Annotated in this window: 56 protein-coding genes and 1 riboswitch (2 of these 57 running past the window's edge); of the genes, 25 read left to right on the top strand and 31 right to left on the bottom strand. The window is 59.1% G+C overall.

Features of this window, described 5'->3' with window-relative positions:
- The 14 genes from E4662_RS19360 to E4662_RS19295 form a co-directional block, all read right to left on the bottom strand.
- Positions 1-311, bottom strand: partial view of an HpcH/HpaI aldolase family protein gene (locus E4662_RS19360; protein ID WP_136443275.1) — the 5' end (the start) only. Its footprint begins 436 nt before the window's first position; 311 of the gene's 747 nt are visible here — the first part of the coding sequence; the start codon lies at positions 309-311; its stop codon lies beyond the left edge, outside the window.
- 11 nt (positions 312-322) lie between these two features.
- Entirely contained in the window at positions 323-1,894 is a 1,572-nt protein-coding gene (locus E4662_RS19355; RefSeq protein ID WP_136443274.1) for an FGGY family pentulose kinase, read from the bottom strand.
- 4 nt (positions 1,895-1,898) lie between these two features.
- Entirely contained in the window at positions 1,899-2,585 is a 687-nt protein-coding gene (locus E4662_RS19350; protein ID WP_136443273.1) for an HAD family hydrolase, read from the bottom strand.
- Between the two features lie 6 nt (positions 2,586-2,591).
- On the bottom strand, positions 2,592-4,064 hold the full coding sequence (locus tag E4662_RS19345) for a mannitol dehydrogenase family protein (protein WP_136443272.1): 1,473 nt from the start codon (positions 4,062-4,064) through the stop codon (positions 2,592-2,594).
- Between the two features lie 26 nt (positions 4,065-4,090).
- Positions 4,091-5,095, bottom strand: a complete 1,005-nt coding sequence (locus E4662_RS19340) for an ABC transporter ATP-binding protein (protein ID WP_136443270.1) — start codon at positions 5,093-5,095, stop codon at positions 4,091-4,093.
- 11 nt (positions 5,096-5,106) lie between these two features.
- On the bottom strand, positions 5,107-5,937 hold the full coding sequence (locus E4662_RS19335) for a carbohydrate ABC transporter permease (RefSeq protein ID WP_136443269.1): 831 nt from the start codon (positions 5,935-5,937) through the stop codon (positions 5,107-5,109).
- A 14-nt stretch (positions 5,938-5,951) separates the two neighbouring features.
- Positions 5,952-6,815 carry a carbohydrate ABC transporter permease gene (locus E4662_RS19330; RefSeq protein ID WP_136443268.1) on the bottom strand — a complete coding sequence of 288 codons (864 nt, stop codon included), beginning with the start codon at positions 6,813-6,815 and terminating at the stop codon, positions 5,952-5,954.
- Between the two features lie 122 nt (positions 6,816-6,937).
- Positions 6,938-8,242: an ABC transporter substrate-binding protein gene (locus tag E4662_RS19325; protein ID WP_136443267.1), complete on the bottom strand. Its 1,305-nt coding sequence runs from the start codon at positions 8,240-8,242 to the stop codon at positions 6,938-6,940.
- Positions 8,243-8,475: 233 nt separating this feature from the next.
- On the bottom strand, positions 8,476-9,714 hold the full coding sequence (gene arsJ, locus E4662_RS19320) for an organoarsenical effux MFS transporter ArsJ (RefSeq protein WP_276606316.1): 1,239 nt from the start codon (positions 9,712-9,714) through the stop codon (positions 8,476-8,478).
- Positions 9,711-10,709 carry an ArsJ-associated glyceraldehyde-3-phosphate dehydrogenase gene (locus E4662_RS19315; RefSeq protein WP_136443265.1) on the bottom strand — a complete coding sequence of 333 codons (999 nt, stop codon included), beginning with the start codon at positions 10,707-10,709 and terminating at the stop codon, positions 9,711-9,713. The genes arsJ and E4662_RS19315 overlap by 4 nt, the downstream gene beginning before the upstream one ends.
- Before the next feature lie 3 nt (positions 10,710-10,712).
- Entirely contained in the window at positions 10,713-11,519 is an 807-nt protein-coding gene (locus E4662_RS19310) for an arsenate reductase/protein-tyrosine-phosphatase family protein (RefSeq protein ID WP_136443264.1), read from the bottom strand.
- An 81-nt stretch (positions 11,520-11,600) separates the two neighbouring features.
- On the bottom strand, positions 11,601-12,428 hold the full coding sequence (locus E4662_RS19305) for a shikimate dehydrogenase (RefSeq protein WP_136443263.1): 828 nt from the start codon (positions 12,426-12,428) through the stop codon (positions 11,601-11,603).
- 82 nt (positions 12,429-12,510) lie between these two features.
- Positions 12,511-13,158: a maleylacetoacetate isomerase gene (gene maiA / locus E4662_RS19300; protein ID WP_136443262.1), complete on the bottom strand. Its 648-nt coding sequence runs from the start codon at positions 13,156-13,158 to the stop codon at positions 12,511-12,513.
- A complete protein-coding gene (locus E4662_RS19295) occupies positions 13,155-13,850 on the bottom strand; it encodes a fumarylacetoacetate hydrolase family protein (protein WP_136443261.1) in 696 nt (231 codons plus the stop codon). The genes maiA and E4662_RS19295 overlap by 4 nt, the downstream gene beginning before the upstream one ends.
- 220 nt (positions 13,851-14,070) lie before the next feature.
- On the opposite strand from E4662_RS19295, the gene modA reads away from it, so the two are divergent.
- The 5 genes from modA to E4662_RS19270 are packed head-to-tail and all read left to right on the top strand — an operon-like array spanning position 14,071 to position 18,747.
- Positions 14,071-14,760, top strand: coding sequence for a molybdate ABC transporter substrate-binding protein (modA, locus tag E4662_RS19290; RefSeq protein WP_420819278.1), 690 nt, complete (start codon positions 14,071-14,073; stop codon positions 14,758-14,760).
- Positions 14,760-15,452: a molybdate ABC transporter permease subunit gene (modB, locus tag E4662_RS19285; RefSeq protein ID WP_136443259.1), complete on the top strand. Its 693-nt coding sequence runs from the start codon at positions 14,760-14,762 to the stop codon at positions 15,450-15,452. Before modA ends, modB begins: the two co-directional genes overlap by 1 nt.
- Entirely contained in the window at positions 15,449-16,531 is a 1,083-nt protein-coding gene (gene modC, locus E4662_RS19280; RefSeq protein WP_136443258.1) for a molybdenum ABC transporter ATP-binding protein, read from the top strand. The genes modB and modC overlap by 4 nt, the downstream gene beginning before the upstream one ends.
- Positions 16,532-16,561: 30 nt before the next feature.
- Positions 16,562-17,227, top strand: a complete 666-nt coding sequence (locus E4662_RS19275) for an SDR family NAD(P)-dependent oxidoreductase (protein ID WP_136443256.1) — start codon at positions 16,562-16,564, stop codon at positions 17,225-17,227.
- Positions 17,224-18,747: a cryptochrome/photolyase family protein gene (locus E4662_RS19270; RefSeq protein WP_206080316.1), complete on the top strand. Its 1,524-nt coding sequence runs from the start codon at positions 17,224-17,226 to the stop codon at positions 18,745-18,747. Before E4662_RS19275 ends, E4662_RS19270 begins: the two co-directional genes overlap by 4 nt.
- Here E4662_RS19270 and E4662_RS19265 read toward each other — a convergent pair.
- Positions 18,744-20,204, bottom strand: coding sequence for an MORN repeat-containing protein (locus E4662_RS19265; protein WP_136443255.1), 1,461 nt, complete (start codon positions 20,202-20,204; stop codon positions 18,744-18,746). The genes E4662_RS19270 and E4662_RS19265 overlap by 4 nt on opposite strands.
- A gap of 150 nt (positions 20,205-20,354) precedes the next feature.
- Between E4662_RS19265 and E4662_RS19260 the strand changes: the two genes are divergently transcribed.
- The 3 genes from E4662_RS19260 (at position 20,355) to E4662_RS19250 (ending at position 23,873) form a co-directional block, all read left to right on the top strand.
- Positions 20,355-22,016, top strand: coding sequence for an NAD+ synthase (locus E4662_RS19260; protein ID WP_136443254.1), 1,662 nt, complete (start codon positions 20,355-20,357; stop codon positions 22,014-22,016).
- A 57-nt stretch (positions 22,017-22,073) separates the two neighbouring features.
- The gene (locus E4662_RS19255; RefSeq protein ID WP_136443253.1) at positions 22,074-23,237 is read left to right on the top strand and encodes a mandelate racemase/muconate lactonizing enzyme family protein; all 1,164 of its coding nucleotides are present in this window, start codon (positions 22,074-22,076) and stop codon (positions 23,235-23,237) included.
- 75 nt (positions 23,238-23,312) lie between these two features.
- Positions 23,313-23,873 carry a hypothetical protein gene (locus tag E4662_RS19250; protein ID WP_240705255.1) on the top strand — a complete coding sequence of 187 codons (561 nt, stop codon included), beginning with the start codon at positions 23,313-23,315 and terminating at the stop codon, positions 23,871-23,873.
- Between the two features lie 9 nt (positions 23,874-23,882).
- Here E4662_RS19250 and E4662_RS19245 read toward each other — a convergent pair whose 3' ends face one another.
- Both E4662_RS19245 and thpR read right to left on the bottom strand, forming a co-directional pair.
- Positions 23,883-24,263, bottom strand: coding sequence for a metallopeptidase family protein (locus tag E4662_RS19245; protein ID WP_136443252.1), 381 nt, complete (start codon positions 24,261-24,263; stop codon positions 23,883-23,885).
- 38 nt (positions 24,264-24,301) lie between these two features.
- Positions 24,302-24,829, bottom strand: a complete 528-nt coding sequence (gene thpR / locus E4662_RS19240) for an RNA 2',3'-cyclic phosphodiesterase (protein WP_168798024.1) — start codon at positions 24,827-24,829, stop codon at positions 24,302-24,304.
- A gap of 45 nt (positions 24,830-24,874) precedes the next feature.
- On the opposite strand from thpR, the gene E4662_RS19235 reads away from it, so the two are divergent.
- On the top strand, positions 24,875-26,092 hold the full coding sequence (locus E4662_RS19235; RefSeq protein WP_136443250.1) for an MFS transporter: 1,218 nt from the start codon (positions 24,875-24,877) through the stop codon (positions 26,090-26,092).
- Here E4662_RS19235 and E4662_RS19230 read toward each other — a convergent pair.
- On the bottom strand, positions 26,079-27,020 hold the full coding sequence (locus E4662_RS19230; protein ID WP_136443249.1) for a 1-phosphofructokinase family hexose kinase: 942 nt from the start codon (positions 27,018-27,020) through the stop codon (positions 26,079-26,081). The two genes, E4662_RS19235 and E4662_RS19230, sit on opposite strands and share 14 nt — an antisense overlap.
- 110 nt (positions 27,021-27,130) lie before the next feature.
- Here E4662_RS19230 and gltX point away from each other — a divergent pair, with 110 nt between their 5' ends.
- Complete coding sequence (gene gltX / locus E4662_RS19225) at positions 27,131-28,465, top strand: glutamate--tRNA ligase (RefSeq protein WP_136443248.1); 1,335 nt, start codon at positions 27,131-27,133, stop codon at positions 28,463-28,465.
- A gap of 10 nt (positions 28,466-28,475) precedes the next feature.
- Here gltX and E4662_RS19220 read toward each other — a convergent pair whose 3' ends face one another.
- Entirely contained in the window at positions 28,476-29,036 is a 561-nt protein-coding gene (locus tag E4662_RS19220) for a gamma-glutamylcyclotransferase family protein (protein ID WP_136443247.1), read from the bottom strand.
- 92 nt (positions 29,037-29,128) lie between these two features.
- On the opposite strand from E4662_RS19220, the gene E4662_RS19215 reads away from it, so the two are divergent.
- The 4 genes from E4662_RS19215 (at position 29,129) to gcvP (ending at position 34,369) form a co-directional block, all read left to right on the top strand.
- Positions 29,129-29,611, top strand: a complete 483-nt coding sequence (locus E4662_RS19215; protein WP_136443246.1) for an RrF2 family transcriptional regulator — start codon at positions 29,129-29,131, stop codon at positions 29,609-29,611.
- A gap of 15 nt (positions 29,612-29,626) precedes the next feature.
- Positions 29,627-29,714: riboswitch (glycine riboswitch) on the top strand.
- A gap of 153 nt (positions 29,715-29,867) precedes the next feature.
- Positions 29,868-30,992, top strand: coding sequence for a glycine cleavage system aminomethyltransferase GcvT (gene gcvT, locus E4662_RS19210; protein WP_136443245.1), 1,125 nt, complete (start codon positions 29,868-29,870; stop codon positions 30,990-30,992).
- A gap of 19 nt (positions 30,993-31,011) precedes the next feature.
- Positions 31,012-31,374, top strand: coding sequence for a glycine cleavage system protein GcvH (gene gcvH / locus E4662_RS19205; RefSeq protein WP_136443244.1), 363 nt, complete (start codon positions 31,012-31,014; stop codon positions 31,372-31,374).
- Positions 31,375-31,519: 145 nt separating this feature from the next.
- A complete protein-coding gene (gcvP, locus tag E4662_RS19200) occupies positions 31,520-34,369 on the top strand; it encodes an aminomethyl-transferring glycine dehydrogenase (protein WP_136443243.1) in 2,850 nt (949 codons plus the stop codon).
- A 56-nt stretch (positions 34,370-34,425) separates the two neighbouring features.
- Here gcvP and rpiB read toward each other — a convergent pair whose 3' ends face one another.
- The 4 genes from rpiB to E4662_RS19180 form a co-directional block, all read right to left on the bottom strand.
- A complete protein-coding gene (gene rpiB, locus E4662_RS19195; RefSeq protein ID WP_136443242.1) occupies positions 34,426-34,875 on the bottom strand; it encodes a ribose 5-phosphate isomerase B in 450 nt (149 codons plus the stop codon).
- A 30-nt stretch (positions 34,876-34,905) separates the two neighbouring features.
- Entirely contained in the window at positions 34,906-35,844 is a 939-nt protein-coding gene (locus E4662_RS19190) for an inositol monophosphatase family protein (protein ID WP_136443241.1), read from the bottom strand.
- A gap of 84 nt (positions 35,845-35,928) precedes the next feature.
- Positions 35,929-38,445, bottom strand: a complete 2,517-nt coding sequence (locus E4662_RS19185; RefSeq protein ID WP_136443240.1) for an ABC transporter permease — start codon at positions 38,443-38,445, stop codon at positions 35,929-35,931.
- Positions 38,442-39,143 (bottom strand): ABC transporter ATP-binding protein, encoded by a 702-nt coding sequence (locus E4662_RS19180; RefSeq protein WP_136443239.1) that lies wholly within the window; start codon positions 39,141-39,143, stop codon positions 38,442-38,444. Before E4662_RS19180 ends, E4662_RS19185 begins: the two co-directional genes overlap by 4 nt.
- Positions 39,144-39,160: 17 nt before the next feature.
- Between E4662_RS19180 and E4662_RS19175 the strand changes: the two genes are divergently transcribed.
- Positions 39,161-39,835: an arylesterase gene (locus tag E4662_RS19175; RefSeq protein WP_136443238.1), complete on the top strand. Its 675-nt coding sequence runs from the start codon at positions 39,161-39,163 to the stop codon at positions 39,833-39,835.
- 2 nt (positions 39,836-39,837) lie between these two features.
- Here E4662_RS19175 and E4662_RS19170 read toward each other — a convergent pair whose 3' ends face one another.
- The 6 genes from E4662_RS19170 to E4662_RS19145 all read right to left on the bottom strand — a co-directional run bounded on the left by E4662_RS19170 (position 39,838) and on the right by E4662_RS19145 (position 43,724).
- The gene (locus E4662_RS19170) at positions 39,838-40,032 is read right to left on the bottom strand and encodes a hypothetical protein (RefSeq protein ID WP_136443237.1); all 195 of its coding nucleotides are present in this window, start codon (positions 40,030-40,032) and stop codon (positions 39,838-39,840) included.
- 108 nt (positions 40,033-40,140) lie between these two features.
- The gene (locus E4662_RS19165; protein WP_240705254.1) at positions 40,141-41,304 is read right to left on the bottom strand and encodes a geranylgeranyl reductase family protein; all 1,164 of its coding nucleotides are present in this window, start codon (positions 41,302-41,304) and stop codon (positions 40,141-40,143) included.
- Positions 41,301-41,849: a L,D-transpeptidase gene (locus tag E4662_RS19160; protein ID WP_206080315.1), complete on the bottom strand. Its 549-nt coding sequence runs from the start codon at positions 41,847-41,849 to the stop codon at positions 41,301-41,303. Before E4662_RS19160 ends, E4662_RS19165 begins: the two co-directional genes overlap by 4 nt.
- Before the next feature lie 271 nt (positions 41,850-42,120).
- Positions 42,121-42,828 (bottom strand): MotE family protein, encoded by a 708-nt coding sequence (locus E4662_RS19155; protein WP_136443236.1) that lies wholly within the window; start codon positions 42,826-42,828, stop codon positions 42,121-42,123.
- A gap of 9 nt (positions 42,829-42,837) precedes the next feature.
- The gene (locus E4662_RS19150) at positions 42,838-43,197 is read right to left on the bottom strand and encodes a DUF6468 domain-containing protein (protein WP_136443235.1); all 360 of its coding nucleotides are present in this window, start codon (positions 43,195-43,197) and stop codon (positions 42,838-42,840) included.
- 11 nt (positions 43,198-43,208) lie between these two features.
- Positions 43,209-43,724 (bottom strand): flagellar basal body-associated FliL family protein, encoded by a 516-nt coding sequence (locus E4662_RS19145; RefSeq protein ID WP_136443234.1) that lies wholly within the window; start codon positions 43,722-43,724, stop codon positions 43,209-43,211.
- Between the two features lie 63 nt (positions 43,725-43,787).
- On the opposite strand from E4662_RS19145, the gene fliF reads away from it, so the two are divergent.
- The 4 genes from fliF to fliP are packed head-to-tail and all read left to right on the top strand — an operon-like array spanning position 43,788 to position 47,063.
- Positions 43,788-45,452, top strand: a complete 1,665-nt coding sequence (fliF, locus tag E4662_RS19140; protein ID WP_168798023.1) for a flagellar basal-body MS-ring/collar protein FliF — start codon at positions 43,788-43,790, stop codon at positions 45,450-45,452.
- A complete protein-coding gene (locus E4662_RS19135; protein ID WP_136443233.1) occupies positions 45,449-46,057 on the top strand; it encodes a FliH/SctL family protein in 609 nt (202 codons plus the stop codon). Before fliF ends, E4662_RS19135 begins: the two co-directional genes overlap by 4 nt.
- Positions 46,050-46,337: a FliM/FliN family flagellar motor switch protein gene (locus E4662_RS19130; RefSeq protein ID WP_136443232.1), complete on the top strand. Its 288-nt coding sequence runs from the start codon at positions 46,050-46,052 to the stop codon at positions 46,335-46,337. Before E4662_RS19135 ends, E4662_RS19130 begins: the two co-directional genes overlap by 8 nt.
- Positions 46,338-46,340: 3 nt before the next feature.
- On the top strand, positions 46,341-47,063 hold the full coding sequence (fliP, locus tag E4662_RS19125) for a flagellar type III secretion system pore protein FliP (protein WP_136443231.1): 723 nt from the start codon (positions 46,341-46,343) through the stop codon (positions 47,061-47,063).
- Positions 47,064-47,089: 26 nt separating this feature from the next.
- Here fliP and E4662_RS19120 read toward each other — a convergent pair whose 3' ends face one another.
- The gene (locus E4662_RS19120; protein ID WP_136443230.1) at positions 47,090-48,043 is read right to left on the bottom strand and encodes an aldose epimerase family protein; all 954 of its coding nucleotides are present in this window, start codon (positions 48,041-48,043) and stop codon (positions 47,090-47,092) included.
- A 70-nt stretch (positions 48,044-48,113) separates the two neighbouring features.
- Here E4662_RS19120 and E4662_RS19115 point away from each other — a divergent pair, with 70 nt between their 5' ends.
- Positions 48,114-49,331: an MFS transporter gene (locus E4662_RS19115; RefSeq protein WP_240705253.1), complete on the top strand. Its 1,218-nt coding sequence runs from the start codon at positions 48,114-48,116 to the stop codon at positions 49,329-49,331.
- Here E4662_RS19115 and trhO read toward each other — a convergent pair.
- Positions 49,328-50,257, bottom strand: coding sequence for an oxygen-dependent tRNA uridine(34) hydroxylase TrhO (gene trhO / locus E4662_RS19110; RefSeq protein ID WP_136443228.1), 930 nt, complete (start codon positions 50,255-50,257; stop codon positions 49,328-49,330). The two genes, E4662_RS19115 and trhO, sit on opposite strands and share 4 nt — an antisense overlap.
- Positions 50,258-50,369: 112 nt before the next feature.
- Here trhO and pncA point away from each other — a divergent pair, with 112 nt between their 5' ends.
- From pncA to E4662_RS19085, 5 genes are all read left to right on the top strand, one after another.
- Positions 50,370-50,963: a bifunctional nicotinamidase/pyrazinamidase gene (gene pncA, locus E4662_RS19105; RefSeq protein ID WP_136443227.1), complete on the top strand. Its 594-nt coding sequence runs from the start codon at positions 50,370-50,372 to the stop codon at positions 50,961-50,963.
- A gap of 452 nt (positions 50,964-51,415) precedes the next feature.
- Entirely contained in the window at positions 51,416-53,392 is a 1,977-nt protein-coding gene (locus E4662_RS19100) for a response regulator (protein WP_168798022.1), read from the top strand.
- Positions 53,329-54,618, top strand: coding sequence for a nicotinate phosphoribosyltransferase (gene pncB / locus E4662_RS19095; RefSeq protein WP_136443225.1), 1,290 nt, complete (start codon positions 53,329-53,331; stop codon positions 54,616-54,618). Before E4662_RS19100 ends, pncB begins: the two co-directional genes overlap by 64 nt.
- Positions 54,619-54,694: 76 nt before the next feature.
- Entirely contained in the window at positions 54,695-55,780 is a 1,086-nt protein-coding gene (hisC, locus tag E4662_RS19090) for a histidinol-phosphate transaminase (RefSeq protein WP_136443224.1), read from the top strand.
- Positions 55,777-56,275: the 5' portion of a prephenate/arogenate dehydrogenase family protein gene (locus E4662_RS19085; RefSeq protein ID WP_136443223.1), read on the top strand. It continues 422 nt past the right edge of the window; the window shows 499 of its 921 coding nt (coding positions 1-499); the start codon lies at positions 55,777-55,779; its stop codon lies off the right edge, out of view. Before hisC ends, E4662_RS19085 begins: the two co-directional genes overlap by 4 nt.

Below are 56,275 nucleotides of genomic sequence, written 5' to 3'. Positions count from 1 at the left end.
TCTTCGGCGCTCTGGACATAGGGGACGAGGATGGTTTGTGCACCGATATCCAGCAACTTCTTGATTTCCGCTACGTTCAGGCAGGTTGGCCTGACTATCGGTGACACAGGATAAGGGGCGACAGCCTGCAGCAGAGGGACAAGGCTCACCGGATCCATGGGGGAGTGTTCCGTGTCGAACATCATCCAGTCAAACCCAAGCCCGGCCATCATCTCCGCAGCCATTTGATCGCGCATGGAGCACCAGAGCCCACGCTGAACCTGAAACTGTTTGATTGCCGCCTTGAACTTGTTCTTGGGAAGAGAAGCCATAAATTGTCCTGTCAGGGTCGCTCGGTCAGAGCAGCAATTTCATCCCGATGCGCCTGCATTGTCAAAAAGACTTTGTAATCTCTGCCGTGTGCGTCCTGTGCGACGGGAGAGGGCACAAACACCGTTGGTTTTTTGGCAAGGCGGCGGGCGATGCGCGTCAGATCGCAATCTTCTTCAAGGCTCGCAAACGCGGCTGTCGCGGCCCCCAGCAGAACCGTGTCTTCTTCGATTGGACGCAGGACGCGTTGTCCTGTTGCATCTGCGAAAAGCTGGGTCAGCAGATCGCTTTGGGCAAAGCCGCCCACCATCGCGAGGTCTGCCTTGCTGCTCTCGCCATCAATGTGTTCGAGGATTTGACGCACACCAAGGGCAAGTGATACCGCAGCGCGCCAATACAGCGCGCAAAGTCCGTCGAAACTGCGATCCAGCGTCAGTCCACTGATGACTCCCTTTGCCATAGGATCTGACAATGGGGCGCGGTTGCCGTTGAAGTCCGGCAGGATATGGATCTCTTTGCCGAACGAAGGTCCGTGTTGGTCGAGAAGACCCTGTAACCGCGCGAGAACCGCGCTGTGTGAAGGTTTCGCGACTTCCGGCAGGGTCGGCCAGGATTCCAGAAGGTAATCAAGAAGCGCGCCTGCAGCGGATTGCCCACCTTCGCTGACCCAATACCCGGGCAACACGGCGCCGTGGTACGGCCCCCAGATACCAGAGCGGTAAAGCGGTGCATCACCGAGCGACATGATGCAATTGGAGGTTCCGGTGATCAGCGTTTTCTTGGCCACTTTGGGATGATCGTCGAAGAGACCCTGCGTTCCCAGCGCTCCTGCAAAAGCATCGATCATACCCGCCGCGACGACTGTTTGAACAGATAAGCCCAGATGATTAGCAGCGTGTTTCGTCAGATGCCCGGCAGGGTCGCCGACAGAGATTGGCATGTCAGGCAAGTCGGCCCGAGCCAGCAAATCTTCCAGGCCAATCTCTTCAAGAAACGCCGATTGCCATCCGCCCGACTTCGGCAGAAACGGCCATTTTGCGGCGCAGGTGCAGACCGAGCGCGCATTTTTTCCAGTGGCTTTCAGCACCAGAAAATCTGCCAGATCACCGGCCCATCCGAGCGCAGTCCAAATTTCCGGTCTGTGACGCTTGAGCCAGAGAAGCTTGGGGGTTTCCATCTCCGGCGACATGGATTGCCCGAGATGCCTGATCAACTCCGCGTCAACGGACGAGCATTCATCGGCTTCGGAAACCGCGCGATGATCGTACCACGCGATGGTGTCTCGCCCATCAGGGCCGAGTTCAATCGGGTTATGGCTTTTGTCCAGAAGCACGAGTGAGCAGGTCGCATCGAAGCCAATCGCCCGGATTTGCTCCGGCGCAACACCTGCGTTCGCCACGGCTGCGCGCACAGCCTTTCCGACCGCGTTCCAAATGTCGCGACTGGCGTACTCCGCCTGCACGCCTTGCTCTTCGTGCACCTCAAAGCCGCACACTTCGCGGGAGAGCATGGTGCCATCAGCGGCAAAGACCCCGGCGCGCGCGCTCCGGGTGCCGACATCCACGGCGCAGACATGGCTTGTCATGAGGTCACCGCGTGTTGCTCAGCATTTCGATCGTTCCGGGAAGATCGTTCATATGGCCGATGATGGCATCGGGCTGCAATTTTGCAAGCTTGTCCTTCAAGTTAGCGGGACCGGCGTGCGATCCTCCGACAAATCCGATCACGCGCATCCCGGCGGCTTTCGCCGCAGCAACGCCCGCAGGGCTGTCTTCGACAACAATGCAATGCTCCGGTGCAATGCCGCGCTGTTTGGCAGCGTAGAGGAACAGATCCGGGGCCGGTTTGCCGTTTTCGACCATTGTGGCGCTGTAGATATGGGTGCCGAGCACAGTGTCCAACCCGGTCAGAGATAGCGAAAGCTGTATCCTGTCCGGCTGCGAGGAGGAGGCAACACAGGCGGGCCATGGCAGCCTCTGAATGGCGTCAGCGACACCGGGAATAGCTGTCAGGCTTTCCTGGAACCGCGCGTAGAGCGCGGTGCGCATGTCCTCGACTTGCGTATCACTCCATTCCAGCCGGTAGGTTTGGCGGAGCCAGTCTGCGTTGGATGACGATGATTTTCCCAGCAGATGATCGTAGCCTTCGGCTTCGGTCATCGGGCAGTCCAGCTGAGCGAGGTGTTCAAGCGTGACGGCAAGCGAGATGGGTTCGCTGTCAACCAGCACTCCGTCGCAATCGAAGATCACGAGCCCGGTCTGGATCGCGCCATCCATCAACGCTCAATCGCTTTCGACGAATCGGGCGAGCACCGCCTCGGTGCCATCGGTCCAAAGCGCATCGAGCCAAAAAGAGAAACGGTCCTTGAAAGCATCATGGGTTACAAGGTCGCCGTAAACAGCTCCTTGTTCAAGCCATGCTTGCGGTCGGGTTTTGGCCGTCGTGGCTTTTTGCGCAAGATCGTCCCAGTTTGGATCGTTGGGTTCGATAACGGTGCCAGACTCAGTCACGCCCGCACAGTACCGACACCATAGTGCGCAACACAGCGCAAGCCCGTCCCATTTTGCATCCGCCCCAATTGCATCGCGCAACGCTGGTATGACGAATTTCGGTTGCCGGTTGGATCCGTCTAGGCAAAGGCGGCGCACGGTGTCCCCGATCTTCGGATTGGAAAACCGCTCTTCGATCTTGTCGAAATAAGCGTTGATTTGCGTATCCGGCACTGGCGGGATCTGCGGAATGATTTCCTGTTCTTCGATCTTGCGCAGGAAGGCGCGGATCAGCGGATGTTCCATCGCTTCGTGAACGAAGTGTATGTCCATGAGCCCGGCGGGGTAGGCGATCACGGCGTGCCCCGCGTTCAGAATGCGCAGTTTCATCAGTTCGAAGGGAATCACATCCTGGACGAACTGCACCCCGGCTTTCTCAAGCGGCGGGCGACCCAGAGGGAAGGTGTCTTCCAGAACCCACTGCGTGAAGTCCTCGCAGAAAACGGGCCAGCCGTCGTCGATGCCAAACTCCTTGCTTAGTATGTCGCGCTCCCGTTCCGTCGTCGCTGGGGTGATTCGGTCTACCATCGCGTTGGGGAAGGCAACGTTTTTCGAGATCCATTCGGCAAAGGCAGGATCGGAAAGTCGAGCGAGCCCGGTCAGAGTGCGCCGGGTCACATCCCCGTTGTGAGGAATGTTGTCGCAGCACATGATGGTGAAGGGCGCGATGCCCATATCGCGACGCTTCCGCAACGCCGCAAGGATCAGGCCAAAGACCGTGGCCGGTGTTTTCGGGTTTGCCGTGTCGTGCTGGATCTGTGGGTGCGATGGGTCGAAGTTGTCATTGGCATCAAGAAAGTACCCGCCTTCCGTGATGGTCATGGAGACTATCCGAATGTCTTCCCCAGTCATGCGGGCGATGGTCGCTTCAGCATCCCCGGGCTCGATGAAATCAATCATCGAGCCTAAAACACGGGCTTCGGACTTGTCCGCCTCCTGCTCGACAAGCGCTGTCAGCCAGTCTTGCTGTTGCAGAATGGCGCGCCCGCGTTTTTCGCCTTCCAGAACGCCCGCACCAACAATGGCCCAATCCATCGCCTCGCCTTTGGCCATGAGCGCATCGAGATACGCAGCCTGGTGGGCACGGTGAAAATTGCCGACGCCAAAGTGCAGGATGCCCGCGCTTAACATGCTGCGATCATAGCCGGGATGGCCAACCGAACCCGGCAGATCAGGCAATGTGGCGTTGGAGAGTTTGATCGTCATGGGACTTTCCGGAAAGCTCTTGGGGTTCAGTCGATGCGCAGGCCGTCGGCACCGAACCGATGGATTTTGTCTTGCTCCGGTGTGAGGAAGACGGTGTCGCCGTGATGAGCGTCGAATTCGCCGCCAACACGTACGGTGATCGTCTCGTCAAGGCCGGTATCATGCACATGCAGGAAGGTGTCGGACCCGAGGTGTTCGGACACGCCCACGGTGCCTTTCCACGTACCGCCTTCTTTGGATGCGGTCAGGTGTTCGGGGCGAATGCCGATCGCGTGCGCATTGTGCTTCTTGGCTTCCTCGCCTTCGAAGATGTTCATCTTGGGAGAGCCGATGAAGCCGGCGACAAACCGATTGCGCGGAGCGCGGTAGAGATCGAGCGGAGAGCCGACCTGTTCAATGATCCCAGCCTGAAGCACCACGATCTTGTCCGCCATGGTCATGGCTTCCACCTGGTCGTGGGTGACGTAAATCATTGTCGTGTCGAGCTTTTTGTGAAGCTCGCTGATCTCCATCCGCATCCCGACCCGCAGCGCGGCGTCAAGGTTTGAAAGCGGCTCGTCAAAGAGGAATGCCGCCGGCTCTCGTACAATCGCACGGCCAATCGCCACACGCTGCCTCTGGCCACCGGAGAGTTGGCCGGGGCGACGGTCAAGATAATCCGCCAGGTTCAGGGCCTTGGCTGCGCTTTCAATCCGCCGCTTTTGCTCGTCTTCCGGAACACCGGCCATTTTCATGGGAAAGGCGATGTTCTTGCGGACAGTCATGTGCGGGTAGAGCGCGTAGCTCTGAAACACCATCGCCAGACTGCGTTTGGCAGGCGGAAGGGCGGTGGCATCGTTGCCGTCGATACGGATCTGACCCGAGCTGACATCTTCAAGACCGGCAATCAGCCGTAGAAGCGTGGACTTGCCGCAGCCCGAGGGGCCGACGAAGACAACGAACTCACCGTCTTCGATGGTCAGATCCAGAGGGGGGATGACGTTCACTTCGCCGAAGCTTTTGGTCACCTGGTCAAGGGTAATGCGTCCCATTGTGCTATTCCTTACTTCACTGCGCCGAAGGTGAGGCCGCGGACGAGTTGTTTCTGGCTGAACCAGCCCATGATGAGGATTGGCGCGATGGCCATGACGGAGGCTGCTGAAAGCTTCGCGTAGAAGAGACCCTCGGGAGACGAGTAGCTGGCGATGAAGGCCGTGAGCGGTGCCGCGTTGGCGGCAGTCAGGTTCAGCGTCCAGAAGGCTTCGTTCCAGGCGAGGATGACATTCAGCAGGAGTGTTGACGCGATGCCGGGGATGGCCATCGGGGTCAGCACGTAGATGATCTCTTCTTTCAGGGTTGCCCCGTCCATCCGCGCCGCTTCGAGGATTTCCCCCGGAATTTCGCGGAAGTAGGTGTAGAGCATCCAGACGATGATCGGCAGGTTAATGAGCATCAGGACGATCACGAGGCCAAAGCGGCTGTCGAGAAGGCCGAGTTTGATGAACAAGAGGTAGATCGGGTACAGAACGCCAACCGCCGGGAGCATCTTGGTGGAGAGCATCCAGAGCAGGATGTCCTTGGTCCGCTTGGAAGGCACAAAGGCCATGGACCATGCGGCGGGGATCGCGATGATCACGCCGAGGACGGTGGAGCCACCGGCGATGATGACCGAATTCCAAAGGAACTTCATGTAGTTGGAGCGTTCCTGTACCACGCTGTAGTTTTCCAGCGTCCAGTCGAAGAAGAACCAGATCGGCGGATCGTTGATGGCCTGGGCTTCGGTCTTGAAGCTGGTCAGGATGGTCCAGAGGATCGGGAAGAAGATCAGCAGGCCAACCGCCCATGCGAGCACCGTGTTGATCGTCTTGCGTTGTGTTGTGACAGAGCGTGCCATGTCAGGTCCTTCTCTCAGTCCAGGTTCTTGCCAACGATGCGCATCAGGAACATGGCCAGGATGTTCGCAAGGATGATGGCATACACACCGCCCGCCGAGCCGAGCCCGATGTTCTGGCTTTCCAGCACCCGCTGGAAGATCAGGTAGGACAATGTCTTGGTTCCAAAGGCGCCGCCTGTGGTGACGAAAATCTCGGCAAAGATGGCCAGAAGGAAAATCGTCTGGATCAGAACCACGATGGTAATGGCGCGGCTGAGGTGCGGCAGGATGATGTACCAGAAGCGCTTGAGCGCCGGGGCACCGTCCATTTCGGCGGCTTCAAGCTGCTCGCTGTCGAGAGATTGGATCGCGGTGAGCAGGATCAGCGTTGCAAAGGGCAGCCACTGCCAGCTGACGATCATGACAAGCGAGGGCAAGGAGGCTTGCGAGAGCCACTGGATCGGCTCAGCCCCGAAGAATTTCCAAAGGTGCGCAAAGAGCCCGTTGATCGGGTCCATGAACATGTTCTTCCAGACCAGCGCGGATACGGTGGGCATGACGAAGAAAGGCGCAATGACAAGGATGCGCACGATCCCCTGTCCCCACATCGGCTGATCCAGAAGGATCGCGAGCAGAACGCCAAGGCAGATGGTGATGACAAGCACGCCACCGACGATGATCAGCGTTGTCTGGACCGAGGGCCAAAACGCGCTGGAAGTCACGAACCGGACGTAGTTTTCGAACCCCACCCATCCCAGATCACCACCGCGCAGCGGCAGGTATCTCTTGAACGAGAAATAGAGGGTCATGATGAGGGGTACGAGCATCCAGCCCAGCAAAAGGACAACGGCAGGCGTCATCATCAAGCGGGCGGCGGATCGCGACTGTGCTGTCGCCATATCTATATCCTCCCTTTGGAGCGGGTGTTGTCCGCCGTGGGGCGGGGCTTGCTGATTTTGGCGAAGAGAAAGGGGATTACCAAGGGGCGGCGCGAGGACCGCCCCTTGGTTTTAGAGGCCGATCAACGGTAGCCAGCGGCTTCCATTGCGTCGTTTGTGATGGCCTGCGCCTTTTCAAGCGCCTCGTCGATGGACTGCTGGCCGGCATAGACCGCGGAGAACTCCTGGCTCACTTCGGTTGCGATACCTGCAAACTCCGGGATGGCGGCGAACTGAACGCCAACATACGGCGAAGGCTCGACGGTGGAGTTGTTCGGATCAGCCGACAGGATCGAGTCCAGAGTCTTCTGTGCGAAAGGCACCTTCTGGTACTCGGGGTTCTCATAGAGCGAGGTCCGTGCGCCCGGAGGCACATTTGCCCAGCCTTCTTTCGAAGCGACAAGTTCGATGTAACCCGTGGAAGTGGCCCACTCGATGAACTCTTTCGCAGCGGCTTCTTTCTGGGTGCCTGCCGGGATGGCCAACGCCCATGCCCAAAGCCAGTTGGACCGCTTGCCGAGGCCATTGTCAGGTGCGAGGGCAAAGCCAACGCTGTCCGCAACGGTGGAGTCGTTCGGGTTGGTCACGAAGGACGCCGCCACGGTGGCGTCAATCCACATGCCGCACTTGCCCTGTTGGAACAGCGAGAGGTTCTCGTTGAAGCCATTGGTGGCGAAACCGGCCGGGCCGCTCTCGTTCATCATGCCAACGTAGAACTCCAGCGTGTCTTTCCACGGCTGCGTGTCGAACTGTGCGTTCCAGTCCATGTCGAACCAGCGTGCACCGAAGGAGTTGGACATCGCGGTGATGAATGCGCCGCCTTCACCCCAACCAGCTTTGCCGCGCAGGCAGATGCCGTTGATTTCCGCGTCGCGGTCGGTCATCGCCGCAGCGGCTTCACGGATGAAGGACCATGTCGGTGCGTCCGGCATTTCCATGCCAGCTTTTTCCATGAGGTCGGTGCGATACATGATCATGGAGCTTTCGCCGTAGAACGGCGCAGCGTAGAGCGTACCATCATGGGACAGGCCGCCAGCCATGGCGGGCAGAATGTCGTCGACATTGTACTCTTCGCTGAGATCGTCCAGCGGGACCAGCCAGCCGTTTGCACCCCAGATCGGCGTTTCATACATGCCGATGGTCATGATGTCGAAAGCACCGCCCTTGGTGGAGATGTCCGTGGTAACACGCTGACGCAGAACGTTTTCTTCGAGCGTCACCCACTCGACAGTGTGACCGGTCTTGGCGGTGAAGTCGTCCGTCAGACCCTGCATGCGGATCATGTCACCGTTGTTCACGGTGGCGATTGTGAGATTGTCCGCAGAGGCCGCCATTGCGGTGGCCGTCAGCGCGGTGGCGCCCAGAAGAGCGCGGATGGTGGTATTCATTAGGTTCCTCCCGTTTTGAGCAATTGCTTAACTCACGGGCAAATATTCACATTGGATCGCCTTGGGTCAACAAGAAATACCGCTGCACTGCGGAAACAGGCCCGTTGAATGCCCTTAATGTATTGAAGTTGCGTTAGATTTCGAACGCAGATTTTTACGGAAGTGTACGACACTTCCGTTAGCGCAAACAGTACTGGGCGCTAAACTGCTCCGGAAAGCGCCGAATCCCGGCGTCAACCTTGGCGCAGTTTATGGGCTGCGAGGGCGCTGCACGTCACCATGGCCGCTGCAGTTCCGAGGCAAAGTGGCAACCCGCCAAGCTGATAGCTGGCACCGGAAAGTACCGTCCCGATCAGACGTCCCGCCGCATTGGCCATGTAGTAGAAGCCAACATCCATCGTCACGCGCTCACCCGTTGTAAAGGCGAGGATCAGGTAGCTGTGCAGAGAGGAGTTTACGGCAAACAGCGCGCCGAAAATCAAAAGCCCGACCACAAGTGCAATGGTCAGCCAGGTGGTGGGGGTCCCGGCCAGAAGGATCAGAACGGTCAAAGCCGCCGGGACCACGGCGAGTGCAAAAGCCCACCCGCGTGCAAGGTTGGTCAATTCTCCAATGCCGCGGTCTTTTGCTCTGAGCAGTTTTGGCGCGTTGGCTTGCACGATCCCATAGAGGATGATCCAGCCCGCCATGAAGGTTCCGATCGTGAAGAAGGCGGCCCTGTTTCCGTCTTCCGTTCCATCCGAAAGAACCGCGTAGAAATAGATCGGGATGCCCACAACGAACCAGACATCCCGCGCGCCGAAAAGAAAGACGCGGGCGAGGCTCAGCCAGTTGACGTTTGCGTTCTTGGAAAAGACTTCGGAAAACTTTGCATCCTTGCGTCCCCGAGGCAGACCGCCCGGCATCTTGAGGACCGCAGCAGCCAGGATCACCGCAAGTACGGCGGCCATGGACAGGATGGCAACCTGAAAGCCGAGCGTTGCCAAAAGTGCGGCCCCAAGCAAGAAGCCGAGGCCTTTGACCGCGTTCTTCGATCCGGTCAGAATGGCCACCCAGCGAAACAACCCGTCGCCGTCGCTCGGGGCGAGCAGTTTGACCGCAGATTTGGACGACATTTTCGCCAGGTCCTTGGCCACGCCCGAAGCCCCCTGAACCAGCATGACAAAAGCCACCGAGGCGGCAATGCTCCATTCCGGGTTGAGCTGTGTCAGCGCCAGAAGGGCGATCACTTGCAAGCCCAGCCCGGCGTAGAGCGTGGAGGTCAGGCCAAAGCGCGCAGCGATCCAGCCAGCCGACAGGTTGGTGATCACGCCCGCGATTTCATAGAGGACAAAGAGATAGGCCAGTTGCACCGGCGAGAAGCCGAGGCTGTGAAAGTGCAAAAGCACCAACATCCGCAACGCGCCGTCAGTGAGCATGAAAGCCCAATATGCCGCCGTCACCGCAACATAGGCGGAAAGCCCCTGTTTCACAGAGACTGTCCTACCATCAAGGCCACGTCCACAAGCCGGTGGGCATAGCCCCATTCATTGTCGTACCACGCATAGATTTTCACCTGCGTCCCGTTCACCACCATGGTGGATGGCGCGTCTACAATCGAAGAGCGCGGATCATTGGTGTAATCGGTTGAGACAAGTGGGCGGGTTTCATAGCCCAAGATGCCCTTGAGCGCGCCGTTTGCCGCGTCTTCGAAGAAACCGTTGACCTCTTCGGCCGTCGTCTCCCGCTCAACCTCAAAAACGCAGTCGGTCAGAGAGGCATTCAGCAATGGCACGCGGACCGCATGGCCGTTCAGCTTGCCTTTCAATTCAGGGTAAATCAGCGTGATAGCCGTCGCGCTTCCCGTGGTTGTCGGGATCAGCGAGTTCAAAGCAGACCGCGCGCGCCGCAGATCCTTGGCCGGACGATCGACAATCGTTTGCGTGTTGGTCACGTCATGGATCGTGGTCATCGATCCGTGTTTGATCGTCAGGTTTTCGTGGATGACCTTGACCACCGGCGCAAGGCAGTTCGTCGTACAGGACGCCGCCGTGACGATGTCATGCAGCGCTGGGTCATAAAGATCGTCGTTGACCCCCATCACGATGTTGGCGGTGTTCCCGTCTTTGACCGGAGCGGAGACAACAACCTTTTTGACCCCGGCGGCAAAGTACGGGGCGAGTTTGGCCTCTGTTTTGAAGGCCCCCGTGCAATCAATCACCACATCAACCCCTTCCAAAGGCAGATCTTCGAGATTTTTGGCATTGTGGACCGGCAGGGTCACGCCATCGATGGTGATGCTGCTGTCGTCATGCGAAAACGCGGCATCCCAACGGCCGTGTACCGTGTCAAACTCTAACAGATGTGCATGCATTTCCGGGGTGCCGACCGTATCGTTGATCCAGGCAACGGACGCGCCGCGGTCAAGAAGAGGCTTAAGGGCGAGTTTGCCCATGCGGCCAAGGCCGTTCAATGCGTAGGTGGTCATGGCTCAAGGCTCCAGTTTGGCAATGTCGTCGACCGCATGTTGCAGGTCGGCGCGTGACAGGGTGTTCAGTGGCAGGGCGGCAAAAGCATCAATCTTGCGACGCAGCGCCCGGTAGGTTTGTTTGAAAGCGGCTTTTCGGAATTTTTTATCCCCCTCCACTCCCACAGGATCCGGCAGACCCCAATGGGCCCGGATCGGGTTGCCCGGCCATTTTGGCCCTTCGGTGTTGGCGGCGCGATCACAGACCGTCAGGACAATGTCGGCGTGACGCAAGGTGTCGCCTACGTCTTCCAGAGGTTTGGCGCGCAAGGTCCCGGTATCGTGCCCTCGTTTTTCAAGCGTTTTCAGAGCAACAGGATTTGGCTCGGCGTATGGATGGGTTCCGGCGGAATAAACCGACATGCCGGGAATGTCGGCATCCCTGAGAATGGCCTCGGCCATCAGGGACCGCGCGGAATTGCCGGTGCATAGAAACACAACGTTCAACTGCCCCTTGTCAATTGGCGCAGGCTGCGGACAAAGATCGGGCCGTCCCAGGCAACAATCCTCCAGCAGATACCCAAACAGACCGGTCACTGAGTCCAGTTCCGCGCGGTACAGCAAAGACGTGCCTTCCCGGCGTTTACTGACCAGCTTGGCGTTATGCAAAGCGCCAAGATAAACCGAGCCTGTCGAAGGTTTCAGGCCAAGCGCAGACACGATCTCGCCAGCGGAAACATCGCCGGGATAACGCCGCATCAACAGCTGAAAGATCTCAAGCCGCTGAGGGTGGCTTAGGCAGGATAGTTGAGTTGCGATCAATGATTCCATAATTCATGAATTACTAAATTATAGGGCGAGATCAAACAGAAACCAATTAGGGCGGTGAAAGTGTGTGCCGCCTACCGGTTGCTACCGATCAAACGCGTCAAACCGTGCCCGCATGATGGCCGGATCAGGTTTCAACCCGGTGAAAATCTCGAAAGCATGTACCGCTTGATACAGAGCCATGGCACCGCCGTTTGCCGTTCGGCACCCGATCTGGCGCGCGGCCCGGAGCAGTTCTGTCTCAAGGGGGAAATAGACGATGTCCATGATCCAGAGATTCGGGCGAAGCAAAGCAGTGGGGATGGCCGTGCCGGGCAGCTTGGCCATGCCCATTGGTGTGGCGTTGACGATTCCTGCGGCGACGGAGGCGGCCCGTTTCAGATCGCGGACCACGACACCGCCAGTCTGGTTTGCCAAAGTCGCCGCCTGATCAGGGTTCACGTCGTGAATCAGCAATGATCCTGTCCCCATGCTTTTTAACGCATGCGCCACCGCGCCACCTGCGCCCCCGGCGCCAAGCAAAAGAACCTCGCGGAGATCGGCATCCGGGAGACTGTGCCGCATGCTTTCAGCAAAGCCGGAATAGTCTGTGTTGTGACCTATCCGCCTGCCGTCTTCAAAGCGCACCGTATTCACGGCCCCCATGGTTCTGGCGTCCTCTGACAGGCTGTCCAGATGAGCCAAGACCTCGGTTTTGAACGGATAGGTTATATTGAGGCCGCAGTATCCCTTGGCCTCGGCATCAGAAAGCAAAGCGCTCAGCGACGTTTCGGTCGGTCGTTGATCCGTATCGATCAGATCGTATTGGTAGTCCAACCCAAGCGCCTGCGCCGCCGCGAGATGCATTGCAGGTGTGCGAGAGGCTTGAATGCCGCTGCCAATCAGACCGACTATTACGGGGCTTTGCGACATGCCCACCTCTCTCTTTCTCGATGGTGGAACCCCGCTGCATGGCCAAACGCACGGCAACCTCGCAACGCACCCGATTCTCTGTTTACTCCGCGTCCGGCTGGTTCGGCGGGGCGGCTCGGGAAAAGGCATCCTCCCTGTCCAACGCCTCGAATATCCGGCCAATCGTCGGCCAGGGGTCCAGAGTGATGCCGAACCGTTTGTTGTTCCAGACCTGCGCGTAAAGACACACGTCTGCAAATCCCGGCGCCTCGCCGCCGCAGAAACGGCCTGTGTCCGGGCTGGCGGCCAGAGTTTTCTCCACGGCATCAAACGTCTCGGTGACCCAATGGGTGAACCACCGTTTTTGCCCGTCAGCGTCTGCGCCGAACTCGGAGGAGATGAACTGCAAGACCCGAAGGTTGTTGAGCGGATGTACCTCGCAGGCAATCATGTAGCCAAGTGCGCGTTGCCGGGCGCGTGCGACAGGGTCGGCAGGCAAAAGGGGAGGTTCAGGATAGGCGTCTTCGAGGTATTCGATGATCGCAAGGGACTGCGGCAACGCGGTGCCATCCGCCAGTTCCAGAACCGGAACCAGGCCAGCCGGATTCATCGCCAGAAACTCTTGGGACTTATGGGCGTTTTCCTTGAGCGGATAAGCGACGTATTCCGGCTCCAGCCCCTTGAGATTGAGCGCAGCCCGAAGCCGCGTCGACGTGGAAGAGCGAAAGTAGTTGTGCAGTTTCAATGTCATACCGGATCCCCAATCGTTACGGTGCAATCGCTCAGGCCGACCACAGACGCGGTGCAGACATCTCCGGGCTTCAGGGCGCCAACGCCCGCTGGGGTGCCAGACATGATCAGATCTCCGGGTTGCAGGGCGATGGAGTGCGACAGGATCGAGATCACCTCCGGGACGGACCAGATCAACTCTTCAAGATCAGCATCCTGCCTTGTCTCGCCATTGACCGTCAGTCTGATGGAGCCTTTGGAGGGATGGCCCACTTTTGAGACGGGGCTGATCGGACCAATGATCGCAGAGTTGTCAAACCCTTTGCTCCAATCCCACGGACGCCCCATGTCCTTGGCAACCTTCTGAAGATCGCGGCGCGTCAGGTCGTTGCCCGTGCCGTATCCCCAGACATGGTTCAGCGCGTCCGCTTCCGGAATGTTCCGTCCGCCTGTCCCGATGGCGACAATCATCTCCGCTTCGTAATGCAGGTTCTGTGTCTGCGGCGGGTAGGGCACGGTTTGTCCGGAATCGACAACAGCGTCGGCGGGTTTGGTGAAGAAGAAGGGCGGCTCGCGATCTGGATCCTTGCCCATTTCGCGGGCGTGCGCGGCGTAATTGCGACCGACGCAGAAAATGCGCCGCACCGGAAAGCGATCTTCGCTGCCTGTCACGGCAACAGAAGGATGCAGGGCGGGGTCAATGACAAAACCCATGTCGGGATTCCTTCGTTCTGTTCGCTCGAATGACGAGCCCGGTTGAACCGTAGTGCCAAACGCGGCGTCAGCACCAGACCCCGTGCGCTTCCGCGACACACCCGTAACCGCTGTTTTTCCGGCATTTCTGCGGTATAGATTTGGTCCAAGGACGAGAAAGGGCCCTCAATTGCGCTGTATGCGTTGGATTTGCCTCTGTTTTCTGATGCTCGGCGGGTCCGTGTCCGCCGAAACCGTGACCGTGTTCGCGGCTGCAAGCCTGAAGACAGCGATGGATGAGATCGAAACCGGCTTCGAGGCGGCGACAGGGCATGATCTCGTCATGTCCCTTGCGGGCTCTTCGTCGCTGGCGCGGCAGATCGAACATGGTGCACCGGCAGACGTGTTTCTGTCAGCCAACGAAGGCTGGATGGATCACCTCGGCGCGCTGGGTCTGCTGGAGCCGGGCACGCGGCGTGATCTTCTCGGCAATCAATTGGTTCTGATCGGGCAGGGTGAGCCATTGGAGCGGTTGACGGATTTGCCCGACCGGCTAGGCGAGGGGCGGTTGGCCATGGCGTTGGTTCAGGCGGTGCCTGCCGGGATCTATGGTATGGAAGCGTTGCAGATGCTGGGGATCTGGGAGGCGGTTCAATCTCAGGTGGCACAGATGGACAACGTTCGCGCTGCGCTCGCCCTTGTCGCGCTCGGCGAAGCGCCGCTTGGCATCGTATATGCAACCGATGCCGCCGCAGAGCCGGAGTTGTCGGTTCTGGCAGTTTTTCCGGCCAGCAGCCATGCGCCTATCCGCTACCCCGTCTCGCAGATTGCAGGGAGCGGCCCGGCCGCAGCGGCTCTCCTTGAATACCTGCAAAACGATGAGGCCCGCGCGATTTTCGAAGCGCAGGGTTTCACGGTGTTGGAGGATTGATGGACTGGCTCTCGCCGCAGGAATGGCAGGCGGTCACGCTGTCGCTCCGCGTTGCCTTCTGGGCCGTGTTGGTCTCCTTGCCGTTTGGCCTCTTCACCGCCTATGCATTGGCGCGCTGGTCCTTCCGGGGCAAACAGATCGTAAACGGATTGGTGCATTTGCCGCTGATCCTGCCACCGGTTGTGACAGGCTATCTGCTTCTTTTGACCTTTGGCACCAAAGCGCCGCTCGGTGCGGCTTTGCAAGACATCGGCATCGTTTTTGCTTTCCGCTGGACCGGGGCGGCGCTTGCGGCGGCGGTGATGGCCTTCCCATTGATGGTTCGGGCAATGCGGTTGTCGCTGGAAGCGATTGATCCAAAGCTGGAGGAAGCCGCAGCCACATTGGGTGCGTCCCGTGTTTGGGCCTTCCTGACCATTACCTTGCCGTTGATGCTGCCAGGGATCATCGCGGGAGCCATTCTCGCCTTTGCCAAGGCCATGGGCGAATTTGGGGCGACGATAACATTTGTCTCGAACATACCGGGCCAAACGCAAACCTTGCCGTCCGCAGTCTATGCATTCCTGCAAGTGCCGGGCGGTGAGGCCTCCGCCCTGCGCCTCGTGGGGATTTCCGTGGCCATTGCCATGAGCGCCTTGTTGATGAGCGAATGGCTGTCCCGACGGGCGGCAAAACGGGTGGGTGGCGCATGACCCTGTCCGTGCGCCTGCAGCACCGCTTCAATCGGTTGGAACTTGATGTCGAGTTCGACGCGCCAGCTGGGCTGACGGTGCTTTTCGGGCGGTCCGGCTCGGGCAAGACGACGATCGTGAACGCCGTGGCGGGGTTGCTGCGTCCGGACGCAGGGCGGGTTGAAGTGGACGGCCGCGTGCTGCTGGACACGTCGGAAGGCGTCTGCCTGCGGCCTGAGGCACGGCGGCTGGGGTATGTATTCCAGGAAGGGCGATTGTTCCCGCATCTGACGGTTTGGCAAAATCTCGGGTATGGCCGGTATTTTGCCAAGCGGCGCAAAACGACGGAACCCGGCAAGGTTATCGCCATGTTGGGGCTTGAAGAGCTGCTGGATCGTCGCCCGGGGGCCTTGTCGGGCGGTGAAAAACAAAGGGTTGCGATAGGACGCGCGCTCTTGGCTGAACCGGAACTGATCCTCGCCGATGAACCTCTGGCGGCGCTCGATGAGGCCCGCAAGGCAGAAATCCTGCCGTATTTCGAACGTCTCAGGGATGAGGCGCGTGTTCCTATTCTGTACGTCAGTCACGCGCCGGCTGAAGTGGCGCGTCTGGCGACATCCGTTGTCGCTTTGCAGGATGGACGTGTGGCGCGGCAGGGACCTGCGGTGGAGGTTCTGGCGGACGCCAACGTTTTGCCGGCTGGCGTGCGCGGCGCCGGGGCCATGCTGCACGCGGTTGTGGTGGCGCATCACGATGACGGCCTGAGCGAGTTGGAAGCGGGCGGTGTTCGTCTGCACGTGCCGCGCGTCGCGCAGCAAATTGGGGCCTCGATTCGGCTTCGGGTCCCGGCGCAGGAAGTGATCCTGGCCAAACAGAAGCCTGAAGGGCTCTCTGCCTTGAACATCCTTGCAGGCACGGTCGAAGCCATTCGCGAAGGCGGCGGGCCCGGAGCGATTGTGTCCCTGTCCACGCCCGCTGGGCGCGTGCTTGCGCGGATCACGCGCCGCTCGGCACGGGCAATGGATCTGAAACCTGGCTCAACATGCCACGCTGTTCTCAAAACCGTGGCTATTGCACCGGAAGATGTCGGCGGCGCTTGAATCGGCGATCCCCTCCGCTACCTCGCGGAGATGGAAAGAGCACTGATTATCGGAAGCAGCGGCGGGCTTGGATCGGCGATCTCGGCGCAGCTCAACGCAAATGGCGTCAACGTCACCGGACTTTCTCGGCGCAGCCACGGGTTTGATATCACCAATGAAAGCCTGGTCGAGACCCATTTGAACGCCTTGAACGGGCCTCTCGATCTGGTGTTTGTGGCGACTGGCGCGTTGGAGATCGAAGGCGCGCAGCCAGAGAAAAGCCTTTCGGCGCTGGATCCCAAAGCCATGGCCGATCAGTATCTTCTGAACGCAATTGGCCCAATGCTCGTGTTGAAGCACGCCGTGCGGCTTTTGCCCAAGGATCGGCCCGCCGTCTTTGCCGCCCTTTCAGCGCGGGTGGGGAGTATTGGCGACAACCGTCTTGGCGGATGGTACAGCTACCGCGCGGCCAAGGCAGGGCTAAACCAGTTGATGCATGGCGCCGCAATTGAACTGGCGCGCTCACACAAGCACCTTGCTTGCGTTTGCCTGCATCCTGGCACGGTGCGCACGGCCTTCACCCAAAAGTATCTCGGGCGGCATCCGTCTGTTCCTGCACCAGAAGCCGCCGAACGACTGGTCTCGGTGATCGAAGGGCTGACCCCGGCGCAAACCGGTGGGTTCTTCGACTATGCTGGCAAGGAGATTGTCTGGTGACCCGGCTGGTTCTGGTGCTCGGTGATCAGCTGACCGAAACCGTTGCAGCCTTGCGGACCGCGGACAAGGCGCGGGACGTTGTTGTGATGGCGGAAGTTGCGGCGGAGACGGAGTACGTCCCTCATCACCCCAAGAAGATCGCGTTGATCTTTTCCGCCATGCGCAAATTCGCCGCGCGATTGCGGTCGAACGGTTGGGACGTGCGGTATTCGGAACTGGACGACACGAACAACAGCGGGTCAATCGTTGGCGAGCTTCTGCGCCGGGCGGAGGAGACCGGTGCGCAGGAAGTTCTGGCAACGGAACCGGGGGAGTGGCGCTTGATCGAAATCTTGCAGGCTGCCCCGCTCAGGGTGTCCTTGCTGGAAGACGACCGCTTCATCGCTTCCCACAAGGCGTTCGAGACTTGGGCGCAGGGGCGCAAAGCCTTGCGGATGGAGTATTTCTACCGCGAGATGCGGCGCAAAACGGATCTCTTGATGGATGGGGAGCAACCAGAAGGCGGAAAGTGGAACTACGACCATGAAAACCGCAAACCCGCGCCGGATGAGGTGAATACAGCGCCTCTCCGGTTCCAACCGGATCACGTGACCGAAGAAGTGCTTGCTTTGGTCGATGCGCGGTTTGGCGATGGTTTTGGCACGCTGCGTCCCTTCCATTTTGCAACCGAACCGGAACAAGCCGAACGCGCATTGGCGCATTTCATCGAGCACGCCTTGCCGAAGTTCGGTGATTATCAGGATGCGATGCTGGACAGCGAGCGCTTTCTCTACCACTCGCTTTTGTCGGCCTATATGAACATCGGCCTGCTGGCCCCTTTGGACGTTTGCCGGGCCGCTGAGGCGGCCTATCGGTCCGGGGCCGCGCCGCTGAACGCGGTTGAGGGGTTCATTCGGCAGATCATCGGCTGGCGCGAATACGTGCGTGGGATCTATTTTCACGAAGGGCCAGACTATCCGCAGCGCAATACGTTGAAACACGAAAGAAAGCTGCCTGCACTCTACTGGGGTGGCGATACAAAGATGCGCTGTTTGTCCAAAGCTGTGGAGCAAACGCGCGACGAGGCCTATGCCCACCACATTCAGCGGCTCATGGTGACTGGAAACTTCGCGCTGCTCGCCGGTGTAGATCCGGCGCAGGTGCATGAATGGTATCTCAGCGTCTACATTGATGCCTTCGAATGGGTGGAAGCGCCGAACACCGTTGGGATGAGCCAGTTTGCTGATGGCGGGGTAATTGCGTCCAAACCTTATGTCTCATCCGGCAATTACATCGCCAAAATGTCGGACCACTGCGGATTGTGCGCCTATGATGTGAAGGCCAAGGTTGGAGAGGGCGCCTGCCCGTTCAACCTGCTGTACTGGCATTTCCTTGACCGCCATAGAGCACGGTTTTCGGGCAATGCCCGTATGGGTAACATGTACCGCACATGGGACCGGATGGACGCCGAGAAACGCTCGGCGATCCTCGCCCAAGCAGCAGAGTTCCTTGATCAGATGGACGATGGCGCGGTGGTTTAGTTGTCGTCCGACGCGGGCTGCGGGGTCTCCGGGTTTTGCGGTGTCACGCCGTTGGACGTAGTCGCCCCGTCCGCAGACAGCGCCCCGTTGATCCATTCTCCGCTGGCCTCTTCGCCGCTGGCATAACGCATGATCCCCTGACCCTGCCGTTTGCCATTGCGGAAGCTGCCCTCATAGACATCGCCGTTGGCATAGGTCGCCAGGCCCTGGCCAGAGATCTCACCCTTGTCCCATTCACCCTCGTACCGGAAGCCGCTCGCCATGACGATGGTGCCAAGGCCGTCCCGTTGCCCGTCGCGGAAGCTGCCTTCATAAACCGTGCCATCGGGATAGAGCGCTTTGCCGGTGCCATGCCGTTGCCCGCCGCGCCAGTCACCCTCATAGCGATAGCCGTCCGGTCGGAACATGATTCCTCTGCCGTCATTCTTGGCGTTCTTGAACGTACCCTCATAGGTCAGGCCGTTGGCATAGACCGCAACACCCTCGCCTTCGATCACCCCGTCGATCCAATCGCCTTCATAAGTGTCGCCGCTCGGATAGGTGATCTTGCCTTTGCCGTTTGCGAGATCCCCGCTGAACGCGCCCACGTAGATGGACCCGTCGGGATAGGTCACCTGTCCCTGACCTTCGATCTGACCGGTGATCCAATTGCCGGTGTAAGTATAGCCGTCCTTGCCAGTGAACGTGCCCGTGCCGTGGCGTTGATCGTTGTTGAACTCGCCATCGTAAATGTCGCCGTTCGCATAGGTGACCTTGCCGCGTCCCTCTCGGCGGCCATCCACCAAAGCGCCTTCATAGATATCGCCGTTGGGCTGGATCAGCTTGCCTTGCCCGTCCAGCTGGCCGTCCCGCCAGGTGCCTTCATAGATATGCCCGTCGGTAACTGTCAGTTGTCCGGAGCCTTCCCGCTCGCCATCGGCGACACGGCCCTCATAGATCGAACCATCCGGGTAAGTGATCTTGGCGGCGCCCTCCTTGACGCCGTTGATCCAGTCTCCTTCGTAGACATAACCGCTCGGCGCGGTCATCACGCCTTTGCCATGGTGCAGAGCATTGCGGAACGCACCTTCGTAGCGCACACCGTTTGCATAGACCGATACGCCCTGGCCGGTAATCTTGCCATCGAGCCAGGAGCCCTCATAGGTGCCACCATCGGCAAAGACGATTTTGCCAACCCCTTCGGGTTTGCCCTTCGCGAACTGCCCTTCGTAGACAGAGCCATTCGGGAACCGCGCTACGCCATTGCCGCGGATTTCTCCGTCGACCCAATCACCGGTGTACTCATACCCGTTTGGTAGGCGATACGTGCCGGTGCCGTGTTGAAGCCCGTCCTGAAACGTGCCTTCGTAGACGCCACCATCATCGTATTGCTTGGTGACGACTTCGCCGTCGGTCTGAGCCAGAGCCATGGAGCCAAGAGCGGCTGCGAGGGGAAATGTGATGCCTGCAAGCTTCATGCGCGTCCTGCCAGTTCCTGCGAAAGTCCTTGTTTCTGGTGCGGAAACGTAAAGGAGGGATGGAGATGGAGCAATCTCTTTTGCCGGTCGGGCTTCCCCCTGCGCGCGCATCTGCTATTTGAGCGTGGACGCATTCAAGAAGGACAGGGCATGAGTGATCATTTCCGCCTGACGCTGGCACAGCTGAACCCGACGGTCGGGGACATCAAGGGCAACATCGCCAAGGCCAAGGCCGCGTGGGACGCGGGCCGCGAGGCCGGCGCGCATCTTGTTGCGCTGCCAGAGATGTTCGCGGTGGGCTATCAGACGCAGGACTTGATTCTGAAGCCCGCCTTTGTGCGCGATGCCGTCGATCAGATCGAAAAGCTGGCTGCGGACTGCGCCGATGGCCCTGCGCTGGGCATTGGCGGTCCGTGCCCGGGAGAAGACGGAAAGCTGCACAACAGCTATTACATCTTGTCGGGCGGCAAGGTTCAGGCGGTCACGCACAAGTTTTTCTTGCCCAACTTCAACGTCTTCGATGAAGTGCGCCTGTTCTCGCGAGAGCGGATGCAAGGACCTGTGGCCGTCAATGGCGTGCGTCTTGGTATCCCGATTTGCGAAGATGCGTGGTATCCGGATGTGGTCGAGGCCATGGAAGAAAGTGGGGCCGAGATCCTCGTTGTTCCGAACGGCTCACCCTATTTCCGCAACAAGTATGAGACCCGGCTGAACCATATGGTGGCGCGGGTCGTGGAGACGGGTTTGCCGCTGGCCTATCTCAACATGTGCGGCGGGCAGGATGATCAGGTCTTTGATGGCGGTTCTTTTGTCCTGAACCCGCACGGCAAGCCAGCGGTGCAACTGCCGGTCTTTGACGAAGACATCGCGCATGTGGATTTTGACCTGACGCCCGAGGGCTGGCGAGCGCGGGATGGTGAGTTTGTTCAGCATCCCGATGAGTGGGAGCAGGATTACCGCGTCATGGTCGAAGGCCTGCGCGACTACTGCCGCAAGACGGGTTTCGGCAAGGTCCTGCTCGGCATGTCCGGAGGTATCGACTCGGCGCTTGTGGCGACCATTGCAACGGATGCCTTGGGCGCGGAAAACGTGCGCTGCGTCATGCTGCCATCGGAATATACCTCCGAGCACTCGCTGGAAGACGCGAAAGCCTGCGCGGAGGCCTTGGGTGTCCGTTATGATTTTGTCCCGATCAAGGAAGGGCGGGACGCGATCACCAACACGCTCGCCCCTTTGTTTGCGGGCACCAAAGCGGACCTTACTGAAGAAAACATTCAGTCGCGCCTGCGCGGCCTGTTGCTCATGGCGCTGTCGAACAAGTTCGGCGAGATGCTCCTGACCACCGGCAACAAATCCGAGGTCGCGGTGGGGTATGCTACCATCTACGGCGACATGGCGGGCGGCTATAACCCGATCAAGGATCTCTACAAAACGCGCGTCTTCGAGACGTGTCGGTGGCGGAATGTCAATCACCGGGACTGGATGGCCGGGCCGGAAGGGGAAGTGATCCCGGAGCGGATCATCACCAAGCCACCTTCCGCAGAACTGCGCGAGGATCAGAAGGACAGCGACAGCCTGCCCGATTACCCCGTGCTCGACGGCATCCTGACCATGCTTGTGGATGAAGAGGCCAGCGTCGCCGAGTGCATCGACGCAGGCTATGCGCGTGAAGATGTGAAAAAGGTCGAGCATCTGTTGTACATCAGCGAATACAAACGCTTCCAGTCCGCCCCGGGCGCGCGCCTGACCCGTCGTGCCTTCTGGCTTGACCGGCGCTATCCAATTGTGAACCGTTGGCGGGACGAAAGCTGACGGCGCCTTTGTGATCGCGGATCACCCCGGACGCCCCGCGCGTCCGGGAGGGGACACATGAAAATCACGAGCATTCGCAGCCACGTGCTGCAATACGATTTACCCGAGGAACTGGGGTATTCGCAGCAGTATTATGCCAAGCGCACCGCCCATATCGTTGAAGTATCGACCGATGAGGGGATCACCGGTTGGGGTGAGTGTTTCGGTCCGGGCCCGGTTGCCGTTGCCAACAAGGGAATCGTCGAAGGCGTGATCCAGCCCATGCTTCTTGGGCAAAACCCGCTGGACCGTGATGTGCTCTGGCACAAGGTTTATAACCTTCTGCGCGATCACGGGCAGAAGGGCATGCCGATGCAGTCCCTCTCCGGTGTTGATATTGCGCTTTGGGATATCGCCGGGAAGGTCGCGGGTTTGCCGCTGCATACGTTGATCGGCGGCGCGCACCGCAGACAGGTGCGGTCTTATGGGTATGGCATGATGCTCAAGCGGGAGAGCGTGGATGATCACGTCGCCCGCTTCATTGATGAGGCCGCCGCGATCCGGGACATGGGCTTTGCGGCAACCAAGATGAAAGTCGGCCTTGGCCCGCGCGAGGACGTGCGTCTGTGCGAGGCGGTGCGCCGCGGGGTCGGCGAGGACTTCCCTTTCATGGTCGATGCCAATCATTGTTACACCACGTCCGATGCGTTCTTTGTTGGCCGAGCGCTTGAAGAACTGGACGCTTATTGGTTCGAAGAGCCCGTCGCGCCTGAAGATCACGATGGGTATCGCGAACTGCGCGCAGGCCTGTCTGTGAACATCAGCGGCGGAGAGGCGGAGTTTGGCCGCTGGGGCTGGCGCGCGATTCTGGAGAACCGAGGGCTCGACATCGCGCAGCCGGAAGTCTGCGCCTTGGGCGGAATTTCGGAATACCTGCGCGTGCTTGCGCTCTGCCACGCCCATTTCACACCGGTGGTGAACCATGTTTGGGGTTCAGCCGTCGCCGTGGCGACAAACCTGCATCTGCTTGCAGCGATGCCTCCGATGCCCGGAGGCCTGAACCCTTGGGAACCATGGCTGGAGTTCGACACCACGGACAACCGGTTCCGCGACCAGTTGTTGCAGGAACCTTTGGATATTCAAAGGCAAGTGCGGGAGAAAAACGGGCTGGTTGACGTCCCGCAGGGGCCGGGTTTGGGGATCGAGCCCGACAGAGACTTTCTGCGCGCCTATGCCATTTGATCGCAGGCTGCGCGGCACGACTTGGCTGACACCAAATTGCGCGTATCATGCGGCGTTCCGACAAGAGAGGGCGCCATGATCATCCGTATTTGTATTTTTGCTGTGTTTGCCAGCTTGGGAGCAACAGCGCTTCCTGCCCAGATGACCCATGGCCATGGGCATTTGCACGGCGCGGATGGGACCGGTCATGATGAAATGACCATGCCGGGATTGCGCGGGCGCGATGCGACGCTGGAAGAGAGCGCAGAACTGGCGCTCATGTTCCGAAACTTTGACAAGATAGAACGCGAAGTTGAAAACCTGCCGAACGGGATTCGCACCGTGACGGTTTCGGATGATCCGGTGGTGATGGACGCGCTTGTGAACCATACGGTCGGCATGATTGATCGGGTGGGTCAGAAACGGGATCCGCAAGTGATTATCCAAAGCCCGACGCTCGACATCTTTTTTGAACGCTCAGAGGCGATCCAGTCTTTTGTGGAGATCACCGACGAAGGATTGGTTGTGATCCAGACCTCCGAAGACCCTGAGGTGGTCGCTGCGTTGCATGTCCACGCGGCGGAAGTCACGGCCATGGCAGAGCAGGGGATGCACGCGGTCCATCAGATGATGATGCAGCGCTCGCAAGACCATTAACGCGCCTCGTTATTCCCACCAGCGGTCGATTGTGGCGATGTCGGCGTCGCTCCAACCGAAATGGTGGGCGAACTCGTGCACAACCACGTGGGTGATCAGGTCTTCAAGCGCAACGTCTCCCCGGCTGCGCCATTCTGCGAGGATCGGCTGTCGGAACAAGGTAACCGTGTCGGGCCATGGGGCTGGGTCCATGACGCTTTTTTCCGTCAAGGGTGTGCCGGAATAGAGGCCGGTCAGGTCCAGCGGGTGATCGATCCCCATGTCCTGCAAAAGCGCGGCGTCCGGATAGTCCTCCACGCGCAACAGCACGCTTTGCGCCGCCTCCCGGAACGCGCGCGGGAAGGCGTTAACCGCGTCTTGTGCGATGCGAAGGAAATCGACGACCGTCATGGCTCAGATATGGGGCTGGGGATGTCTGAACGGAAGGGTCAGGACAGCGGATACGTGGCGAGCGTTTCGTAGATCGCGCCGCTTTCATGCAAGGTCGATTGGATCAGGCTGAAGCTGGTCACGGAAAAGGACGGAATTTGAAGTGCGCATAGTGCACCAAGTGCCGGTCCGGGATCCCCGCGCCCCGGCAACCGGGCGAGCGTCACATGTGGTCTAAAGCGGCGGCGTTCGAGTTGGATGCCCGCGCCACGCAGGCGGGCGCGAATGCGGTCATGAAGTTCGTGCAGCGGGGCCTCGCCATCGGCTTCAAGAGCGATGGCCTGCCCGTGCCTGCCGCCGTAGACCGTTGCCCCGTTCAAGGACAAACCAAACCGAGGCGCCCGAATGGTTTCGAGCCCTTCATGGGCGGCTTGCACCGCATCTTCCGGCACGTCCCCCATGAACGCCAGAGTCAGGTGCAGGTTTTCTTCCGGCACGCGGCGTATGTCGCCGGGCAGCTGGTCCATGACGTCCGCAAGCGCTGCGACAGTGCTGTCTGGTAGGTCAAGAGAGATGAATGCGCGCATGATCCCTAGCTGACACAGCTTGGCGTCTGTTGCTAGGGTCGCGGCATGAACGCATTGTTTCGCAATCGGAACTACCTGCGCTTGTTTGCCGCGCATGGGATTGCCTTGGTGGGAACCGGGCTTATGACCGTGGCGCTCAGCCTGCTGGCCTTTGATCTCGCCGGTGAAGGCGCCGGCGCCGTTCTGGGATTGGTCTTCTTTATCAAGATGGTGGCTTATGTTGTGATCTCGCCTTTGGCTCAGGCCTGGGCCGTTATCCTTCCCCGCCGTGCAGTTCTGATAGGGTCCGACATCGTTCGGCTTGCAGCGGCGCTCAGTCTGCCTCTTGTCACGGAAGTTTGGCAGGTTCTGTCGCTTGTGTTTGTCCTTCAGGCGGCCTCGGCCTGTTTTACGCCGACGTATCAGGCGGTGTTGCCGGACGTCTTGCCCGATGAAAGGGACTACACCCGTGCATTGTCTCTGTCCCGGCTGGCCTATGACCTGGAAATGCTTGTCTCACCCGCTCTGGCGGGCCTGCTGCTTCTGATCATGCCGTATTCGGCGCTCTTCGCAGGAACTGCGCTGGGTTTTTTCGGCTCGGCGCTGCTGATTGCCCGGAGCCGAGTTCCTCCGCTTGATCGTTCAATTGAGCACCGACCGTTTCGGGAGCGCCTGACCCGCGGTGTAATGTTGTTCCTTGCTGTGCCGCGGTTGCGCGGATTGCTGGCACTGGACTTTGCCGTGGCCTGTGTAGTGGCCTTTGTTCTGGTCAACACCGTGGTTCTTGTGCGCGGGACATTCGGGGCGGGAGAAGGCGCGCTGGCGCTGGCCATGGCCTGTTTCGGTGCCGGATCGATGGCAGCAGCGCTGGCTCTGCCGCGCGTTCTGGAACGTTTCGGCAACCGGAGGGTCATGCTGCCAGCGGGCTTTTGTCTTGTCGGTTTTGGCGGTTTCGGCGGATTGCTTCTTGTCGGCATGGACCTGCCGCCCGTGTGGCTGTGCCTTGTTCTTCTGACGGGAGCGGGCCTGTGCTACGCAGCTGTGCTCACGCCAGCGGGCCGATTGCTCACACAATCCGGCAATCAAGACGAAAGGCCTGCGCTGTTCGCCGCGCAATTTGCCCTGAGCCACGCCTGTTTTCTGATTGCCTATCCGCTGGCCGGGTGGGCGGGTCGCGATATGGGGATGGGGGGCTGCCTACTTCTTCTGTCTGGTATGAGCCTTGCGGCGATGCTGGCGGCGCTGCGAGTCTGGCCTGCGCGGGCGCCGGTCAAAGCTGCGTAAGATGTGTCACCGGCAACATGCGCGCATAATCGGCTGGCAAGCAAAGCTGCGTCCCTTTGCTTAGGACCGCGGCAGAGGCCGCAGCGGCGCCCATGCGCAGCGCTTGTTCCGGGCGTTCTCCATTCGCCAATCCCATGACCATACCGCCGACAAAACTGTCCCCTGCGCCGATGGCACTTACGACATTGTCGTTGGCGGCATTGACGTGCCAGAGGCCGTCTGGCGCGGCCATGACGGATCCATCCGCGCCGCGCGCAATGACAACGCATTCTGCCGCGCCGCGCTGGCGCAGAGTTTCGGCGAAATCGGCGCTGTCTTTCTTGGATTCGAGCGGCAAACCGGACAACTCGCGCGCCTCATGGCTGTCCATGCGCAGGATGAACGGGGCCGGGGCCTCACCTTTTGCCGCGCTTTCCAGGTGTGGACCGGAGGTGTCGATGATCACGCGACGCGGCAGCAGGCGCGCCGCGGCTTCGGACAGGAAGCCAACCTGCGCACCGGGGGGCATGGATCCGGAGAAGACGATCAATGTGTCTTCGGCCGTTGTTTCGGCGATCTGGTTTAACACCGCATCCAGTTGTTCAGAAGTCCACACCGGACCTGTCAGCACAAACCGATACTGATCCCCGCGCGACTCGTCTGTCACGGAAAAGCTGTGCCGCGTGTCTCCGGGGGCCTCTACGCGACACCAATCAAGCTGCATCGCATCAAGAATGCCGCCCAAGGCCGCCCCGTTTGGTCCACCCAAGGCCACCAAAGCCTGCGCCTTGCCGCCCAGTTGCGTCACCGCACGCGCCACGTTTACACCGCCGCCGCCCGCCTCGGCGGTCTCCGGAGCGCAACGCAGCTTGCGATTGGGCTCTACGCAGGCCGCGCTGGTGGCCAGATCGAGGGCGGGATTGAATGTGACCGTCAGAATCTTCGTCATGGAAACCTCTTTGTTACCGTTATCATGGCAACGGAGGGGGATAGGCGAAAGCCCAATCTGGACAATTGGCCGCTCTTATGAAAACACGCGCCGGATCAGGAGACATTGCCATGACCGTCACTCGTTTCGCGCCCTCGCCCACCGGATATATCCACGTCGGCAACCTGCGCACCGCTCTGTTCAACCACCTCATCGCCCGCAGAACCGGCGGGCAATTCGTGCTGCGTATCGACGATACCGATCCGGAGCGCTCGAAAGAGGAGTATGTTGACGCGATCAAGCAGGACCTTGAATGGCTCGGTCTGACATGGGACCGCATCGAGCGCCAGTCGGAGCGGCTCGAACGCTATGAGGCTGCGGCGGACAAGCTGCGCGAGATGGGGCGGTTTTACGAGGCGTGGGAGACGCCGACGGAACTGGACCTCAAGCGCAAGAAGCTGCTGAACATGGGCAAACCGCCGGTCTATGACCGCGCGGCACTGGACCTGTCAGATGAGCAGAAGGCTGCGCTGCGCGAAGAGCGTGGGAACGGAGTCTGGCGTTTCAAGCTGGATCATGAGCGGATCGCATGGGATGACGGCATCCTTGGCGAAGTGTCGATTGACGCGGCATCCGTGTCCGATCCGGTGCTGATCCGGGCCGATGGTCAGTTCCTCTATACGCTCGCCTCCGTAGTCGATGACATGGAAATGGGTATCACCCATGTTGTGCGCGGCAATGACCACGTCACCAACACGGCCACCCAAATTCAAATGATCACAGCGCTGGGCGGCACGCCGCCGTCCTTTGCGCACCATTCTCTCTTGACCGGCCCGCAAGGCGAGTCCCTGTCGAAACGTTTGGGCACGCTTGCTCTGCGGGACCTGCGCGAAGCCGGGATCGAACCCGAAGCGCTGCTCAGCCTGATGGCCCGTCTTGGCTCCAGCCAGCCGGTTGAGCTGCGCGCGTCCATTGAAGAGATTGCAGACGGCTTTGAGCTTGAGCAGTTTGGCTCAGCCCCGACGAAATTCGATGTCGAGGACCTGAAGCCGCTGACCGCCAAGAAACTGCACGGCCTGCCGTTTGACGCGGTTCGGGCGGAGGTCGAGGCGCTGGGCGTGCCTGCGGAGAAGGCTGAGTTGTTCTGGGAAGTCGTGCGCGAGAACATCACAACCCGCAAGGACATCGCCCCTTGGTGGACCCTGTTCCGCGATGGCGCGGAGCCTTTGGTTGCAGACGAGGACAAGGAGTTCATTGCCGAAGCCATGACCCTGCTGCCCGAGCCGCCCTACACGGACGCAACGTGGGGTGAATTCACTTCGGCGGTCAAAGAGGCCACGGGCCGCAAAGGCAAAGGTCTGTTCATGCCGCTGCGCAAGGCGCTGACCGGGCAGGAGCGTGGGCCGAACATGGGCGACGTGATGCAACTGCTCGAAACTGTGCCGGCGAAATCTCTGGCTCAGTAACGATCCGAGGTCAGCGGACCACGCGGCAGCCATACTCCCGGAGCAGATCCGCAACGAGGGCGGTTTCGTCTTTGGTCAATGTCTGTGCCCGGGAGTAGACGGGTTTGGCCCGGTCATCCAGGATCGGGGCCTCCCACCCGTCGGTTGTCTCAAAGAAATCTCGCACACCGGATTCGCCAAAGACCCGAAGATAGCCTTGCAGGACCACTTCTAGGTAGGACATCAGAACAGGGTGATCGGCATCGGGGCGGTGCAGGTCATCGGGATGGATGGCGTAGATCGCCACCTCCGCCGCGCCTGCGCCATGCTCGATATGATCGTTCGCTGGCAGACGTTCATAAGCCGCTTCCCGCAAATCCAGCGCGGCCCAGCCATCCTGTGGCACCGGCGCAATCAGCCCGTCGATGCTTTTGCCCGGCGCGCGGACGGCTGTCAGATAGGCCACCCTGCGCCGCGGCGTGTAACGCCATGCCCGAATCCAGCCATTTGCCGTGGCCTTGTGAACCGGGTTGAAGCCATGGGTTGCTATGTTGACCAGCGACCCATAGCCAAAGAAATATGTATCCTGCATTGAGATTTAGGGGTCTCGCTTGATGTGAATCAATCCGCCGATTTCGGGATGTTGTATGAACAATTGGGACATTCCGGGCAAAAGGCAATCCGATGCGGGTTACGAAACGAACGAATATCGCCATGCGGGTTTTGATGTTTTGCGCTGCAAACACGGGCCGACTTGTGACCAAGGCAGAGATTGCCCGGACCTGTAACGCTTCGGAAAACCATCTCGCTCAGATCATCAACCAGTTGGCTCAATTGGGATATCTGCGCACGCAAAGAGGGCGAAACGGCGGGCTCGAACTTTCGCGGCCTGCCAGTCAAATCCAGATCGGCGAAATTTTTCGGCAACTGGAGGCCCCTGTGCCCTTGGCAGAGTGCTTTGCCGACGTGGACAACACCTGTCCTTTGACCGAAGCCTGCCGGTTACGGAGCGCTCTGAATGAAGCGGCAAGCGCGTTCTACGAATCGCTCGACCCGATCACGCTTGATGCGCTGATCTGCAACAACAGGCCACTTATCCATATTTTGCAGCCTGTTCCGGCCTGTGACGCGGCCTCGCAAAAAGCGGATCTTGCCACAGCGTCCTAAGTCGCCTAGTAAACTCATGTCGCGATGGGAGAACCGGCCTCAAGCCGGTGCCGAAGGAGCAACCGCCCCGGAAACTCTCAGGCTTCAGGACCATCGGGCGACATAACACTCTGGAGAGTGGTGCGGCAGCGCACCCGCCGAAGGGATAGCGATCTCAGGCGAACGGACAGAGGGGGCATGGATGGTGTGGTCAGGACCGCACCGAAATGCCCGAGCCTTGCCCAGCAACGGACCGGGAAAACGGACCGGAGGGCGTATGGCTGACGACGATCTGATGAAAACGGTTTTGTTCGAGTTGCATCTCGAACTGGGCGCCAAGATGGTGCCTTTTGCGGGCTATGAGATGCCCGTACAGTACCCGATGGGGGTGCTCAAAGAACATCAGCACTGCCGAGCGCAGGCTGGCTTGTTCGATGTCTCGCACATGGGGCAGGTTGTTCTGTCGGGCAATGACGTCGCCTTGGCTCTGGAAAGCCTCGTGCCGGTGAATGTTGTCGGCCTCGGTGAAGGGCGGCAGCGCTATGCGTTTTTCACAAATGAGCAGGGCGGGATTGAAGACGACCTGATGATCGCCAATCGCGGGGATCACCTGTTTGTCGTGGTCAACGCGGCTTGCAAGGATGCGGATCTGGCACTGATGAAAGGGGCTCTTGAACCGAAGGGCATCACGGTTTCGTTGATCGAAGACCGATCGCTTCTGGCCTTGCAAGGACCGGGTGCGGAAGCGGCCTTGGCTGCGCTTTGCCCTGCGGTCGCAGACATGAAATTCATGGATGTCGCCACCGTTTCCATTCTGGGCGTCGAGTGTTGGGTGTCCCGGTCTGGCTACACAGGCGAAGACGGGTTCGAAATCTCCGTACCAAATGAAAAAGCGGTCGATTTGGCGCGGGCTTTGCTGGCCGATGAAACAGTCGAGCCCATTGGCCTTGGCGCGCGCGATTCGCTGCGGCTGGAGGCCGGCCTGTGCCTTTATGGTCAGGACATGGATGGTGGTTTGAACCCCGTAGAAGCGTCTCTGACATGGGCTATCCAGAAAGTCCGGCGTACGGGCGGTGATCGGGCCGGGGGATTCCCCGGCGCGGAGGTCATCCTTGCTGCGCTCGACAACGGTGTAGACCGCCAACGCGTTGGTCTGCGGCCCGAAGGACGAGCGCCGATGCGCCGTGACGTAGCGCTTTTTGCCGATGCTGAAGGCGGCGAGCAAATCGGGTTTGTCACCTCCGGCGGGTTTGGCCCTACAGTGGGCGGTCCCGTTGCCATGGGGATCGTTGCGGATGGGCTTCACACCCCGGGAACGCAACTTTGGGGAGATGTGCGCGGCAAGCGCATGCCGGTGCAGGTTGCGGAACTGCCGTTTGTTCCGGCAGGATTCAAAAGATAAGCCAACAGGAGAGTGAGCGATGAAATACACAGAAGAACACGAATGGCTGCAGGTCGAAGGTGACCTCGTTGTTGTCGGCATCACCAAACACGCGGCAGAGCAGCTTGGCGATGTTGTGTTTGTTGAACTGCCCGACACGGATACCGAAGTCGCCAAGGATGACGAGGTTGTGGTGATCGAGTCCGTCAAGGCGGCGTCCGACATCCTGGCCCCTTTGGATGGCGAGATTGTCGAAGTGAACGAGGCCATCGTCGAGGATCCCGGCAAAGTGAACGAAGATCCCGAAGGGGACGCCTGGTTCTTCAAGATGAAGGTCGAAGACATGAGCGTCATGGACGACTACATGGACGAAGCGGCCTACAAGGACTTCATCAGCAGTTGATCGGATGGGGTGCGGGGCCCAGCCCCGCCCTACCGGAGATTTGCGCGGCTTGATTGCGGGATGACGCGGTCTTGACTGGCGCGCTGCATGTTTTGCCAAGAAAAGCAGGGGCTTCGTGCCCCCTCTCTGAGACGGAGGCTTTGGGATGACCTACGACCCGATTGACTATTTGCCCTATGACTTTGCCAACCGGCGCCACATTGGCCCCTCTCCGGACGAGATGGCCGATATGTTGGCTGTGCTCGGCGTGTCCGACCTTGACGGATTGATTGAACAGACCGTGCCGGAGGCGATCCGCCAGGCGGCTGCGCTGAACTTCGGAAAACCCTATTCCGAGAGCGAGCTGCTCTTCCGGATGCGTCAGGTTGCGTCAAAGAACCAGGTTCTGACCAGCCTGATCGGGCAGGGCTATCACGGCACCGTCACGCCGCCCGCGATCCAGCGCAATATCTTTGAGAACCCCGCTTGGTACACGGCCTACACGCCGTATCAGCCAGAGATTTCGCAGGGGCGTCTGGAGGCGCTGTTGAATTATCAGACCATGGTCTGTGATCTGACCGGGCTTGAGGTGGCGAACGCATCGCTTCTCGACGAGGCGACAGCCTGTGCCGAGGCCATGACCATGGCGCAGCGGGTGGCGAAATCCAAAGCCAAGGCATTCTTTGTCGATGAGAACTGTCATCCGCAGAACATCGCCGTGATGAAAACCCGCGCGGAGCCTTTGGGCATCGAAGTGATCGTGGGCGCTCCGGATGACATGGAAGCCGACGCCGTCTTCGGCGCGATTTTTCAGTATCCCGGGACCTATGGCCATCTGCGTGATGTGACCGGAGACATGGAAAAACTCCATGCTGCGAAAGCGATTGGCATCGTCTCTGCCGATCCGATGGCACTGTGCCTGCTCAAGGAACCGGGCGCGATGGGCGCGGATATCGCCGTCGGCAGTACGCAGCGTTTTGGCGTTCCGCTTGGCTACGGCGGCCCACACGCGGCCTACATGGCTTGCAAAGACGCGTACAAGCGCAACATGCCGGGGCGGATCGTCGGGATTTCCATCGACAGCCATGGCAACAAGGCCTACCGGCTGTCGCTGCAAACACGCGAGCAGCACATTCGGCGGGAAAAGGCGACATCGAACGTCTGTACCGCACAGGCATTGCTGGCCGTCATGGCCGGGTTCTACGCGGTGTTCCACGGCCCAAAAGGGCTACGTGCCATCGCGCAGCGCATTCATCGCAAGACCGTGCGGCTGGCCAAGGGGCTGGAAGCCGCGGGCTTTCAGGTTGAGCCGGAGACGTATTTTGACACGATCACCGTCGACGTTGGTCTCTTGCAGCGCGGTGTTCTGCAAGCCGCAGTGCGCGAAGGGGTCAACCTGCGCCGTGTCGGCGCGAACAAGGTTGGCATCACGCTGGATGAACGGACACGGCCGGAAACGATCGAAGCGGTCTGGCGTGCCTTTGGCCTTGTGCGCAAGGATGATGATTTCACGCCGGAGTACCGTCTGCCCGAAGGTTTGATCCGGCAGAGTAGCTACCTTCAGCACGACGTCTTTCACATGAATCGGGCCGAGACCGAAATGATGCGCTACATGCGCCGTCTCGCGGACCGTGACCTTGCGCTTGACCGTGCAATGATCCCGCTGGGCTCCTGCACGATGAAGCTCAACGCGGCAGCAGAAATGATGCCGGTCAGCTGGAGTGCCTTTGCGGCGCTGCACCCCTATGCACCAGCCGATCAGGCACAGGGGTATGGCGAGATGATCGCCGACCTTTCGGAAAAGCTCTGCACGATCACCGGCTATGATGCCTTCTCCATGCAGCCCAACTCAGGGGCGCAGGGCGAGTACGCCGGTCTTCTGACGATCCGCGATTGGCAAAAGGCGCGCGGGCAGGGGCATCGCAATGTCTGCCTGATCCCGGTGAACGCGCATGGCACCAACCCGGCCAGCGCCCATATGGTCGATTGGAAGGTGGTTGCGGTCAAATGTGACGAACAAGGTTCAATTGATCTGGCGGACTTCCGTGAGAAGGCGGAGACGCACTCGGACAATCTTGCTGCCTGCATGATCACCTATCCCTCGACCCACGGTGTCTTTGAAGAGACTGTGAAAGAGGTCTGCGCGATCACCCACGAACATGGCGGGCAGGTCTACATCGACGGCGCGAACATGAACGCCATGGTGGGCTTGTCGCGTCCCGGCGATCTGGGTGGCGACGTCAGCCACCTCAACCTGCACAAGACCTTCTGCATCCCGCATGGCGGCGGCGGTCCCGGTATGGGCCCGATTGGGGTCAAGGCGCATCTTGAACCGCACCTTCCGGGCGATCCGATCAAGCCCGGCTCCGTCGGGCCGGTTTCGGCGGCGGCCTTTGGTTCGCCGTCCCTGCTGCCGATTTCCTGGGCCTATATCCTGATGATGGGCGGCGAAGGTCTGACGCAGGCGACGCGGGTGGCGATCCTGAATGCCAACTACATCGCCAAGCGTCTTGAAGGGGCCTATGACGTGCTCTATCGCGGCGGTGAAGGCCGTGTGGCGCATGAGTGCATCCTGGACACGCGTCCATTTGAAAAGAGCGCGGGTGTTACGGTCGAAGACATCGCCAAGCGTTTGATGGACGCGGGTTTCCACGCGCCGACCATGAGCTGGCCTGTGGCGGGCACGTTGATGATCGAGCCGACGGAGAGCGAGACGCAGGCTGAACTGGACCGGTTCTGTGACGCGATGCTGGCGATCCGCGAAGAGATCAGGGCAATCGAGGACGGCGAGATCGACAAGGAAAACAACCCCTTGAAGAACGCGCCGCATACGATGGAAGATCTCGTCCGCGAATGGGATCGTCCTTATACGCGTGAGCAGGGATGCTTCCCGCCGGGCGCGTTCCGCGTGGACAAATACTGGCCGCCGGTCAACCGGGTGGACAACGTCTATGGCGACCGCCACCTGATCTGCACCTGTCCGCCCATGTCGGACTACGCAGAAGCCGCCGAGTAACAAAAAAAAGCCCCCGGAGATCCGGGGGCTTTCTCGTTTGGTGAAACGCTTGGGTTTTAGCGTTCGAGCGCAGAGATCATGTCAACGCGCAGGCCGTGCCGCCCACCTTCAAACTCCGCATCGAGGAAGGCATCGACGATCTCAATCGCCTTGGCTTCGTCCAGAACCCGAGCGCCCAGCGACAGCATATTTGCGTTGTTGTGCGCGCGGATCATCTCGGCAGAGAAGGTGTCCGAGCACACGCCGCAGCGTACGCCGTTGATCTTGTTGGCGGCCATCATGATGCCCTGACCCGTGCCGCACAGGATGATCCCAAGGGCGCAATCGCCCGAGGCCACTTGCCGAGCAGCGGCCTCGCCGTGCTTGGGGTAGTGCGTGCTCTCTGTCGTCATAGGGCCAATGTCGACCGGCTCCCAGCCGCGCTTGGCAATATGGGCAGCGATGGCTTGCCGCAGGTCAATGGCGGCGTGGTCGCTCGACAGGACGATGCGTTTGTTCTCGGTCATGGGATCAGCTCCGGGCGTTAGGAAGGGTCTTTACGCGTCGTTATCAACCGCCTCTTCGCCGGGAAAGCTGTTTTTCTCCGGCGCGTCCGTTGTTTCCGGCTCTGGCGCCTCGACGAGGAAGTCGAACACATCGCGTACGCGGCCCCATGTCTCGACATTGCACGCGGCCAGCAGGTAGCCGCTCTTGACGTCGCCGCGATACTCCGAGCCGTCCAGCATGGCCACATGACCACCCGCCTGCCGGATGGCAACGACGCCCGCAGGCTGATCCCAAGGCGTCAGCTTGGCAAAGAGGGCAAAGTCCATCTGGCCTTGCGCGACCATCCGCATTTCATGGCAGGCGCAGCGCAGCATGCTGGCGCGGGCAAAGCGGGGCATCGTCGCGGCGAGCTGTTGTTTCTTGTCCTCGGGAACGAGATTCAGCGGGAAGAAGCCCTTGAGCTCTTCCACTGGCCCGCCTTCGGAAGTGTTCAGTTTGCGCCGAATACGGCGCGGCAGAACCAGCTCCGCGTCCGTTTCGTTATCCGCGATCACAAAGTCATTCAGGATCGGATCATAGAGCAGACCAAACACCGGCTGTCCGAAGCGCAGGATCGACACGATCACGCCAAAAACAGCCAGACCATGCGCATAGTTCCATGTGCCATCCACCGGATCGATGGTGAAACACAGTTCGGCTTCGGCAATCTGATCGACGATCTCGGGATTGGCCGAGGCGTGTTCTTCACCAACGATCAATGCGTGCGGGAACATGACCTGGATACCCCGGGTAATCATGGCCTCTGCGGCCTTGTCCGCTTCCGTCACAAGGTCCTGTGGTCCTGATTTCGTGTCGATCTGGTGGCTTCCGAGCTGTCGGAAGCGGGGCAGGATTTCAGCCTTCGCCGCGCGCCGCACCAGATTGATCAACTGGGTGCGCTGGGCGTTGGTGAGCGGGGCCGTGATCGGCATGGGCAGGGAATCGGTCATGGCATCATCCGGAAATTGCTGCGGTTGCAACATGGGTGACAGTGAATGCGCCCATGTTCAAGGTGACACGATTGCCGATTTTCCCTATTCCCGAGCGCGCAAGATATGCGCCGGACGCGCGGCGAGCGGTCGCAAGGCAAAGGCCAGCCCCGCCAGCAGCGTCGCCAGAATGCCGCCAAGGATCACACCGAACGCCGACGACCAGATCACGGTGTAGTCTGTGTCCATAATGAAGAAACTGATGCTCCAGCCACCGGCGATGCCCGCGCCAAGCGCAACAATCCCAGCGCCCGCCCCGAGCAAAGCCGAACGCAAAGCAAAGCTTTGCAGAACGCGCGCACGGCTGGCACCCATGGTCTTCAGCACCGCGGATTCATAGGTGCGCGCGCCTTCTCCGGCTGCGGCTGCGCCAATCAGAACCAGGAACCCGGTCAACAAGGTCGCCGCCGCGCCCCATCGAATGGCCGCGCCAATGCCTTCGAGCAGGTCGCTGACGCGGTCGATGGCGTCCCGTACGCGGATCGCCGTCAGGTTAGGATATTGTCCAGCCAGATCACGCAGGATCTGCGCTTCGGCCTCTTCCTCGGCATAGACCGTGGAGATGAACGTATGCGGCGCGCCTTGGAGGGCGGCGGGGTTCAACGTCATGACGAAGCCGATCCCTGCGGTGGAGAAGTCCACGTCCCGGAAGGATGTCACTTCGGCTGTGATATCCCGGCCCAAGATGTTGACCGTGACCGTATCACCGATTTTCAAACCGATCTCTTCGGCCTCTTCGGCGGCAAAACTGACCTGCGGCGGGCCGTTGTAATCCTCGGGCCACCACGAACCTTCAGTGATCGTGGTGCGGCTGTCGGGGGCCGCTGCATAGGTGATACCCCTGTCGCCTTGAACAACCCAGTGCCCGCCAGCCACCTCACGGGCAGGCAAACCGTTGATCTGGGTGATGATCCCGCGCAGCATTGGCGCGCTGTCGACGCGGCTCACGGCCGGATCATTGTTCAGCCGCTCCATGTAGCCGTCCATCTGGTCTTTCTGGATGTCTACAAAGAAATAGGAGGGTGCGACGTCCGGAAGATCGCGGTCAATGGCGCTGCGCAGGTTGCCGTCGATCTGACCAATTGCGGCGAGCACCGCGAGGCCAAGGCCAAGGGACAGCACAACCGCCCCGGCGCTTTCCCCCGGTCCGCCGATGGCTGACAAAGCCCACCGTAAAATGGGCTTACCACGGGCTGCAGGGGTCGCGGCACGTGCGAGCCAGCGCATGGCTTCCGCCGCCAAGGTAAGCACCAACAAGGCCGCAAGAATGCCGCCGGCCGCCCAGAGCGTCAAAGAGGGGTTGCCCGAAAAAACCATGGCTGTCCAAACAAGCAGGCCCAACAGTACAAAAATAGCGATGAGATAACGGGCCGCCGGCAGGGCGCGCGCGCCGTCCAGCGCATCCCGGAACAAAGTGGCGGCTCGCACTTCTTCTGCACGGGACAACGGCCACAAGGTGAAGACAAGCGCGGTCAAGACACCATAAAGCGCCGCTTCGCCCAGCGGTCCGGGATGAAGGGCGAAGACTGCGGGAACAGGCAGCGCGGCATTGATCAATGGCCCAAGCAGAATGGGTACCAGCGCGCCCAAGGCGAGGCCCAGAATGATACCCAGCAATGCGAGCGCGCCGATTTGGAGAAAGTACGTCAGGAAGATCACCCGGCGGCTTGCGCCGACAGTGCGCAGCGTTGCGATCACGCTGGTCTTGCGTGCCAGATATGCGCGCACGGCTGCTGAGACGCCGATGCCCCCAACTGCGAGGCCCGAGAGCCCAACCAGAACCAGAAAGTCACCGAGCCGTTCGACAAACCGTGCAATACCCGGCGCACCATTGCGCGAATCCCGCCATTTCAGACCTTTGTCTTCGAACATAGCGCGGGCATCCGCTGCCGCTTCGTCAAGGTCCGTGCCTTCCGGCAACAACAGGCGATATTCCGTGTCAAACAGCGACCCGGGCTCCAGCAAGCCAGATCCGTCGAGATCCTGCGTGCGCACAATCGTCCGTGGACCCAAACCAAAGCCATCGCCCGCGTCATCCGGTTCCGCCGTGATCCGCGCACTCAGGGAAAACTCCTGCTCCCCTAGACGAAACGTATCGCCAATACTCAATCCCAGCCGGTCTGCCAGGATTGGAGCCATCACGGCGCCCCGGTTCGCCAGCGCTTCATCGAGGGGTATGGCAGGGTCTAATGTCAACTCACCCAGCAACGGGTAGGCGCTGTCGACAGACTTCACCTGCGTCAGGCCGCGTTCTGTCTCTTTATTCCGCGTGACCGCCACCATGGATCGAAAGTCCGTGACTTCGGACACTTCGGACGCAATCGTTGCCATCCAGGCGCGCTCTTCTTCGGAGGCGAACCGATAGGTGAACTCCACCTGCGCATCCCCGCCGAGCAGTACTGCCCCCTGAGATTCCAGGCCGGATTGGATGGCTGAACGGACGGATCCTACGCCGGCGATGGCTGCGACGCCCAATGCCAGGCAAGCTAGAAAAATTCGAAATCCGTGCAGTCCGCCGCGCAACTCCCGCCGTGCAAACCGGGCCGCGATCTGCAGGCTCATGCGGTCGCCCGCAGTGCGGCCTCTTCTGACGTGTCGATACCGCCATCGCGCAGGCGCACAACGCGGTCACATCGGGCCGCAAGGTCCGGCGCGTGTGTCACCATGACAAGCGTCGCCCCATGTTTCTCAGAAAGCCCGAGCAGCAGATCCATGATTGCCTTGCCATTGGTCCCATCGAGGTTGCCCGTTGGCTCGTCGGCCAGAAGAATGCTCGGCCGCGGCGCCAACGCGCGTGCCAAGGCCACCCGCTGTTGCTCGCCTCCAGACATCTGAGCAGGGTAGTGATCGGCGCGATGCGCCAGACCAACCGTCTCCAGTTCCGCCTTGGCCCGATCAAAGGCATCCTTGTGACCGGCCAGTTCCAAAGGTGTCGCCACGTTTTCCAGGGCCGTCATTGTCGGGATCAAATGGAAGGATTGAAAGACCACGCCCATGTTGTCACGCCGAAATCGCGCGAGGGCGTCCTCGTTCATGCTTGTGAGGTCTTCTCCCATGGCAAGAACGCTGCCCGAGGTGGCGCGTTCGAGGCCACCCATGACCATCAGAAGAGAAGACTTTCCGGATCCGGAGGGCCCGATCATGCCGATCGTCTCTCCTTTTTGGATATCAAGCGATATTCCATGCAAAATTTCCACCATCCCGGCATTGCTCTTCAGGCTGAGGGTCACATCTTTTAGAGATAAAACGGGATTCGGCATGTCAGGGAGACGTCCTTATGTTTGAACTTTTTACATATGGGGCCTTGCAGCGCGTCAGCAAGGGGGCGGCGGCCATAGTCTTGATCGCGCCGCCAGCAATCGCTGCGGACGTTAATATCCTGGCCTTGGGGGATAGTCTGACCCAAGGGTACGGCCTGATCGAACAGGAAGGATTTGTCCCGCAACTCAGGACTTGGTTGGCTGACAGAGGCCATGATGTTCGCGTGGTGAATGGCGGGGTGTCAGGGGATACGACATCGGGTGGATTTGCGCGTGTCGAATGGTCTTTGACGCCCGAAATCAATGCGATGATCGTCACGCTTGGGGGGAATGATCTTCTGCGTGGCATTGCACCCGAGGTCGCCCGCAAGAACATAGATGGCATTCTTCAGGTTGCGCAGCAGCGCGATATTGAAGTGCTGTTGATTGGCATGGAAGCCCCCGGAAATTACGGCTCCGAATACAAACAGGCCTTCGACTCGATCTATCCAGATCTGGCGGAAACCTATGGCGCGCTACACTTGGAGAGCTTTTTCCATGGGTTGATGGAAGACGGCGATGCGCCCGCGGATGTCGCGGAGTTCATGCAGGCGGATGGCATTCACCCGAACGCAGAGGGTGTTTCCCGGATTGTGGAAGGCGTAGGCCCGGAAGTGGAGAAACTGATCGCGCGCGTGCTGCCGCAGAACTAGCCTCAGGCGCTTGCCGGGATTTTTGCAGCCAGAGTTGTGCGCAGGCACCCCTGTATGGCCATTAGAAGGCCCAAAACAGCGCCGCTTGCAACATAAAGGCTGAATGCCTGAAGGAAGGAAAGGTCGAAGGCCGTCCAGCCGATCAGGCCGACGATGCTGCCAATGCAGCTGCCAATGACGAAACCGAAGACTGCCATGTCTTTCCTCCTTGCGCCTTTTTGCCCCTCAATTCCTTAAAAAGGATTAAGAGCCGCAAAATGGGGCGCGAAAGTGGCAAGGGCCCGACGGATCGGTGGCGAGTTCTTTCAAATTCTTTGCAATGCACGAATGGCGAAGCCGGGAAGGCGGGTGGCGACTTGACGAATTAGCGTTCCGTATTCCAATTCTCCGGCCATCATGCGGAAATACTCTCCGCGGAGACTTCGCGAGGACTGAAAACTGCGCACAAACGTTGATCTGAGCCGTTCATGAAACATGATGGTGCGCAGGCGCCTCGCATGTTTCAATCCCTGGTGCACGGGCCTCAACGCACGAACATAGGCGTTCAAGGCCTGATCGGGGCTCCCCCTGTTCAAAGCACTTGTTGCAGCAATTGCCGCCGCTTCCCCACTGAACAGCGCGTGTCCTATTCCTTCACCGGTAATTGGATCGACAAGGCCGGCGGCGTCCCCTGCAAACAGGATTCGACCAGACCCCGGTTTTGTCCGGAAGTCGCCAAAGGGCAGAAACTGTCCTTTTGGACGCAACGACGTGTTCAAGTTCAGTCTGTCAAGATAGCTGGAAAGAGCGCTCTTCATATCCGCATTTCGGGAAAGCACACCTCCCAGTCCAATCGTGGCGCCTTCTGATTTGGGAAACTGCCAACCGTAGCCCCACTCCGCTGCGCCAAAGTCGATGCGCAACTCGGTGTCAGTCATTTCTGGGATTTCGACTTCCAGTGCGAAACCAATTTTTGAACGATCAAAGGCCTGACCATACACCTGATGCGCGATTTGACTGTTCACCCCGTCCGCTGCGATGATTATTGGCGCTTCAAGCACGCCGGATTGCAGATGTAGGCGGTTTGTACTCAGATCCAGCGAGCCGGACTGGCCAGTGAAATCAATGGCACCATTCGCAAAAGCTGCCTCGACCAGATGCAGATCCAATTGACGGCGCATGCCGAAATAGAGCGGGGATACGCCATGGGTTTGGCCCAGGTCTTCCCCAAACGCAAAAAATGAAACATCGCGGCTTTCGACGATGGGGACGCGTGGTATCGGTTCGCCGAATATCCGTCTGTAGTGCACCATCGCGCGGCCAGTCATGCAACCACCGCAAAGCTTGTCCCGCGGGAAAGCGCGTTTGTCGACCAATGCGACCCGTGCGCCGCGCCTTGAAGCCGCATTGGCCGCTGCAGCACCGGCGGGGCCGGCGCCGACTACGATCAGATCAAAACGTTTGCTCGGCCCAAAACCGATGGATGTCACAGAACCGTGACAGGGGTTCCAATCGGAACGCGTTGGTAGAGATCCTTGACGTGATCATTGATCATCCGGATGCAGCCGTTGGACACCGAACGACCAATCGAACGCGGCGACGTCGTCCCATGAATACGGAAGAACGTATCCCGTCCGTTTTGGAACAGGTAGAGTGCGCGCGCGCCCAGTGGGTTCCCGGGCCCGCCCGGTTGGACGTAATCGTTGTCCTTGAACTTTCCGTAGGCTACTGGATCGCGCTCGATCATTTCGTTGGTCGGGCGCCAAGTCGGCCATTCCTTCTTAGCCCCGATTTTGGCCTTGCCGGTAAACTCCAACCCCGCCTTTCCAACACCCACCCCGTAACGCATGGCCTGTCCAGGCGCTTCGATGAAATAGAGAAAATGCGCGCGGGGGAGAATCAAAATTTGTCCAGGAGCGAGGTCAGATTTGATGCCGACTTTCTGCGGGCGAAAAACGGGATCGACTTCAAAGGCCTGGGCGGGCATCGCAACGGCAGCCGCACCGGCGGCAACGAAAGTTCTACGGGTGATCATGGCAGCAACTCGTTCCAAGAGCAAAGAATTGGGAGATTTTGCGCAAACGGAACCGAAAATCAATCCCGTTCGCGGGAATCCGCTGTCACGATGGCGTGCATGCCACAAACGCGACCAGGCAATTTGAACGCGGTTTTCCGGACTAATGAACGGTTAAATGGCGACCAGCGAGCGGACAAAAGACGTGAAAACTGCATCGCTTTAACACCTACTTGAAGCGTGTCGTTCCGTGCATTCGGGTGCTACTCGGTGAGGGCGTTTCGAAAAACGCTCACTGTTTGGGAACGTTGGCGTTTCTTCCAGCCAAAACCACACTGATCGTATAGGCCGTTCCGGGTGTCAGTCCTGCCATAATGCCTGCAGCTGCATCTGGTCGCATCCGTCCGAGAAACCCTGCCGCGAAATCCGGGTCCATCTCTTCGAATAACGCCGCCGCTTGCTTCGGCTTCATATTGGCATAAACGTCCGTCAAACGAGTCAGGTCATCCTCGGCGGCGGTTTGGGCAAGAGCCAGTGTCGATCGCAGCTTTTGTTCTGCATCTTCAAGAGCAACCAGTTTTCGCTCAATTTCCTGTTCGGCAAGCGAAAGCGCCTGCATTCGAATCGCGATGTCTTCTTCTCTTTGTTTGACCCTGTTTTCTCGTTCATTCAAGGCGTTGATCAACGGCATTAAGTCATCATCGGCGATACGCCGAACACCAGCTTCCATATCCTGTTGCCCAGGTTTCACCCCTGACATGGCAGCATGTTCATCGGCTGTTTTGTGCTCCAGGGCGGCGCTCTGCGTTGGAATTAGTCTTTCTGCGACATCGCCGCCTTCGCGCGCAAACGCTTCGCCAGCTCCGATAACCGTACGGATAACAGCGGAGGCGATAAGCAAGCCTCCGACTGCGGCGAGGGCACCACGCATGTTTTTGCGCCCGCGTTTGGGCTGTTTCTTTCGCTCGCTGGCGGCTTTGGCGTTCTGGGAGGTTTTCATTTTGTCTCCTCAGTTCCTTGGATGACGGAAAAAGACGGTGTCAGACTGCGGCGGCTGCACGGGATTGTGCTGTGGTTTCGGCTGGTCTGGCAGGTCGTGCATCGATGCGACCATAAGTTCGAGCCTCTTGGCGACATCTTCTGCTCGCTCGGTCAACTCTTGCAGTGACTTGGACGAATCGCCCGCGGTTGCCTGTGCGGCATTCAGCGTCTTGGTCAAATCATCCACTTGCGCGGAAAGCACAGCGACGGCGCCACCGACCCCGTTTTCCAGATCCGTAAATTTCGTCAGCCGACGTGCCAGAATGAAACAGTAAAACCCGGCTCCGAGCGCCCCGGCGACCAACAAAATATCTGCAATCAGGTCCATTCCCATCCCTTTCAGTTCAACACGAATTCCAAGACGAGCAGGTCTCGAATTCGGTCTTCTCCAGCGACCATTCCAACGCGCCGCAGCATCTGCGCGCGTAGCTTCACCAGCGCGCCGGGTTTTTCCAAGGAGCTCGGATCAAGCGCTCTTAGATAACTGTTCATTACGTCTTGCACTCTGGGAAGCAGCCCCTCGACTTCGGCGGCGTACTTCTTGTTGACCTCCAGACTTGCGCGAAACTGAAGGTGGTCAGCTTTTGCGCCCGGGCCGAGAGAAATGAGCATTTTGGGCACTTCGACAAAGGAAATGTCAGCAAGAGGAGTCGCCTCTATGGGCACTCCGTCCTTTACTTCGGCTTCGGATGATTCTTCTGAGGCTTGGCTGGAGGCACCTCCGAGCAACCCGGAAGAAACAGCGAAAAAACCGCCGCCACCGCCAGCAATTGCAAGCACCATACCAATGATCAGCGGTAGCTTTGATGGTTTCTTCTCTTCGATTTCTTCTTCGTCTGCCGTGGTCTCAGCCATGCTCAACCTCTTTTGCGTTCCAAAGCGTTATATGCCGAATGGGCTAACTGATTGTTAAGGCGAATGGGTCAGTTTGACGGCGACCGAACAGAACGTTTGGAGCGGAGGTTTCCCTTGCAGCAAAGCTTATCAATATGGAATGCGTTGAGCGCCCGGCAAAGGATTGTGGCACTTGGAGCGTCCCTGGCCATGATTCTCGCCGTTTTGGGTATCGCACGCATGGCGGCGGCCCCTAACATGACGCTTCTTTATGCAGGACTGGAAAACAGTGCCGCTGGCGAAGTGGTTCAGGCATTGGAAACGCGTGGCGTTCCATTTGACGTGCGCGGCGGTGCGATTTTCGTTCCAAGCTCAGAGCGTGATTCTCTAAGGCTGACGCTCGCCAGCGAAGGGCTGCCTGCGAACAGCGCGCAAGGCTACGAGTTGCTCGACACTCTCTCCGGGTTCGGGACGACGTCGCAGATGTTCGACGCGGCGTATTGGAGAGCAAAGGAAGGAGAGCTGGCGAGGACAATTGTGTCCAACCCGAAAATCGCGACCGCACGCGTCCACATCGCAAACAGCAGCGCCAACCCGTTTCAGCGTGACGTCACGCCTTCGGCATCGATTTCTGTCACAACAACGGGCGGTGTCTTGTCTCCTCAACAGGCGCGAGCTTTGAAGTTTCTTGTGGCTTCCGCGGTTCCGAGCCTAGAGGCGGAAAGCGTAGCCGTCATCGACGGCAAAGGTGGTCTGATCGGGGCGGAAGCAGATACCCCGACAGGACAATCTGCTGACGACAAGGCCACGCAACTGCGAGAGCGTGTCCAGCGGTTGATGGAAGCCAGAGTCGGCACGGGTAATGCGGTCGTTGAGGTCAGTGTTGATACGGAAACCGAAGCAGAATCGATCCGCGAGCGCGTTTTTGATCCCGAAGGCCGGGTTGTCGTATCGACAGACACGGAAGAGCGGAATGACAGCTCCCAAAACACGGGTTCGGGCGACGTCAGTGTCGCGTCGAATCTGCCCGACGGCCAATCGGGCGGTGGTGATAACTCTTCCTCAAAAACAGCCGAAACGCGCGAGCGTATCAACTATGAAGTCTCTGAGACGATGCGGGAAATCACTCGGGTTCCGGGCGCAATCAAACGCTTGACCGTGGCTGTTCTGGTCAATGGAACATATACGACTGCGGAAGATGGCACACAACAGTTTGTCCCGCTGGCGGAAACGGAACTGCAAGCTTTACAAGCGCTTGTTGCCTCCGCAGTTGGTTTTGACGCAGATCGCGGGGACGAAATCACCATTCGTTCACTGCCGTTTGAGCGCCCAGAGGGTCTGGGAACCGGGCCTATTGAACCGGGAATGTTCGCGGGTGCTTTGGATACGATGAGGCTTATTCAAATCGGCGTTTTGGCCGTTGTGGCGCTGATCCTCGGATTGTTTGTCGTCCGCCCGATCCTCTCGAGAAAAGATGACGATATTGGCGCAGCAGCTGCATTGCCCGCGCCCATCGAGGCCGCAGCAGGCGACGCGCTTGATGGAGAGATCGAGATGGATGACGGCTTCGCCGAATTGCCGGTCATGGGTAGCGGCGGCGATTTTGGAGGCATGGGCATGGTGGATTTCGACAACTCTTCGGATGAGGACCCTGTGGAACGTCTGCGAAACCTCATCGAAGAACGAAAAACGGAAACGGTCGAGATTCTCCGCAGCTGGCTTGACGAAGACAAGGAAGAAGTCGGATGAATCCGCTTACGCAGATCTTCGAGGATTTTGGCGAACAACGTCAATCACCGGCTTCTGAGTCCGCACCGGCAATCGACGAAGCGGATCTAGAAGGGCAAAAGCTGGATGCTTTTGAGAACGGTTTCAAAGCCGGATGGGACGACGCGATAAAAGCCCAGGCTAATGAAAGCGCGCAATTGTCCAGCGCGCTCAGCCAACACTTGCAAGACCTGTCTTTCACGTATCACGAGGCAAGCAACCACATGGTTGATGCGGTGTCGCCACTTTTGAATGAGATGATCAATGTGCTTCTGCCAGAAATGGCGAAAGCAACGATTGGCGTGCATCTATTTGAAAAAATCAAAGAAATGACCAAGGAGATTGGGTCCGTGGACGTCAATATCGCGGTTTCTCCTGAAAACGTTTCCGTCGTTAACGAAGTGTTATCGGAGGAACTTGGCTTTCCGGTAATCGTTGTCGCAGATGACACCCTTTCCGACGAACAAGCCGATATTCGGTTCGGCAGCACTGAAAAACAAATCGATCTTGGAGACCTTGTCGCTTCAGTCAAGGAAGCGGTCGCAGGATTTACCCACGATAACCGGAGAAAACTTGCCAATGGATAGCACACAGACAAGTTCAACGCCCGATCACGGCACACCGTTCACCAGTGTTCCGATCGAAATCACTGTATCGGTTGGGCGGGCAAGGCCTTTGGTTCGCGAACTGCTGCAGCTTGCCGAAGGATCGGTTTTACCGCTGGACAAAAAACTCGAAGATCCGGTGGAGCTTTTTGTTGGAGAGCGACTGATAGGCATTGGTGTGTTGGAAGTCGTTGAAGGCGATGGTCACAGCCAGTTGGCGGTTCGACTGACCGAAGTCGTCGATTTTCAGGCACCCGCCTAACCGATGATCAGGCTCGCTCTCGCGCTTGTCTTCGTGGCACTGCCGTTCGCGGCAGACGCTCAATCCTTGGCGATAGACCTGGGAGAGGGTGGGTCAGTGACCGCAACCAGTGTTCAACTGATTGCACTGATCACCTTGCTAAGCCTCGCGCCCGGCATCGCAATCATGGTGACCTGTTTTCCGTTCATGGTGACGGTGTTGGGCATTCTTCGCCAAGCCGTCGGTTTGCAGCAATCACCGCCCAATATGCTTATCGTGAGTCTTGCCCTTTTCCTTACCTATTTCGTGATGGAACCGGTGTTCACGCAAGCGTGGGAGAGCGGGGTTTCGCCTCTGCTGGAAGAGCAGATTGAGGTTGAAGAAGCCGTCTCGCTCACCCTTGATCCATTCCGGGACTTCATGGCGGGACGCACGGATCCAGACACGTATCGCGCCATGGCTGATTTGCGTCCTGATGCGGCCGATACTGTTCTGGAACCCGCAGCACCGCTGTCGGTTCTGATCCCCAGTTTCATGCTGTCAGAAGTGGCGCGGGCCTTTCAGGTAGGTTTCCTGATTTTTTTGCCCTTCTTGATCATCGATCTCGTCGTCGCCGCGATTTTGATGTCCATGGGTATGATGATGGTGCCACCAGCCATCGTGTCGCTGCCATTCAAACTGGCGTTCTTTGTGATTGCAGACGGTTGGGCGTTGCTCGCCGGTAGCTTGGTTCGAGGGTATTTTTGACTCGGCGAGTCCGCGCTTGAACGAAATCAGTCCAGCGAAATTCGAATGGTCGTGCGTTGCCGGTAAGGGCTGTCCGGCGTGCAATACACAGAACCGAAGGCAGGTGTATTCACCGTGTTCGGAAAGTCCTGGGCTTCTATGCAGAAACCGGCGAAAGGTTTGTGTGTGACCCCGGGATGAGGTGAACCGAAAGGTCCCAGGTGACCGCAAGTGTAGAACTGCAAGCCTTTGCGATTGGTCCACATCTGCAGTGTCATGCCATCCTGGGACTGGACTTCAGCCGCTGGCCCGCCTCCGAGATCCAAGGCGTAATTCAGATCGTATCCTTCGCCAAAATCGCCTTTTTCCCGAAGAACGCAGCCTTCTCGGAAATCAAACCGCGTGCGATCCACCGGCGCGATGTCACCCGTCGGGATCAGATCCGGACCTGTCGGCGTGTAGTGTGACGCCTTGAGACGAAACCAGTGATCGAGAATGTCTCCTTGCCCGGCGAGATTGAAATAGACGTGTTGCGCCATGTTAATTGGCGTTTTGCGATCCGGAATCGCGGTCATGTCCCAGGTCAGAGCGCCATTGTTCAGACTGAGCTGCACTTCGAAATCCACAGCTCCGGGGTATCCTTGATCTCCGTCAGGAGAATGCAGCTTGAGCTTAACCGCTGTGTCCGTCTGATCCGTCATTGACCAGGACCGCCATCCAAGCCCCCCCGGGCCTCCGTGCAGGTGATGCTGACCGCCTCGGCTGGTCAAATGGTAAGTCGCTCCGTCCAATTCAAATGAGCAATCCGCGGTGCGGTTGGCGACGCGGCCAATCGTGATGCCCATGGACATCGGGTTCTCACGGTAGTCTTCGAAATTTTCATACCCAAGGACGACGCGCCGTCCACCAACGATCCAGTCCTGAATGGCGCAGCCGATCGATAGCACGGTCACTTCGGTATCGCCGTCGCTGAGGACGTGATGCTCGATTGGTTTGTCCATCTGGGTCTCCCGCGAGGCGTGATTTGGACCTATCAGTGCGTCACTTCGCAGCTTACTGTCCAGAACTATGATGAACGAAACCGCTCCCGACTCGCGTTACGCTTGGCTGCGTCTGGTCATCACGTTGCTGATTGCTGTGGTGGGAAACGTCGGAATGTGGGTCGTGACCGTTGTCATGCCCGAGGTTCAGGCCGAGTTTGGCTCGAGCCGAGCGGTTGCGTCGTTGCCTTACGTCACAACCATGGTTGGTTTCGCGCTCGGCAACTTCGCTATAGGCCGCGTTGTTGACCGTTTTGGCATCACTTTGGCGTTAACCGGAGCGGGGCTTTTGATTGCGGTTGGCTATGGCCTGGCCGCGCTTTCGCCGTCAATCTGGAGTTTGTCATTGGTCCAGTTCCTGATCGGATTTGGCACCGCCTCCTGTTTTGGCCCATTGATCGCCGACATTTCTCAATGGTTCCAAAAGCGGCGCGGCATAGCGGTGGCCATAACTGCTTCGGGCAACTACATATCGGGGGCTGTTTGGCCGGGACTGCTGACCTGGATGGCGGCGGATGCCGGGTGGCGTTGGATGTATCTGGCGTTGGGAGTGATCACCCTCGCGGTTCTTTTGCCCTTGGCCCAATTGCTGCGCAGGCGCATCCCGGTTGACACGCTATTGCAGGCGGAAGCCCTGACCCAACAGCGGGCGGCAAACACCGGCTTCACACCACGGCAATTGCAATGGCTTCTGGGGCTTGCCGGGATCGGATGCTGTGTGGCCATGTCCATGCCGCAGGTCCACATCGTGGCCCTCTGCGTGGACATGGGTTTTGGCGCGGCGGTGGGCGCAGAAATGCTGTCGCTAATGTTGCTCGGCGGCGTTGTATCCCGTCTGATTTCCGGAGCACTCGCAGATCGGTTAGGCGGCGTTCGTACACTTCTTATCGGCTCGACGCTCCAAGCGGTCGCACTGTTCTTGTATCTGCCCGCCGGGGGGCTCGTCAGCCTTTACTCGATCAGTTTGATTTTCGGGCTGAGCCAAGGTGGAATCGTGCCGAGTTACGCGGTCATCGTGCGAGAATACTTGCCCGCAAAAGAGGCGGGCGCGCGGGTTGGCTTTGTCATGATGATGACGATTCTGGGCATGGCACTGGGGGGATGGCTGTCAGGTGCGATCTATGACTGGACCGGCAGCTACCAATGGGCCTTTGTTAATGGCATCGTCTGGAACGGCTTGAACATCGCGATCATGGTTATGATCGTGACGCGCGGCAATCGGGCGAGGGGAGCGACGGCTCCGGCCTAAAGCGCGTCCGGATAATCCTCGACATCTGCGTGCAAGTGCCGTTCACCACGTGTCTTGGCCAGAGCGATTTGCTTTTGACGTTCGCGGAACCGCGCTTTGTCATCGTTCGAGGTCTCATGGATGCACAGATGGCAAGACACGCCGTGTTCGTATTCTGGCCGTTTCATGTCCTCTGGCAGAATTGGGCGGCGGCAGGCGTGACAAAGTTTGTGCGGCCCTTCCGCAAGCCCATGGCCAACTGAAACGCGCCCGTCGAAGACAAAGCATTCGCCTTGCCAGGTGCTATCGTCCTTGGGCATCTCTTCAAGGTACTTCAGAATGCCGCCTTTGAGGTGGTAGACGTCTTCAATACCCTGTCCCAATAGGTAATTCGTTGATTTTTCACAGCGAATTCCGCCGGTGCAGAACATGGCAATCCGCTTGTTGTGGAAGCGGTCCTTGTTCTTTTCCCACCATTCCGGGAAGTCGCGGAAGGTATCGGTTTGCGGATCGATTGCCCCCTCGAAAGTGCCGATGGCCACTTCGTAGTCATTGCGCGTATCGATCAGTGCCACATCGTCGGATCGGATCAGATCGTTCCAATCGGCCGGGTCCACATAGTGCCCGACCTTGGCCAGCGGATCCACATCCGGCTGACCCATCGTGACGATCTCTTTCTTCAAGCGCACCTTCATCCGGGCAAAGGGGCGCTCCGCCGCCGTAGAGAGCTTCCACTCGATATCGGCACACCCTGGCAGCACCTTGATATGATCGAGTAAAGCGTCAATGCCGGCCTTGGGGCCAGCCACCGTTCCGTTGATCCCTTCGGCCGCGAGCAGGAGCGTGCCGGTGATCTGTTGATCACGGCACAGGTCCAGGAGCGGTTGGCGCAGAGCGGCGTGATCGGCGAAGCGGGTGAAGTGGTAGAGGGCGCAGACGGTATACATGGCGTGCCTCTTACGCCGATCCTGTGGCCTCGCCAAGTGGCCCGTTGCCGCATTCCGGTTGAAGCTTTTCTGCCCCGGTTTTACGCTGATCACAGAAAGCGGGGAGAACGCCATGCGCGGTTTGATTGTCATCGATGTTCAGAACGACTTTTGCCCGGGCGGCGCTTTGGCCGTTGCCGGGGGCGACGAAATTGTTGCTCCCATCAACGGGATGATGGATGAGTTCGAGGCTGTTATTCTGACCCAGGATTGGCACCCGGCCACGCATTCATCCTTTGCTTCTCAGCATGAGGGCGCAGCGCCGTTCAGTCTGATCGATATGCCATACGGTCCTCAGGTGCTCTGGCCGGATCACTGTATTCAGGGCTCACCGGGAGCGGAGTTCCACAAGGACTTGCTGGTCGATCGGGCCGACCTGATCATTCGCAAAGGCTTTCGTCCGGAAGTGGACAGCTATTCCGCGTTCTTCGAGAACGATCACACAACTCCAACGGGTCTCGAAGGTTACTTGCGAACGCGCGGGATTTCATCGCTGGTCATGGTCGGTTTGGCGACAGATTTCTGCGTGAACTTCTCGGCTGTCGATGCCAGCAAGCTGGGTTTTGAGGTTTCTGTCCGTACGGATCTTTGCCGGGCGATCGACATGGATGGAAGCCTGGCGGAAGCGGAAGGCAACATGCGCCAAACCGGTGTTAGACTTTTATAATATTTCGCCCTAACGCATTCGCCAATTCTCAACTTTGTAGGCGTAAAAGCGGCTCACCCTGATGTGAGCCGGAGATGTCCACCAAACGAGCCTCCAACCCGATTGCGCGCGCCGACGAGTTTGAGGTGCGCTATAGTTCAGGCGCGCTCTTTGACCGTTATGCCAGGGCGCGGATTCGGTATGTTTGGCAAAGGCAGGTCGCGACACTGATCGGAGTGACGTACCTTGGTGCCTTCAACTCCCTTGAGGCGTCGATCATCGCGTTTTTTCTCGCGTTGTTCGGCGAGTGGTTCGAGTTTGTTCTTCTGAAAATCGCGCAACGTCTCAGGGCGCGAGAGGTCGATTTTCGACCGATTTCGCTTCTGTCCTGTTTTGGAGGACTTGTTCAGGCGTTCACGATTTCCGGATGCGTGTTCATTTGCATTTCGACCGCGAACAACCACGAGGGAGAGTTGGCTGCTCTCTGCTTCCTGATGGCCGCAGCGGTGAACGCGGGTTTCGCGCTCAACCTGCACCCCGCCGCGATATTCTGCAAACTATCGGTCTACGGCGCGAGTGCCGTGAGTTTTGCTCTGTACCAAGTGGTAATGGGGCAGGATTCGGGGCATGGGTTAACGACGTATGCTCTTGAAGTTGCTTTTCTGTTTTTCTTTACACAGAACTTCATCAGCGTGTCGGCGCGCGCTTTTCAACGACGAAAAGAGAATGAAAAAGCGCTGATTGCCAGCTCTACCCGGCTCAATGAGCTGAACTTGGAACTGGCAAAACGCGGGCGGGACATGCGCAAGCTGTCCCTCGTCGCCAAACACGCGAATGACAGTGTAATCCTGTTTGAACCCGACATGACGATTTCCTGGGTCAATCAGGCCTTTGCCAAGTTGACGGGGTTCTCCCGGGAAGAGGTGATTGGCAGGAAACCCTGGGAGTTTTTGTCCGGTCCTGGCAGTGCAAACAATCCGGGCTCTGACGAACTGGCCAAACTGGTCAGCGCGCCAGCCTGTAATGCACGCATCCTGAGCTATGCCAAGGACGGCAGGCCGTTCTGGGTCGATATGAGCCGCGTTCCTGTCTACGACGCAAACGGCCAGATCGAGACGCTGATTTCGATCGAGCGAGACGTCACCGACACGGTTCGTCACGAAGAGGAAATGGCCGAGGCCCGGATTCAGGCAGAAGAAGGTGCGCGCTCCAAGACGACGTTTCTGGCAACGATGAGCCATGAAATGCGCACGCCATTGAACGCGATTGTCGGTATGTCGGATCTGCTTGCAGAGGAGGATCTTGGCAAGGAAAACGACGAATATGTTTCCATGATTCAGACCGCGTCGGTTTCGCTGCTTTCCATTATCAATGATGTTCTGGATTACTCACGCCTTGAGGCTGGCAAAGTTCAGATTGAGCAGCGGGCTTATGATCCGGGAAAAGTCATCCAGGAAACGGCCCGGCTCTTGCGGGCAATGGCGCATGACAAGGGGCTATCTCTGGATCTGGAGACAGACGGCACACTGCCCGAACTGGTTTTGATCGATGGCAGTCGGCTTAGGCAAATTCTGGTAAATCTGATCGGCAATGCGATCAAGTTCACGGAAACCGGTGGTGTGTGCGTTCGATCCTCGGCGGCGCCTCTGTCGGAAGGATGGCTTTTGCGGATCGTGGTTGAAGACACCGGAATTGGTGTTCCGGAAGATCGCGCAGAGCATATTTTTGGCGAGTTTCATCAAGCCGATGCAGAAACGACCCGTCGTTTCGGCGGAACCGGTTTGGGTTTGGCGATCTCCCAAGCGCTCGCGCGCCGCATGGGGGGAGACATCCGTCTCATGCCCGCCCCGGCATCGGGCGGCTCTGCGTTTGAGGTGACGGTTGCCCTTGGCCGTCCGGCTTCAGAAGAGGCGGTAAGCGACACCACAGAAGCGCGTTCTGGCAGCACAATAACGAAGCGCATGCGCGTGCTGGTGGCGGAAGATAACGCGACAAATCGGCTTTTGGTGAACCGATGTTTGAAGGATCAACCGGTCGAGGTGATCGAGGCCGAGAACGGTCGCGAAGCGGTTGAGGTTTTCCTGGATAGCAAACCGGATGTGATCCTCATGGACATGGCGATGCCGGAACTGGACGGGGTGGAGGCCACACGCCTTATCCGGTCGTTCGATGCGGCTCAGCCGCATATTGCGGCGCTGACGGCAAATGCTTTCGAGAGTGATCGGGAACGTTGCGCAGAAGCTGGGATGGACGATTTCATCACCAAGCCTCTGAGAAAGAAAGATTTAATCGCGGCTTTGGCGCGCGCGGAGCGCGGGGAGAAACCGCTTTCACCTCAAAGGGAAACTGGCGTATCACAAAAGGGTGCCGAAGAAGGGGCTGAAAGTTGGACATCGCCACTCGCGTCTGGAACCACAAATGGAAAATCGATCCGATCGTCCGATCGCTGATCGACACGGATTTCTACAAACTGCTGATGTGTCAATCGGTGTTCCGCAACCGGCGTGACACCCAGGTGACTTTCAGCCTGATCAACCGCTCCAAACATGTCCCGCTTGCGCGCCTGATTGATGAAGGCGAACTGCGCGAGCAGCTTGATCACATTCGGAGCCTGAAACTGACGCGCGGTGAAAGCACTTGGCTGCGCGGCAATACGTTCTACGGCAAACGCCAGATGTTCCGCCCGGATTTCATGGAGTGGTTCGAGAACCTGACTTTGCCGCCGTATCATCTTGAGCGGGTCGGGGATCAGTACGAGTTGACGTTCGAGGGGAACTGGCCCGAGGTTATGCTTTGGGAAATACCGGCGCTTTCCGTGCTCATGGAGTTGCGGGGGCGTGCAGTACTCAACACCATGGGGCGGTTCGAGATTCAGGTGCTTTATGCGCGCGCCATGACGAAGCTTTGGGAAAAGGTCGAGGACCTGCGGCAAGAACCGGGTGTGCGTATCGCGGACTTTGGCACACGTCGGCGGCATTCGTTCCTGTGGCAGGATTGGTGTGTGCAGGCCATGTTGGAAGGACTGGGCAGCAGTTTTGTCGGCACGTCGAACTGCCTGATCGCCAAGAACCGCGATCTCGAAGCGATCGGCACAAACGCTCACGAGCTGCCCATGGTTTACGCGGCTTTGGCGCAAGACGATCAGAGTTTGGCTCAAGCGCCCTACGATGTGCTGGCCGATTGGCACGAAGAGCACGACGGAAACCTGCGCATCATTTTGCCGGACACGTATGGAACCGAAGGCTTCCTGGCAAAGGCGCCGGACTGGCTGGCCGGATGGACCGGCATTCGCATCGATAGCGGTGATCCGGCCACCGGTGCGGAGACCGCGATCCGGTGGTGGAAAGAACGCGGTGAAGACCCCACTAAGAAACTTGTCATTTTTTCAGATGGTTTGGACGAGGCGAAGATCGTCGAGTTGTACAAGCGGTTTGAAGGGCGGGTCCGGGTGTCTTTCGGGTGGGGGACGTTGCTGACCAACGATTTCCGGGGCCTCGCGCCGGACGATGGGCTGGCGCCGTTTTCGCTTGTTTGCAAAGCGATCAGTGCGAATGGGCGCCCGACGGTCAAGCTTTCTGACAACCCGAACAAGGCCATGGGGCCGAGCGCGGAAATTGACCGGTACAAACGGGTCTTCGGAGTAGGCCAGCAAGAAGCGCAGGCGGTAATCGTGTAGTGCGTCTCTGTCGCGGTCTTTCCCGCTTTTCATGACAGGCCTGCGGGGGTAAGCAGATTTCCGCAAGGAGACCGCGATGACCAAGATCGATCCGCAACCCGGTATCATGGAAATCTCGCCCTATGTTGGCGGTAAATCCAGCATTGAGGGCATGAGCAACATCGTCAAACTGAGCTCGAACGAAAACCCGTTCGGCCCGGCTGACAGTGTGAAGGAAGCAATTGCGCGGGCGGCGCATGACGTGCATCGCTACCCGTCGGTTGATCATGCGGAGCTTCGGGCTGCCATCGCCGAGATCCATGGCGTGCAGGCGGATCGCATTATTTGCGGTGTCGGCTCTGACGAGGTGCTGCACATGTTGGCGCAGGCCTACGCAGGTCCGGGCGAAGAGATCATCTACACAGAACACGGCTTTTCCATGTACAAGATCATCGCGCATGCGGTTGGCGCGACACCTGTGGTGGCCCCGGAGCAAGAGCGTGTGGTTGATGTGGATGCGGTCCTGGAGGCCTGCACGGATCGCACGCGCGTGGTGTTTCTGACCAACCCGGGCAACCCGACCAGCACCATGATCGGCTTGTCCGAGGTCGAACGTTTGGCCGAAGGCATTCCGGAGCAGGCCATTTTGGTTCTGGACGGGGCCTATGCCGAGTATGTCGAAGGCTATGATGGTGGCGCGAAGCTCGTGGAAATGCGGGAAAACGTTGTCATGACGCGGACATTCTCCAAGCTCTACGGGCTTGGAGGAATGCGTGTTGGCTGGGGCTATGGCCCGCACGAAATCATTGATGTGCTGAACCGGATCCGGCAGCCGTTCAACCTCTCGACGGTTGCGCTCGCGGCGGCGGAAACTGCGGTGCGAGATACGGCCTATACAGAGTATTGCCGGTCCGAAAACGCCCGTTTGCGGGTGTGGCTCGCAGAGGCGCTGGGCGAACACGGCGTGCCGTGCGATACCTCCATGGCGAACTTCGTATTGGCTCGGTTCAGCTGTCAGGACGAGGCAGAGGCCTGCGATACCTACCTGCAAAAGCAGGGCATCATCGTGCGCCGCGTGGCTGGATACGGCTTGCCGAATGCGCTGCGGATCACCGTGGGCGATGAATCGTCTTGCCGACGCGTGGCTCACAGCATCGGATTGTTTAAGGCGGGCGAGAGATGACCCAGCCATACAAAAAGGTGGCCTTGATTGGGCTTGGTCTGATTGCGTCTTCCATGTTCTGGGCCATGAAACGTGGGTCCGTGGCCGAGACCGTCAGTGGGTATGCCCGTAGCCCGGAATCCCGCGAAACCGCGCGGCGGATCGGGTTGTGCGACGAGGTCTGCGAAAGCGCCGCCGAAGCGGTCAAGGATGCGGACCTTATTGTTCTCGCGGTGCCCGTGGGGGCCATGGGGGCTGTCGCCAAGGAGATCGAGCCGCATCTGAAAGCTGGGGCCACGGTCACAGATGTGGGTTCCGTGAAAGAGACGGTTATCGAAGCCGTCGGTCCGCATATCCCCGACGGCGTGCATTTTGTTCCAGCGCACCCGATGGCTGGGACGGAGCATTCCGGACCGGAATCAGGTTTTGCAACCTTGTTCGACAACCGATGGTGCCTGATTGTGCCGGCCGAAGGCTCGGAAGACGAGGCTGTGGTGCGTCTGGAAAGCTATTGGC

The sequence above is a fragment of the Pacificoceanicola onchidii genome, from assembly GCF_004804335.1.
Classification (GTDB): domain Bacteria; phylum Pseudomonadota; class Alphaproteobacteria; order Rhodobacterales; family Rhodobacteraceae; genus Pacificoceanicola; species Pacificoceanicola onchidii.
The sequence above is the reverse complement of the archived record's forward strand: the minus strand, read 5'-3'. Positions and strand labels throughout refer to the sequence as shown.

Excerpts from the sequence above, each read along its gene's own strand:
- trhO (WP_136443228.1), bottom strand. The coding sequence starts at position 50,257 with ATGTATACCGTCTGCGCCCTCTACCACTTCACCCGCTTCGCCGATCAC.
- E4662_RS19295 (WP_136443261.1), bottom strand. The coding sequence starts at position 13,850 with ATGGGTTTTGTCATTGACCCCGCCCTGCATCCTTCTGTTGCCGTGACA.
- E4662_RS19260 (WP_136443254.1), top strand. The coding sequence starts at position 20,355 with ATGAGTGATCATTTCCGCCTGACGCTGGCACAGCTGAACCCGACGGTC.
- E4662_RS19355 (WP_136443274.1), bottom strand. The coding sequence starts at position 1,894 with ATGACAAGCCATGTCTGCGCCGTGGATGTCGGCACCCGGAGCGCGCGC.
- E4662_RS19235 (WP_136443250.1), top strand. The coding sequence starts at position 24,875 with ATGAACGCATTGTTTCGCAATCGGAACTACCTGCGCTTGTTTGCCGCG.
- thpR (WP_168798024.1), bottom strand. The coding sequence starts at position 24,829 with ATGCGCGCATTCATCTCTCTTGACCTACCAGACAGCACTGTCGCAGCG.
- E4662_RS19275 (WP_136443256.1), top strand. The coding sequence starts at position 16,562 with ATGGAAAGAGCACTGATTATCGGAAGCAGCGGCGGGCTTGGATCGGCG.
- fliF (WP_168798023.1), top strand. The coding sequence starts at position 43,788 with ATGGGTCAGTTTGACGGCGACCGAACAGAACGTTTGGAGCGGAGGTTT.
- E4662_RS19255 (WP_136443253.1), top strand. The coding sequence starts at position 22,074 with ATGAAAATCACGAGCATTCGCAGCCACGTGCTGCAATACGATTTACCC.
- gcvT (WP_136443245.1), top strand. The coding sequence starts at position 29,868 with ATGGCTGACGACGATCTGATGAAAACGGTTTTGTTCGAGTTGCATCTC.
- E4662_RS19155 (WP_136443236.1), bottom strand. The coding sequence starts at position 42,828 with ATGAAAACCTCCCAGAACGCCAAAGCCGCCAGCGAGCGAAAGAAACAG.
- fliP (WP_136443231.1), top strand. The coding sequence starts at position 46,341 with ATGATCAGGCTCGCTCTCGCGCTTGTCTTCGTGGCACTGCCGTTCGCG.
- E4662_RS19170 (WP_136443237.1), bottom strand. The coding sequence starts at position 40,032 with ATGGCAGTCTTCGGTTTCGTCATTGGCAGCTGCATTGGCAGCATCGTC.
- E4662_RS19325 (WP_136443267.1), bottom strand. The coding sequence starts at position 8,242 with ATGAATACCACCATCCGCGCTCTTCTGGGCGCCACCGCGCTGACGGCC.
- E4662_RS19220 (WP_136443247.1), bottom strand. The coding sequence starts at position 29,036 with ATGCAGGATACATATTTCTTTGGCTATGGGTCGCTGGTCAACATAGCA.
- E4662_RS19315 (WP_136443265.1), bottom strand. The coding sequence starts at position 10,709 with ATGACCACCTACGCATTGAACGGCCTTGGCCGCATGGGCAAACTCGCC.
- E4662_RS19120 (WP_136443230.1), bottom strand. The coding sequence starts at position 48,043 with ATGGACAAACCAATCGAGCATCACGTCCTCAGCGACGGCGATACCGAA.
- E4662_RS19305 (WP_136443263.1), bottom strand. The coding sequence starts at position 12,428 with ATGTCGCAAAGCCCCGTAATAGTCGGTCTGATTGGCAGCGGCATTCAA.
- hisC (WP_136443224.1), top strand. The coding sequence starts at position 54,695 with ATGACCAAGATCGATCCGCAACCCGGTATCATGGAAATCTCGCCCTAT.
- E4662_RS19350 (WP_136443273.1), bottom strand. The coding sequence starts at position 2,585 with ATGGATGGCGCGATCCAGACCGGGCTCGTGATCTTCGATTGCGACGGA.
- E4662_RS19185 (WP_136443240.1), bottom strand. The coding sequence starts at position 38,445 with ATGAGCCTGCAGATCGCGGCCCGGTTTGCACGGCGGGAGTTGCGCGGC.
- modC (WP_136443258.1), top strand. The coding sequence starts at position 15,449 with ATGACCCTGTCCGTGCGCCTGCAGCACCGCTTCAATCGGTTGGAACTT.
- gcvP (WP_136443243.1), top strand. The coding sequence starts at position 31,520 with ATGACCTACGACCCGATTGACTATTTGCCCTATGACTTTGCCAACCGG.
- pncA (WP_136443227.1), top strand. The coding sequence starts at position 50,370 with ATGCGCGGTTTGATTGTCATCGATGTTCAGAACGACTTTTGCCCGGGC.
- E4662_RS19115 (WP_240705253.1), top strand. The coding sequence starts at position 48,114 with ATGAACGAAACCGCTCCCGACTCGCGTTACGCTTGGCTGCGTCTGGTC.
- E4662_RS19250 (WP_240705255.1), top strand. The coding sequence starts at position 23,313 with ATGATCATCCGTATTTGTATTTTTGCTGTGTTTGCCAGCTTGGGAGCA.
- E4662_RS19180 (WP_136443239.1), bottom strand. The coding sequence starts at position 39,143 with ATGCCGAATCCCGTTTTATCTCTAAAAGATGTGACCCTCAGCCTGAAG.
- E4662_RS19215 (WP_136443246.1), top strand. The coding sequence starts at position 29,129 with ATGCGGGTTACGAAACGAACGAATATCGCCATGCGGGTTTTGATGTTT.
- E4662_RS19150 (WP_136443235.1), bottom strand. The coding sequence starts at position 43,197 with ATGGACCTGATTGCAGATATTTTGTTGGTCGCCGGGGCGCTCGGAGCC.
- E4662_RS19345 (WP_136443272.1), bottom strand. The coding sequence starts at position 4,064 with ATGACGATCAAACTCTCCAACGCCACATTGCCTGATCTGCCGGGTTCG.
- E4662_RS19245 (WP_136443252.1), bottom strand. The coding sequence starts at position 24,263 with ATGACGGTCGTCGATTTCCTTCGCATCGCACAAGACGCGGTTAACGCC.
- E4662_RS19135 (WP_136443233.1), top strand. The coding sequence starts at position 45,449 with ATGAATCCGCTTACGCAGATCTTCGAGGATTTTGGCGAACAACGTCAA.
- gcvH (WP_136443244.1), top strand. The coding sequence starts at position 31,012 with ATGAAATACACAGAAGAACACGAATGGCTGCAGGTCGAAGGTGACCTC.
- E4662_RS19335 (WP_136443269.1), bottom strand. The coding sequence starts at position 5,937 with ATGGCACGCTCTGTCACAACACAACGCAAGACGATCAACACGGTGCTC.
- E4662_RS19160 (WP_206080315.1), bottom strand. The coding sequence starts at position 41,849 with ATGATCACCCGTAGAACTTTCGTTGCCGCCGGTGCGGCTGCCGTTGCG.
- E4662_RS19230 (WP_136443249.1), bottom strand. The coding sequence starts at position 27,020 with ATGACGAAGATTCTGACGGTCACATTCAATCCCGCCCTCGATCTGGCC.
- E4662_RS19145 (WP_136443234.1), bottom strand. The coding sequence starts at position 43,724 with ATGGCTGAGACCACGGCAGACGAAGAAGAAATCGAAGAGAAGAAACCA.
- E4662_RS19330 (WP_136443268.1), bottom strand. The coding sequence starts at position 6,815 with ATGGCGACAGCACAGTCGCGATCCGCCGCCCGCTTGATGATGACGCCT.
- E4662_RS19340 (WP_136443270.1), bottom strand. The coding sequence starts at position 5,095 with ATGGGACGCATTACCCTTGACCAGGTGACCAAAAGCTTCGGCGAAGTG.
- E4662_RS19310 (WP_136443264.1), bottom strand. The coding sequence starts at position 11,519 with ATGGAATCATTGATCGCAACTCAACTATCCTGCCTAAGCCACCCTCAG.
- E4662_RS19175 (WP_136443238.1), top strand. The coding sequence starts at position 39,161 with ATGTTTGAACTTTTTACATATGGGGCCTTGCAGCGCGTCAGCAAGGGG.
- maiA (WP_136443262.1), bottom strand. The coding sequence starts at position 13,158 with ATGACATTGAAACTGCACAACTACTTTCGCTCTTCCACGTCGACGCGG.
- E4662_RS19130 (WP_136443232.1), top strand. The coding sequence starts at position 46,050 with ATGGATAGCACACAGACAAGTTCAACGCCCGATCACGGCACACCGTTC.
- modB (WP_136443259.1), top strand. The coding sequence starts at position 14,760 with ATGGACTGGCTCTCGCCGCAGGAATGGCAGGCGGTCACGCTGTCGCTC.
- E4662_RS19265 (WP_136443255.1), bottom strand. The coding sequence starts at position 20,204 with ATGAAGCTTGCAGGCATCACATTTCCCCTCGCAGCCGCTCTTGGCTCC.
- gltX (WP_136443248.1), top strand. The coding sequence starts at position 27,131 with ATGACCGTCACTCGTTTCGCGCCCTCGCCCACCGGATATATCCACGTC.
- rpiB (WP_136443242.1), bottom strand. The coding sequence starts at position 34,875 with ATGACCGAGAACAAACGCATCGTCCTGTCGAGCGACCACGCCGCCATT.
- E4662_RS19190 (WP_136443241.1), bottom strand. The coding sequence starts at position 35,844 with ATGACCGATTCCCTGCCCATGCCGATCACGGCCCCGCTCACCAACGCC.